Origin of the sequence: Vulcanisaeta sp. JCM 14467 (assembly GCF_001316245.1) — an archaeon.
Classification (GTDB): domain Archaea; phylum Thermoproteota; class Thermoprotei; order Thermoproteales; family Thermocladiaceae; genus Vulcanisaeta.
The window spans coordinates 55,960-112,638 of the sequence record NZ_BBDM01000007.1; the positions used below are offsets into that span (position 1 = coordinate 55,960).

Below are 56,679 nucleotides of genomic sequence, written 5' to 3' on the forward strand. Positions count from 1 at the left end.
TTAAAGGCCCTGGTGATTAACGGGAAAATATAGAGTCAATGATAAATCCTCACAATGATAAATGGAGTATAAATATAAAATGGATAATGTTTAAATAGGTTATAATTATCGAGAGTTCTTGCGACTATGAAGCTGGAACGGAAGTGAATAATTGGCGTAATGTTGTTGGTTCAATGCTAGGCTGGGGTTTGGATGCCTATGCCTTCGTTGCACCAATAATCGCCCAAGTCTTCTTTAGTCAACTAGGTCGTTTGGGCTCGATGATTGCGACCCTCGCCGCCTTCAGCGTATCCCTAGCCGTTAGACCGCTTGGTGGTGTGTTCTTTGGTAATCTGGCTGATAAGATCGGTAGGAGGTACGTACTATACATCACAATGATTGGCGCCGGTTTGTCAAGCTTCCTGATGGGCTTCCTACCAACCTACGCCCAGGTCGGGCTAATCGCCGTCGCGCTCCTCGTACTCCTTAGGTTTGCGGTGGGCTTCTTCCTAGGTGGTGAGTACTCGTCGAGTGGTGTCATGGCCGTTGAGAGCGTGGTTAAATACAGGGGGTTGGCGAGTGGCATTATGCAGGCTGGTTTTGACCTGGGTATATTTGGCGTAACCTTCACATACACGTTGGTGGCCACCTACCTGCCCGAGAATGCCATGTACACCATTGGCTGGAGGATTGTGTTCTGGAGTGGCATAGTCACCACGGTGATTGGTTGATTATTCAGGAGGAGACTACTGTCGGAAGCCCCTGAGTGGGAGGTTGCAGAGAAGGTGAGGAGTCCATATGAGGTATTATTCACTAGGTATTGGTTGCCCGTAATAACGATATTACTAGCCACAATGGGCTTCCTATACGAGTACTACGTAATGCTCGAACTCTCACCATTCATTCTACAGAACATACTCAACTACACACCAGCCCTTGCCGGCCTAATACTCACGGTGCTTTCAGCAAGCGACGCCGTTGGTAGTGTCTTTGGCGGTGTCCTTGTTGATTTGTTCAGGAGTTCGTCAAGGGCCCTGCTCACGACGGCATTGATAATAATTGCCCTCATATACCCAACGATGTACGCAATACTAATGCTAGGCAATGGCTGGTTAGTACTTCTGTGGGACTTCATAGCCGTATTGCCCGTGGGTGTTATGCAGGTCTACATAAGGGATTTACTACCGCCCAACGTCAGGGCCACAGGGGCAGGCCTTGCCTATAATGGCGGAACCTGGCTTGCGGCTTGGGCCGCAATAATAACGACGTTGATGGCCGGGGCATCCAAGGAGCCAGGCCCCTGGCTAATGGCAATACCGGTAAACATGGCATGGAGCAGCGCATTAATGATCATAAGCTCGATAATCGCCCTATACATCATGAAGCGCGCCAGCCATTAATTGAGAGACATAATCATTAACATCTATTAAAATCAAAGTTCTCTTATTTTGCTAAGACTTATTGCTTTTGACGATATCCCTGACAAGCCTAATAAACATACCCCACATCCTCCTGACCTGCCCTGCTTAAGTCTCGCCAAGGTTTAGCGCCACCGCCAAGGCCTTAATGACCTCCTCAACCACCTTGTAGAGCTTCTCACTGGCCTGGACAGGATCTTTATTAACCAAGTCCATGTCCTCATTAAGAAACTTCTCAGCCAACTCCAGGTGCGCCCTGGAGCGCCCAGTGGAGTCGAGGTTTAAAGCCCTGGATATTAAGTCGATGAGGTCTATACCTCTCTTTACGGCTTCGTTGATTATGCTCTCGGTATTGCCATCGCGTATTTAATGTTGTTCGTGGGCTATAAAGTTTCGTAATTAATTTGAACAAATTAAAATGCTGTTTAATTACTTAACGTGCCCCATCATACTGGGTATAGTGGGGCTTGGTCTAGCGCTGTTGTTTCTGGGAAGCCAAGGGCCACATTCATTGCCTGAACCGCCTGGCCGCTGGCGCCCTTCATTAGGTTGTCAATGGCCGCTAGTACGACGAGCTACCCAGTCTATTGTCTATCTCGAAGCCTATGTCAACCAGGTTTGAGCCAATCACGTACTTAACGTCTGGGTACCTTTGAAAGCCCGCCCTGTCCTTAACAATCCTGATGAATGGTTCATTACCGTACATGGACCTAATGGCCCTCCAAACATCTGGCTCCTGCACAGGCTTTACTAACACGTGTGCGCTGTGGTTAGGATACCCCTGACCAAGTCCACTGCGTGCGGCGTGAATGCAACACGTACCTGCTTACTGACTATTAGGCTTAATTCCTGCTCAATCTCAGCCGTGTGCCTGTGATGAACAACCTCGTAGGGCCTAATCACGTATGTCCTGAACGGGTGTAGGTCTAGCCTGGGCGCATGGGCCCCAGCGCCTGAGCTCGAGATCTTTGCATCAACCACAATCCTATCAGTGTCTATGAGACCTGCCCTAACCACAGGGGCTAGGGATATTATTGATGCCGTCGCCATGCACCCAGGAACCGCAATTAATTTAGCGCCCTTCAACTCCTCCCTGTGCAGCTCGGGCAGTCCATACACGGCCTTCCTGAGTAGGTCTGGGTATGGGTGTGGCTTCTCCCAACCATACCACTCAACATATGCGTTTGGGTCCTTGAGCCTGAAGTCAGCTGATAAGTCGATGACCGTTAGCCCAGTCTCATAGAGCTTCGGTACCCACTCAACACTCTGCATGGGGTAGCGCCAGGAATACCAAGTCAGCCTCCTTCTTCAGTACGTTATCTATTGTGGAGTCCGTGAAGGTCAGGTTCGTCTTACCCCTAAGATTTGGGTGGACCCTGAACACGTACTCACCCTTGAACTCCCTCGATGTTGCGCAGACTAACTCAATGCCAGGGTGGTTGAGTAATAGCCTAAGTAACTCACCGCCAGTTATTCCGCTGGCCCCAACGACGCATGCCCTGTACTTACCACCTGCCATCTAACCACCCCACGATTGTACTCACCACGCTGTTCACGGTATTCATTATTAACTCAACCTTGGTTCAATGCCGAGGACCACATAGTCGCTGCCGTAGGCCCCAATGGTGTATGTGCACATTAGGCACTTAATGTCCCTGGATAGTTTAAGGACCCAATTACCCAACTCACCACAGCCAATGCACTCATCACCAATTACCTGGGCGTTAATGAGCTATCGGGCGCCCTAATCACCATGTTAATCCTAGCCAGTGGGTTGGCCATGTACATCCTATGCTCAGCCACAGACTTACCACCCTCCCAAGTCGTCACTACACCATCCAGCCCAGGGCCGGTGTTGGCGTTGCCAGGTAGGCCCTACCAAGGCCCTTAATTAACTTACCAACCACGTTCGGATTAAGGGCAATACTAACCTCAGGCGTTGGGTAACCAAGCCTGGATAGCTCTCTGAAAAGTAACGCCCTATTAATAGCCATTATATAGGCATCGCGTGGGTTCAGAGTATCCTCGAACAACCCAGATATGACGAAGGCCTCGAATGCATCGTCAAGGAGAAGGACGGCCTTACCACCCACATAACCAACCCCATCATCCCTAGTATTCACTAAGAATACCCTGAACCCTTTACTCACTAATTCATTGTGTATCCTCTGCTCCACAGGCCCGTACTTACTGAGCACAAGTGAGAGGTCTTGTTTAACCGTGGTTCCCGCTTCAATGACGTCTCACCAATGCCTACATGGCAACGGGGCTTTTAAATATTTTCTTTACTAATTTCGGAGTTATAGGCATACTATTGTTTATTGGGGAAATATTTATATAGCGTATTTAGAGCCGAAGCTTGGTAGTATGGAACGGTTTCCATGCTATATGACACAATGAGGACCGAAGAAAAACTAATACTTAAGGAGTTTAGAGACTTCGGTGTTACCGTCTCCCTACTAAATATTGATGAATTATCCCTAGACCTAAACAGGGTGGTAATGACCTGGGCACGGTCCTTGTTAGACCCATGAGCCACTCAAAGGCGGGGATTATCGCCCGCATCCTGAATATTCATGGAGTGAGGACAATCAATAAGGGCCTGGCCATAGAGAATTCATGGAACAAGGCCATTGCGATATCGACCCTGGTTAGGGCGGGCATACCCACGGTACCGACAAAGCTCCTATTCTCGGCGAGCGCCCAACATGATGGTATTAATTACCCAATCATTGTTAAGCCTATACATGGTTCCTGGGGTAGGCTCGTGAGCCTGGCGGGTAGCACCGAGGACCTAACAATGCTGCTTAGGCATAAGGCCGTTGGCGAGACTTACATGAGGATTTCCATGGTCCAGCCATTCATTGGTGATGGCACGGACTACAGGGTTTTCGTCATTGGTGAGGAGGCTGTGGCTTCAATGGTCAGGAGACCGAGCAACGATGATTGGAGGAGTAACGTGGCTAGGGGTGGGGTTGCCCAGGCGGTTAGGCTTGGTGATGATGCGTATGAGATAGCGATCAAGCCGTGAAGGCCCTAGACCTTGATTATGCCGGTGTTGACCTGCTCCATAATGATGAGCGTGGTTACATGATTAATGAGGTTAACGCCATACCCGAGTTCAAGGGGTTAATGAGCGTTTCTGGCGTTAATATTGCGCGTAGGATAGTTGAATATGTTATAAACACCGCTAAGAGGTGATTAGGTAATGAGTAACGATCTACTCAGGTTTGAGGATGAGTACCTGGCCAGGTACTACAGTAAGAAGCCCATAAACATTGTCAGGGGCTACATGCAGTACGTGTGGGACTCAGGCAATAATAAGTACCTCGACATGCACACGGGCTTTGGCGTTGCCTTCCTCGGACATAGGAACCCAAGGATTGTGAACGCCATTAAGGAGCAACTGGATAAAATAATAACCGTCCCACTGACATTCTACAACGACGTTAGGGCTGAGTTCATTAGGGAATTCATGAGGGTAGTACCGAATAGCTTCGGCAAAGTATTCCTGCAGAACAGCGGTACTGAGGCCGTTGAGGTTGCCCTTAAGATTGCGAGGAAAATAAGTGGTAAAGCCGAGTTCCTGGCGTTCATGAACTCATTCCACGGAAGGACCATGGGCTCACTATCAGTGACCGGTAACGAGAAATACAGGAAGGCCTTCGAACCACTGCCCTACAAGGTCAGGTTCGCACCATTCAACGCCGTTGACCAGGTGGATAAGTTGGTGACTGAGGATTTAGCCGCAGCAATTGTTGAGCCAATACAGGGCGAGGGCGGTGTTAACCCGGCTAAGCAGAATTCCTTAGGGCGCTTAGGCAGGTAACTAGGGAGAGGAATGTGCTCCTGATATTCGACGAGGTACAGACAGGCTTCGGCAGGACTGGGCGTGTCTGGGCCTTTGAGAATTACGGCGTTGAGCCCGACATATTCACGGCAGGTAAGTCCATAGCAGGCGGCTTACCAATAGGGGTCACTGTGGTGAGGAGGGAGTTTGGTGATGTCTTTGAGCCTGGGGAGCACGGCTCAACCTTCGCGGGTAATCCCCTGGTCATGGCCGCGGCTAAGGCCGGCGTTGAAGTATTACTAGGCGAGAATGTGCCAGAGAGGGTTAGGGCCGTGGGTGATAGGTTCATGAGGATTCTCGAGGATGAACTCAACGGTTTAAAGGCGGTGCTTAGGGTCAAGGGCATGGGACTGATGCTGGGTGTGGAGCTTAGGAGGAGGGCTGACCCATACATTGATAGGCTGATCAACATGGGGTTACTGACCAGCGTGGCCGGTGGGACTACAGTGAGGTTATTACCGCCGTACTGCATAACCGATGAGGACTTGGAAGCCGCTGTGAAGGCTCTTAAGGCAGTGTTTTCTGACTCCTCATGACCTCGTTAAGAACCTCACTTAAATCCTCATTACTCAATGGCTCTCTCCTTAAACCCTCATCGTACAACTGCATGATCCTCCTATACATGGCATCAACCAGGTCAGGTGATGGGTCCATACCATGAGCCTCAACCAATACTCTATCGATGATCTGCCTGAGTACGGGCCGATGACTATGTTAGCCCTGCGGCCAATTACCTCAGGATCCATTGATAGGTACGTCATTGGGTTCCTCAACTGGGCATCCACATGAATGCCCGCCGCTGTTGTGAAGGCATTCTCACCAACGATTGGTTGGTACCTGGGCACCTGGTAATTGAGACTCCTGAACTCCTCCGCAATTTTACTAATTACCTTAGGGTTCATACCATCAAATGAGCCCTGATCCTGGCATACCAAATGACCAGGGCCTCAATGGGTACATTGCCCGCCCTCTCGCCAATGCCGAGTAGTGTACCGTTGTTTACCGAGGCTCCGTAAAGCCAGGCAGCCACCGCGTTGGGTACTGCCATGTAGTAGTCACCGTGCCCATGAAATTCAAGTGACTCACTGGGTATGCCCAGGGCCTTCCTAAGGACCCAGACTAACTTGGGAATGCTGTAGGGTAGTGGTGCGAATGGGTATGGGACACCAACGCCCGTGGTGTCCGGCAGCTTAATCGTGATCTCAACGCCATATCTCTCCCCAAGCCTTAGGAGCTTCTCCACGAATGGTATTACGAAGCCGATCACGTCGGACCTAGTCACATCCTCAAGGGAACACCTAAGCCTAATACCCTCCTTGAGCGCGTACTCGGCGGTCTCGAGGTATTTACTCACGATTCTGTCCCTAGTGGAGTTGAACTTATACCTAATGTGTATGTCCGATATGGACATGAGCATTACCATCTCATCAAGCCCAGCATCCCTAACTAACCTAACATCCTCAACCCTAGCCCTACCCCAACCAATGACCTTAGGCCACTCAAGGCCTAGGTCCCTAACGGCCTCAACCAACTCCCTATCTCTACGACTATATAGAAAGAACTCACTCCTAATGATGCGGCCGCTCCCATTGTCCAGGTCGGCCAACAACCTAAATAATCTAACGGCGTCATCGATTGAGTAATAAACATAGAATGCCTGCTGCCCATCCCTAAACGTAGTATCGGTAATAAATAATCTCTCAGGCGGTTCAGGGTCTATGTTTATGCCGTCAGTCATTAACCTGGGAGGCAACGGCCACTGCTTAATAACGGCTTCATCCAGCTCTTCATAATCAATACCCTCACGCCTTAATAGCTGCCTTAGTAATTCGTTTTCATTACCTCCCTGGAATCGTAGGGTCTGGTTAGTACCTGCTTCAATGGGAACCACCCAGGTATTTCGTGAAGTAAATAATTTATAAATTTTACCCTTAATAATAAATAACAATTTAAATATTACTTACCTATAAATACTCATAAATTCACTCACCGCATGCTTATATACCTCAATGGCCTTGAGATAATCATCAATGAGTATGTACTCCTCGAGTGAGTGTGAGAATGTGCCGTCACCAGGTCCGTAGGCAACCATGTTCCTAGTTAACACAACCAGGTCATTCATGTCGCTTGTGCCCCACTTCCTAGCCAGCACGGGTCCCCTACCCAGTACCTTAATTATTGCCCTAGACACAGCCCTGGCGCTGGCGTTATTGACAGGGACCTCCACAGGCTCTGTGCACCACCTAACATTAATGCTTACGGAACCCCCATACCTACTAAGCACCTCATTAACCGCATTCTCAACATCCTCGCATGACCTGCCCGGCGGTATCCTAACGTCAAGTATTAACCTGCAGTTGCTCGGTATCATGTTCTCCGCCTCACCGCAGTTAATCATTGTTGGCGTTACTAGGAAATTCTCATAGGACGTGCCGGCGCCCAGTGCATTCCATAGGTCCCTGTAAACATTCATTGCGATGAGTATTGAGTTTGAGTCCAGGTCTGGATTTGACGCATGCCCTCCCCTGGTCCTCACGTTAACCTCAATCTTAGTACCACCCCTGTACTTAGTGACCACCCTATCCACGCCGGTTGGCTCACCAACAATTATGCCGCTGGGCCTCGGCACGTGGTTACCAGTTATTAAATGCCTAGTGCCCAGGCTATCACCCTCCTCATGTACAACCGCTGCCAGCACGAGGGTTCCCCTGCTCAACTCGCTCTCCATGAAGGCTATCGTCATTGCCATTAACGGGCCCTTATCATCACTGGCACCCCTGCCAATGATTTTATCACCCTCACGCCTAACCTCTATGAAGCCTGGCACGGTGTCCATATGCGCATGAAGCCATAGCACAGGCTCGCCACTACCCCTAATGGCGATTACATTACCAACATCATCAATCCTAGCCTCAAACCCATTCATAATGAGTAATTCCGATAGGAACTCCGCGAGTTCATGTTCACCACCCGTGGGTGAGTAAATGTTCAGGGCCTCCATGAGTAATTTTAACCTGGCCTCATCGCTGAACATTCTCAACCCCTCTTGACAACGTCTCTAACAAGCTCCGCAATTCGCCTAGCAACGTTAACCCCAGTAACCCTCTGCACATTCTTAAACTCAGGCACCGTGTTGACCTCAAGGACCTTGTAACCACCGTCAGACTCAACAACATCGACACCTACGTAATAAGCGCCTATTGCCTTAGTAGCCCTGACACTTATATCCTCAAGCTCTGGGTCGATCGTGACGGCCTCTGCCCTACCGCCCCTGGCAGTGTTTGTCCTCCAATCATCATTAACCGCGTATCTGTAGATCGCGGCAACAGCCTCATCACCAACCACCGTCACCCTAATGTCCCTACCAGGCTTTCTAACGAACTCCTGGATCAGGTAAGTCTCGTACTGCGGATTCTCCATGGAACTCCTATGTCTCGCCAGCAATGCGAAGTCCTCGGTGCTACCCGCCAGGCTCACGAGCCTACCCCAGGAACCATGTATAGGCTTAACAATAGCTGGGAAGCCAATGATGCCCAGGGCCTTGGTTGCAGACTCGCTGGATAGGGCTACTACTGTGTTTGGTATTGGTACACCGAAGCGGTTAAGTATTGCCAGGGTTACGGCCTTATTATTCCCAATCATTATTGAGGCATACGGGTTTATTGACCTACCGCCAATCACCTCGTACATTTGCGATAGTAACTGCGTCCTGGTCTGGCTAACAGTCCTTATGAATGCGATACCGACCTCGTTGACTCCAGGGAATTCGAAGATTACTTCCTCAGCGTTCACGAGCCTATAATTAATGCCCAGGTTGTCGAATTCCCTAATTAGGAGCTTCTCGTCGAGCCTTATGGTGTCGTAGAGGAAGTGTACGACTTCAATCAGAACCACCCCTTATTCTCCCCAATCCTCCTCCTCAACCTTAATAATCTTCAGCTGGATCAACCCATTCTGAATAACCACTTGGTACTTCTGACCACAGCTCGGGCAGCTTATCAACTCACCATCGAGTACGTCATCCGGCACCTCTATGTCTGCTCCACAGACCTGGCAGGAGACTTTGGTTGGCATCAGTACTGCGTGAATATAACCTATTTATAAGCGTTATGGTCAATGCGGGAGGTTTTATAAATAATATGGAGTAGATATATACTAACCTTAGGAGTTACTGGACGGGACTACATGCGTGCCTAAGCCATTAATTGCTGATGTTATTGGTCTTTCGATGGTGCCGTTGGATATTATCGTGTATATACCCCTACCCGCCAACTGAGCAGCCGTGTACACTTTCCTCTTCATACCGCCCCTAACCTCGGGATTCTTAAATAACCCCTGGGCCTCAGCGGCATTAACCCTACTAATGACCTTACCATTCACAATAACGCCATCAACATCCGTGAGGATCACGGCATAGTTAGGCATTAGTGAGGTCGACAAGACCTCGAGTGCTTGGTCCCCATCAACATTTAATGCACTGCCCGTCTTATTGTCCATGGCTATTGGCGCTATGACGGGCGTAAATCCATCATTAAGCAGTCTCATTATAAAGTCCCTATTGGCACTCTCTATCTTGCCCGTATAACCACCATCAACAACCCTCTCCCTACCCCTCTCATCAATTATTATCATACTCTCCCTCCTCCTAGCCCTGAGAAGCCCAGCGTCAAGGCCTGATAGGCCAATGGCATTAACGCCAACGCCCTGCAACCTACTCACCAAGTCCTTATTTAGGTACATCATGCCCATCACATAGACCCTCAGTGTCTCTAGGTCCGTATACCTACTCGTGACACCGCTGGGGCTTGTTACGAACTTGGGCTTAATCCCCATCCTCTCCATTAACTCATTTATGAAGTAGCCACCGCCGTGGACGAGGATTACCCTATGGCCATTACCGATTAATTCAGGGACCTCCCTAATGAGGTTATCAACGTCCTTCCTTATCACTGACCCACCAACCTTTATTATTATGAGCATCACTGTGGGGTTGCGCTAAAATATTATAAATATTGCCATGAATGAGGTATTTAGAATCATAATTCGCAATTTAGAGCGAGCCCCTCAAATCATTAATAGCCCTGTTGATCCTTTCAACGCCTAACTGCAGTCTATCAATACTCTCTACCACGAATGATATCCTGATGGCTGACCTATAAACATCGCTGAAGTAGGTGCCCGGTATTACGGTTACCCCATACCTCTCAAGCAACGCCTCGGCGAACCTCTCGGAATCCCTTATGTACTTCGATAGGTCAACGAAGACAAACATCGAGCCTCTAGGAACGATAAACCTGGACTCGGGTAGGTACTCCCTCAATGCCTTAACCACCGCATCCCTCCTGGACCTATACTCATCAATTATATACTTTAGATGCCTCATCCTAACCTCAGACCTGAGGTATGCCGCCACGAACCTCTGGGCAAACACCGGTGGGCAGTAGGTCATTTCCTCGGCCGCGAGTTTTAGCTTCGGGATGGCATTGCTTGGGCCGTAGATAAAGCCCAACCTCCAACCTGGTATTCCTGGATCCTTCGAGAAGGTGTTTATTGATATCACGTGGTCAGGCGCGTACCTGTAAATGTAAGTGTGCTCGCCCTCGTAGATCAACGTCCTATAGGCCTCATCAGACACTATCCAGAAATCCTTATCCACGGCTAGGTCTGCTATAGCCCTCGCGGTCTCCCTATCAATTATATTGCCTGTCGGGTTGTCGGGGGATACGAGGACCAATGCCTTCGTCTTATTTGTTACTAATTCCTTAAGCTTCTCAATATCAACCCTAAACCCATCATCCATGCTCAGGTAAAGTCTCCTCACCCTACCGCCGAAGTACTCAATTATTGGCTTATACCCAAAGTACGTTGGGTCAAGTAGTATGACCTCATCGCCCGGGTTCAGTATTGTCATGAATGTTGCGAACATCCCCTCCTGACCGCCCGCTATAACAACTATGTTGTCTGGGTTAACGTCAATACCGCCAAGCCTCTTTAAATCCTCGGAAATCGCCTCCCTCAACTCCAGAACACCCTGGCTGGGCGTGTAGCCGTAAAGCTCCATGCCACTCTCCTCAATCAACTGCTTAGCCAGTAATGACCTGATCTCGATGGGCGGCGGTATCCCGGGTTGTCCAGCTGATAGGTTTATGATATCCCTCCTCTCACGCCTTAACCTCTCCCTAATTGCGTCAATCCTCCTGGTCGGGCTTTCCCTCAGGAAGGTTATTGATTGAGAGAAGCCGCGCATTGCAGTCCCTATTTTAAACAAATATATATACATTATGTATTTAGCGTCGTGATGTAAGTGCCTTAAGGGCAAAGCTTATAAAATATTTATAATGAGGACGTCTGAATGATTCGGTTTGAGGAGGAGATACCTAGTGCTTCAGGATGGTAGTGTATACCGTGGATATGCCTTTGGGGCTGATAATGAGGTTGTTGGTGAGGTTGTCTTCACAACAGCTAATGTTGGTTACCCAGAGTCGTTAACGGACCCATCATACAGGGGGCAAATACTGGTGTTCACGAGCCCGTTAATCGGTAATTACGGTACGTCACCCGACCAGTGGGAGAGCGACTCAATACAGGTTAGTGGTGCCGTGATCTTCGACCTAACAATGCCGAGCCACTACACATCCATAATGAGCCTTGATGAGTGGTTTAGGAAGGATGGCGTGCCTGGCATTTATAGGGTGGATACCAGGGCATTGACTGTTAAGTTGAGGGAGGTTGGCGTAATGATGGGGGTCATTGCCGATGACGTTGATAGGGCCATGAGAATGCTCAGGGATGCCCCTAAGTACGATGATATTGACTTCACGAGACTCGTGACGCCAAGCAGCCCAATTTATTACGGTGATGATGACAAGCCCTGCATAGGCATTGTGGACTGCGGCGTTAAGATGAGCATTGTGAGGAATCTACTGAGCAGGGGTTTCAGGGTCGTTAGGTACCCATGCCACATGTGGAGGAAGGCCCTGGATAACTGCGATGGGGTTCTGCTGAGCAATGGTCCCGGCAACCCAAACCTACTGACCTACCTGAGTGACGTGGCCACGGAGGTCATTAGGGATAGAATACCAACTCGGCATATGCCTAGGGCACCAGGTAATAGCCCTTGGGATCGGGGCAAGGATTTACAAGATGAGGTATGGACATAGGGCAATCAACAAGCCTGTCCTGGACCTAATAAGGAATAAGGTCTACATAACGACCCACAACCACGGCTACGCAGTGGACCCTGAGAGCATTAAGGCACCGGCTTCAGGGTATGGGCCGTACAGCCTGATGATGGTACCGTGGAGGGCCTAGTGCATGAGAGACTGCCAATACTAACGACGCAGTTCCACCCAGAGTCAAAGCCGGGCCCGTTGGATGCCAACTGGGTCTTTGATGAGTTCGCTAGGATGGTGATTAATCATGGACGTTAGGAAGGTCCTAGTTATTGGGAGTGGGCCGATCAAGATTGCGGAGGCTGCGGAGTTTGATTACAGCGGTATTCAGGCCTTGAAGGCTTATAAGGAGGAGGGCATAACCACGGTTTTGGTAAACCCAAACGTGGCTACGGTACAGACCACGCGAGTATTCGCAGACAGGGTCTACCTGGTGCCCATTAAGCCCGAGTTCCTCGAGATTGTAATCGAGAAGGAGAGGCCAGACGCAATCGCCTGCGGCTTTGGAGGCCAAACAGCGCTTTCGGCCTGCGTTAACCTAAATGACTTGGGCATACTCAGGAAGTACGGTGTCAAGGTCCTGGGCACGCCAATAGAGGGCATTAGGTCCGCCCTGAGTAGGCAGTTGTTTAAGGACTTAATGAGTAGGCATGGAATACCGGTGCTACCCTCCAAGACCACGTACTCACTAAACGAGGCCCTAACCGCCGCCAGGGAGCTGGGCTACCCAATACTGGCCAGGGTATCCTTCAACCTAGGCGGTGCAGGGGCCTTCGTTGCGCGTAATGATGATGAATTGGTCAGTAAGTACCACAAGGCCCTGGCAATGAGCGAGATTAAGGAGGTCCTGGTCGAGAAGTACATTGGTGGTTGGAAGGAGATCGAGTTCGAGGTAATGAGGGATCAGTACGGCGATTCCGTTGCCGTGGTCTGCATGGAGAACATAGACCCAATGGGCGTGCACACTGGCGACTCCGTGGTGGTTGCGCCCTGCTTAACGCTAACCAATGATGAGTATCAAAGGGCTAGGCTAATCTCGATTGGCGTCGCCAACGCCATAAACCTAATCGGCGAGTGCAACGTGCAGGTAGCAATTAACCCGAGGGGCCCTGAGATGTACGTGATAGAGACCAACCCAAGGATGAGCCGCTCAAGCGCCCTAGCCAGCAAGGCCTCAGGCTACCCACTGGCCTACATAGCGGCCAAGCTGACGCTTGGTTATAGGCTTAGCGAATTAATCAATAGGGTTACCGGCAGGACTGTGGCATCCTTCGAGCCGAGCCTAGACTACATCGTGGTCAAGATACCGCGTTGGGAGAGCGATAGGTTTGGCGTTGATGAGTCCCTGGGACCCGAGATGATGAGTATTGGCGAGGTTATGGGTATTGGTAGGACGCTTGAGGAGGCTTGGCAGAAGGCGGTTAGGATGCTCGACATTGGGGAGCCGGGCCTAGTTGGTGGTAGGATCTACGAGGAGGCGAGTGTTGAGGAGGCTATTAGGGTTGTCAAGGAGAGGAAGCCATACTGGTTCCTATACACAGCCGTACTACTCAGGGAGGGGTTCACAGTCGATGAGATCAATGAGTGGACTGGCGTGGATAAGTTCTTCCTAAACGCCATCAGGAGGGTCGTGGAATTCTACGAGAGGTTGAGGAAGGGCGAGCCACTACCGCTTGAGGAGGCCTACGTGCTGGGCTTCAGCGAGGAGCAGTTGAGAAAGGCCCTGGGCAGTGAACCTGAGAGGAGGCTGCCAGTGATCAAGCAGATCGACACCCTGGCTGGTGAGTGGCCAGCATCAACGAACTACCTATACCTAACCCACGGTGGTGAGGTTGATGATAACACGGGGCCAGGCGTCGACGCCGTGGTGACCGGGGCCGGGGTCTTTAGGATTGGCGTTAGCGTCGAGTTTGATTGGTCCGTGGTCAATACCGTGCTCATGCTGAGGAGGCTCGGTTATAGGTTGGCATACTGAATTATAACCCGGAGACTGTGAGCACGGACTGGGACTTCGCGGATAAGCTCTTCTTCGACCAACTAACGCCAGAGACCCTCAGGAACATCCTGATTAAGGAGAAGCCAAAGCTCGTGGTCCTATGGGCTGGCGGGCAGATTGGGCAGAGACTCTATGGTAAGGCAAGGTCGTGGTTAATCGAGGGCGTTAGGATCCTGGGCACAAGCCCAGAGTCCGTGGACCTAGCCGAGGATAGGTCCAAGTTCTCGAAACTACTCGATGAGCTTGGTCTCGACCAACCGCCCTGGGCCTACGCATCAACTATTGAGGAGTTGATAGGACTTGTCGAGAGGTGGCTCGACTACCCAGTCATTGTTAGGCCCAGCTACGTACTTGGCGGGACCTACATGGCATTGCCAGGGATAGGCAGGAACTACTGAATTACGTCAATAGGGCCACCAGGATAAGCCCTGAGCACCCAGTCGTAGTGTCCAAGTTCATTGGCGATGGCGTCGAGACCGAGGTTGATGGCGTCAGCGATGGGAAGTCGGTCATTGTCGTGCCAGTGGAGCACATTGAGCCGCCCGGCGTTCACTCTGGGGATAGCACCATGGTAATACCGCCCAGGGGCCTCGACTATAAATTGAACGATGAGTGGAGACTTAGGATGGCGGAGGCCTCGCTTAGGATCGCCAGGGCCCTGAACATAGTTGGCCCATTCAACATCCAGTTCATCGCCAGGGATAGGCTATACGTGATCGAGGCTAATGTTAGGTCGAGCAGGGCAATGCCCTTTACCAGCAAGGCCACCGGCGTCAACCTCATGAACCTGTCGGTGAAGGCCGCCCTGGGTGGCCTGGGCATGGATAGGGAGTTCAGGGTGCTTAGGCCTAGGCGTTGGTGGGTTAAGGCGAGCCAATTCAGTTGGAGTAGGGTTAGGGGTTCATACCCGAGGCTTGGCCCTGTGATGTACAGCACCGGCGAGGTCGCCTCGAGTGGTAGGGTGTTTGAGGAGGCCCTGCTGAAGGCCTGGCTATCAACAACCCCGTCCAAGGTACCCAAGAGGAATGCCCTGGTTTACACCTACGATGAGTACCACGCTAAGGCGATTGAGGAGGTGAGGAAGCACTTAGGTAAGTGGCTTACTATCCTCGACGACACCGAGGACGTGAGGGCCATGCTTAAGCAGGGTATGGTCGACATAGTGATTACGGGCGGCGACACAATGGATAGGGACTACACCACAAGGAGGCTCGCCGCAGACACGGCAACGCCAATAATACTGCATCCAAGTCTCGGGCTCGAGCTTGCGAGGGCCTTTGGGTGGTTGTGGGGTGGTGGTAAGTACGTTGTTGAGGAGTTGGTTGAGGCCGAGACTACCCAGTGAGTAGTTTATTTTCAACCTCATCGAGCCTACTCACAATTGAGTTAATCCTAGCCACCAACTCCCTGACCTCATTAATCCTCGCCCTCGCCTCGTTGATGATGAACTGCGGGTTTGAGGATCCCTGGACCGGCTTAGCCAGGGCCTCATTGACTCCGAGCCCAACCCTGACGCCCTTCCTGAGCTCCCTAGCGACCTCATTATACACGTCCCTGAAGGGCACCCCATCCCTCATCGACCTTACCTCGGCGTACTCGGCAGCCGTGACCACGTACTTGCTCAGGGACTCGCTGACGCCATCCTCATTGACCCTTACGCCATTAATGAAGTCCGTGAGTATTGACAGGCCCTCAACAGCGATCCTAATTATTGCCCAGAGGTGCCTGGTCAACTCCTGCAGGTCCAATTGGTAGCCAGACTCCACGGGCCTGAGTATTGAGTACATGGCCATTAAATGCCAATGGCCTCACCAATCCTAGCCCTGAAGACCTCGAGCGTGGCCGGGTTCCTCTTATGCGGCATTATACTACTCGTGGCCAGGTGGCTCGGGTCAGCAGTGATGTAGCCCAGCTGTGGCATTAACCACATCTCGAGGTTGTTAATGAACCTACCAACCTCCACGAGGTAATTAACCAACGCCGACGCAGTCTCAATGGCGAAGTACCTGGAGCCCGTGGCGTATATTGTGTTGCTGACAACACCATCGAAGCCCAGCTCGGCGGCCTCCCTGGACCTATCAATACCAACCATGGTGCCCGCTAAGGGCCCACTACCCAGCGGAGACCTATTGACCAGGTTGAACACGCGCATTAACCCGTCTAGGAAGTCCCTGGACAACTCATCCAGGTATAGCATGTAATGGCCGAGCGTCGTGACCTGGGCGGGCTGCCTATGCGTCGAGCCAATGACCACCCTGTCGTAAGCCTCAATGGCCTTACCCAGCAAGGCCTCCCTAAGCCTAAGCACCAATAGGACCAGGTCAAGCAAAGCCCTCCTAAGCCTAAGCCTAATCGCAGTGGCCACGTGGTCATTCCTAGACCTACCAATCCCAACCCAACCACCGATACTCCCCAACCTCCTAATGAGCTCGGCCTCCACGTACTCATGAACATCCTCATAACCACTCAATCTACCAGGGTCATAACCACCACGCCAAATATCCCTAAGAGCACCCCTAATTTTACCAGCCACATCACCACTAACCACGCCAACCCTCTCAAGCTCATTAACGTGAACAATCAACGCAATAATCACATACCTAAAAATCTCAGCATCATCAAAAACCGAGGACATATAACCAACCTTATCAACACTCCCAGGACCAAGCAACTCCCTACGATACATCAAGGCATGAACAAAAACACAATTATAAGGATTATTTGGTGTGTCGTGGTTTGGCGTTGGTGCTTGTTAATCCTTATTGCCCCGTTCCCCGCATTCCTGCGTGCCTAATCACCTGGTCATTTCCTGTCGGGTCTGTGCCTCATTCTTGGGGCGTCATTGTTCAGTTGCCGCGGGGCTTCGGCGCCGGTGGGTTCATCGGATTGTCCTCCCCAAGACACCGGGCTTTCCGTGATTGTCCATTCACCCTGGGGGTTAATAAATCTTTCTAGAGAAAGACTTATAAGTTAGTATTGTTTTTTTTCGCCTTGATGTCTAGTGTCTTGTATGTTGAGGGTACGATTATAACGCAGGGTAGGGGTGAGATTAGGATTTACGTGAGGAAGAGGTACTGGGAGAAGCTTAGGCCGTTAATCGGTAAGGAGGTGAAGATACTGATGGTGGTTGAGGATGAAAGCCCATAGGACACTGATTATCAAAAGACCATTGAGACTCTTCACAGAGGAAGAGAAGAATGCATTGGTTAGGGTTCTTACTAGGGTTGATGCGTTGGGCAACCTATGGGCTAGGGGCTTTACTGTATATCCACCTGACCTGGACTCCAGGTTCGTTTATGCGTTCAATTACTTCAAGAGCGAGATTAGTTTCAGTAATGGGGTTAAACCGCCTAAGGTCTGGTTTGCCAAGGTCCACGCCATGCTCAATGTGGGCCTTAGGCTCAATAATGAGCGTGATAAGGGTGAGGGAGTCTTCATTGACTTAACCAGTAATGTGCTCAGGCTTAGGTGGGTCATTAAGCGAAGGGCAATAACAATCAACCTAACGCCTAGTGAGGTTAGGTACATTAGGGAGCGATTGGGCGAGGATGGTAGGCCCAAGCTGGCTAGGGCGTGGATTGATGGTGATTATCTGAAGATTGCCATAGCTTTCGAGCGTGAGGTACAACCAATACAACCCAGTGAGTACATGCTCGTTATTGACGTGAACTCGTGGAGAAACGGGATTGTCTGGGCATTAATTAAGGACGGTTCAATCTCATCCCTTGGCCGTGGGAGACCTTGGCTTAGGCGTATTGATAGGCTCTACAATGAGGTTTTGAGACTTGAGCAGGAATATGGTAAGTTGAGGAGGCTTGGACTTCACAAGTCTGTTAAGGGTAGGCGTTTATGGCGTGAAATTAAGATGTTGAGACGTAAGTTGTACGCCTACACTAGGGATTATGCGCAGAAGATTGCTCATAAGCTCGTCATGAAGCCATTAGGTATAGGGCCTTGGTAATCATTGATGATGTTATTGAGGAGGGTAGGCGTGAACTGATCGAGAACGGCCTTAACAACGGCTTGCTGAAGCTCTACTTGGCTGGCCTTAGAAGGTTCGTGAAAATACTAACAAATCAACTCACCTGGTACGGAGTGCCGTACCAATTCAAGAGACTACCAAGCACAAAATGCCCAATTTGTGAACATGAACTAAGGCAACTACCGGGTAGAGTCATGGTCTGCGACCAATGCGAATTCAAGGCAAACAGAGACCTAGTACCAATACAATGGGCAATAAAAATACGGTGCTAAACATTTAGGTGCCTTGTTTTTGCAAGAGAGGGTCTTCATTCCCGAGGCTGTGCTGCTTGAGTTACATAAGCGGCACCGGGTAATACACTCATGCTGGGGATAACTTCAATAATTCGCAATTCAACACGCTGGGTCACTACGATGATGCATTACCGGAGCTCTACGACCTAAAGGTGGGCGTGCTAGGCCCTTCGAGGTCTTTGATGGGATTAGGGACTACGAAGAACTAAGGTACTTCAAGCAATACGCGGTTCCCAGGGATAAGAAGTTGGCGCTTGGCATAGTCAGTGTTAAGTCGAGGAATGTGGAGCCCGTGGAGGTGATTAGGAAGAGGTATGAGGCAGCCTGGATGTCGTTAATGGAGACCCAAACAAACTAATTGTAGTCCCAGGGTGCGGATTCGCATCAAGGCCACAAACCCAGTGCAAACCCTGGAGTCGGCCAGGCGGAAACTAAGGAACTGGTATTGGCAATAAAAGGGCAGCAGTAGGAACGACTAAGAGGAATGCGTAAGTAAGGACGTGAAAATCATCAAGACTCCGCTGCCACCTTACTTATTAATTCCCTGGCCCTCTCGATTAATTTCCTGATTAATGCGGTTGCCACTTCGTCATTGGGCACCTTGCTCCTTATGCCCTCTGGGTCGGGGCCGTTGTATTGGTATTCATGTAGTTCCAGGGCTATTGCCGTTAGCTCGGTAATGCCTGGTATGACCTTCTCAAGCTCTATACTTAGCTCCATTAACCTACTCGTTGGTGCCACGGCCGCCACCCACTCGTGCATGGGAACTAATACAGAACCGACGCGCTTGTTCCCACGGTATTTCTCCCTGAGGAGCCCCACGTTACTGAGGGCTATGTACGATATGAACGCCTTCCACGCCTGGAAGGCCTTACCAGCAGCATTCCTCACAAGGCCCTGACCCAGGAACGCCTCAGCAACACCAAGCTCAGTCACAGCCTCACCAAGCCTCCCCCTAGCCAAGGCCCCAACATCGAGCTCCCTAACAACCACACCCATCAACAAAAACAAACGAGTAACAATAAAAACCCAATCCCCGAAACCAGGGCAAAGCACGATGATTACTACCGCATCACCGTGCTCCACAAATTTGTGTGGGTGGTGAAAGTTTTGGTTTACTGGTCTTGGCCGTGGCTGGTGTTGATTATTGATTGTTTGGTGTTGTGTGCTTGGGTTTGTGGGTTGTGGTGTTCGTGTGGTTAGTTTTTTAATGCTGTGTATTGTGATTTGTTTCGTGGCTGGTGAGGGCTATGTGGTTGGTGTTGGTATTAGGGATGTTTTTGATGAGGTGCTTAGGGCTAGGGTGGCCTACGTGGTTAGTCCCTGGATCCAGGAGCCTATGCCAGTAAGCTCCTCAAAATGGTCATGGAGGGTAGGGCTATGGTCGTGACCAGCAGGGGTGAAGATAATGCATTCTATAACTTCCTGGACAAGTTAAGAAATACAGCGGGTATTAAATATGGTCTCCTACTCTTGATAATTGGCATGACGGGATTACTAACAATCTTATTTAATGGCATATTCATTAGTGGTAGTACCATCCTTTACCTGATATTCCTCCTGGCATTCATAGCGCCGGGCCTGGCGCTAATCCTATGGGCTAGGATGAGTGCTAAGGAACTACTGAGGAAAAATCCCTGGCTCGCCAACATTAGGCTAAGCCCACCCCTTGGGGAGGATGGTTTCATACACATTAAGCTCTACATAGCTGACGGCAGGGCCTGGGTTGGTAGCGCCAACATGACGGTATCGGCATGGAAACACAATATCGAGGTCCTAGTACCAATAGACCTGGAAACGGCGAGGAGGATCTTCGAAGAGGCTTGGTCAATGGCAAGGCCACTAACTTAACGCCGTGTTAAAATGTCCACGGGAGGTGGGAGGGTTATGGCCTATACTCGGTGCCTCTTATGTAATTGTAGAGTGTGATACCGCATCTGCGGGTCCTTAATACCTACCCTGCCTATGAATGATGATCGTGTTGAGTACTATCGCTGCTGAAGTCTCTACGGACATACTATAACTCAACTATGAACCTATCCTCCTCCGAAACCTTCTTACCCTCCTCCCTCATCCTCCTGATCAAGCCAACGTACTTGATAAGGTCTGCGCCGGACTCAATGTATAATGTTGATATCCCAAGTTTCTCATGCAAGTACTTCCTAAACTTCCTAGTGCTGTATGAGCCAAACCTATTAATGGCGTTATTAATCCTATCAATGAGGCCCTCCCACCCGCCGTACCTAGTGTACTGCCCATTCTCCAGGTCAGCAATGACCTCCCTACTACCCCTGAACCTCACGCCCCTATCTATGACCTGCGTAACCCCACCATTCTCCAGGACGGGCACGAGCCTCACCTCAACACGCCCATCACGCCACAACTCCTTAATCGCCTCAATAACGACCTGGCTATAGACTGGGTACTTGTAAACCCTGTACATGAAGCAACGGGCCAGCTCATGAACGTCGATAGCCTCGACGAGGTCCTTGGCGTCAGGGTTTATGAACAATGCGGCTGCGAGCAACCTCACGACATTCATGGGCGTCAAAGGGCCATAACCCTCCTCAAGGCACCTGGCAATAAGGTACTCCACGATTAGCCTCGGCAAATCACCACACTCACGCCTACTCACGACAACATCCTCCCCAAAGCGATGCCCAACACCACGCACACGCGGCACTACTCACCTTACAAAACCAAAAATTTAACTTTAATTTAACATTCTCCCACACCACCAGGACACAATCAACAACCACAGCAATACAAAGCACCCCACAAAAGGAAAAACCACGGCAAGGCCACGGCAATCAATCACTGAATACACACAAACCACAAATTTGTGGTGCAACAAAAGTTTCAACCAACCCAGCCCAAGGCCCAATCACACCACGGCCCCACAACACCCACACCAACAATATAAAAGCCACCACCCACGGCCAGGACCAGTAAACCAAAACTTTCACCACCCACACAAATTTATGGTGCCACGCAATTCAAGTGTTTAATCTGGTTTTTGATCCTCGGTTATGTTGATTATGCTCTGTGCCTGGCCCTGTGGGCTGTTAGTGAGTGTAGTACGTGCATTCTTACGAATCCCCTTGCCTCCTCCTCACTTGGGTACCAACCACCCACGTAGTCCACCAATTCCTTGCTATAGCTTGCGTATGGGCTCTCCCTACCGAGTATCGTCAATCCGCCAAATACCTTAACCCTAACGACGCCGTTGACCCACTTATTCATTGACTTAATGAGTCCGTCGAGCTCCTCACGTAGTGGTTCATGCCATAGGCCGTTATAGACTAGGTCCGTCCAGGTCTGGTCCACGATCTTCTTAAACCTATACTCAAGCGGTGTGTAGATGAGTTTCTCGAGGTCTCTGTGGGCCTCGATTAGGGTTAGGGCGGCTGGTGCCTCGTAGACCTCCCTGGACTTGAAGCCCACAACCCTATTCTCAATGTGGTCAACCCTGCCAAAGCCGTGCATCCCAACGACCCTGTTGAGCATTGTTATTAGGCTTACCATGTCCATCCTCTCGCCATTCACGGCCACCGGTAGGCCCTCCCTGAACTCAATCTCGAGGGTCAGTGGTTCATTGACCCTCTCGGGCGGTGCAGTCCACTTGAAGGCGTCCTCGGGGACCTCGGCCATTGGGTCATCTATCTCACGCCCTTCGATGCTCCTCGACCACAGGTTATCATCAATGCTGAACCTACTGTGTATGTTGGGTATTGGTATTCCGTGCCTCTTGGCGTACTCAATCTCCTCAGCCTATTCATGCCCCATACCTTGGCCGGCTCGATGATCATTAAGTCCGGCGCCAGGGCCATTAGGGCCTCGTTGAACCTTACCTGGTCATTACCCTTTGACGTTGACCCGTGAGCCACAGCGTCGCAGCCCTCCTTCCTAGCGATTTCAACAACCTTCTCCGCAATTAATGGCCTTGCCAGTGCGGTTCCCAGTGGGTACTTATCCTCATATAGGGCATTTGCCATTATGGCCGTGGCAACAGGGCCCTCGGCGAAGTCCCTCTTGGCATCAATCGTGTAGTGCTTAATGGCTCCAGTCCTGTACGCTCTCTCCTCAATGTCCTTGAAATCATCGTCCTGCCCAACATCCACCGTAACCGTTATTACCTCGGCATTAAACCTCTCCCTAAGCCAGTGGATGGCTACTGTTGTGTCGAGACCCCCTGAGTAGGCGAGTGCGATTTTACTGGGTTTCCTATGTACCGGTTTAGGGAATTCACGACCTACCCAAAACCTATGTATTAATAAGCCTTACCACCAATAACCTATATATTAGCCGACGATGGCTATGACCGGCTTGGGCAGGTTCCTTAACTCCCTGGACACATCCTCAGGCCTTAACCTGCTTACGTAGTTAATGAACCTGTCGTAGTAATCCCTCGGTAAGTCGTAGGTCGGTATCACTGAGTAGAGCATTGCAATGCCGTCCGGCGACTCGGCAGTGACCTTTAGCCTACCAACCCTATTCCTAACGGCCATGTCCAATTCCTCCTCCGTAATTGCCACATCACTAATCGTGTTGAGCATTACGTCTAGCGCCTCCTTGAGGACCTCCCTGCGCACACCAGCCATGGCCATGAGAACACCTGAACTACCCAGTGGCCAGTACATGGAGTATGCGTAGTAGGCCAGGCCCCTCTTCACCCTGACCTCCCTGTAGAGCCGTGATATTAAGCCCATGCCTCCAAGCACGGTATTCACAATCGTGACCCTGAAGGAGTTCTCAAGGTCCGTGATTTCGTAGCTTGGGTATGCAATGGTTATTGTTGCCTGTGCCTTACCCTCGAGCCTAACATCAACCTCACCACTACCGAATTTGGCGACGGGCACCTTGCTATAGTTGGTGTATGGCATGTTTAGGTCTACGGTATCCTCGGGAGCCACCACGGTTAGTGATAACACCCTCAGGTTATCAATGGCGCCCTTGACTTCTTCCCTAGTCACATCATCGAGCCTATAGTCATAGGCCAGCGGGTGCCTCGAGTATGGGTGGTCACCAAACAAGACCCTCAGGGCCTCAGCCACTGACCTGATTGCCGTGTCCTCCCTATTAACGTTAATGCCCGTCCTAGCCTCCCTGATGGCATCGACGAGCCTATCAATGACCGGGTTCGCGAGCATGTTCTCGATTAGGCTCACGGCCTTACTAACCACGGAGTACCTAGCCTTAACCCTAAGCGTGAGCGCGTCAAGACCCTTCTCAAAGGAGAAGGAAATGCCAATCCTCTCCAACTCCCTGGCGTAATTACTCATCCTCCATAGCGGTATTAACACATTCGCGAGGCCCGGCCTTACCTCCTGTAGTGAGCCTAGGTTCAGCTTAATGTCTAGGACCACAACATCCTTCACGGGTGACTTAATGAACAACTTATTGGCCATGCCCATCACCTATAGATTATCGCTATCAACCTATCTAATAACTTATCCACAAAACCCACGTACTCACTTGCATCAAGCCTCGCCGCACTCTCGATGATGGAGGCCAACCCATTGGGGTCATTCATGAATAACTGCGATAAACCATACAGCTGGGCCAACTTACTCGGTGAGTCCATGGAGAAGGTTAACCTAGCCATCATCCTCTCCCTAGCAAAGCCCAGCTCATCCTCACTCGGCCTCTCCATTATCAACTCCCCAACCCTAGCAATGACCCTGTCAGGATCCCTAACATTATAGATCATTATCGTGTATAGGCTGTTCATGTACGTAACCTCGTAATAACTATAAACTGTATCACCAAGGCCCTCCTCAACAAGCCTGTAAAGCCTCGATGATCTGGGCACGGCCATGGGCTCCCTACTCGTCAACCCATAGGTGAATGCCCTATCGCCAGACACTACGAAGTCCATGAGCATTAACCTCCTCAGTCCATCCAGGTCATACGCCCCAGGCACCTTAAAGGCTATGAAAAGCCTGGGCGTCTCGCCACTCAATGCCCTCATCTCGATCCTTGCCCTACCCTGAAGCCCATCATCCCAGGCTTAACAGCTCCAGACTCACCGCCAGTCCCTATACCGCCGAAGTACCTCTCAGCAAGGCCCAGGGCCTTTCTCTCCTCCAAGCCACCGACAATGACTAAGACTGCATTACCTGGGTTGTAGTAACGCCTGTAGTACCTAAACAATTCATCCCTAGAGACCCTATTCAAGTCGCTCCTAAGCCCAATGACTGCGTAGCGGTATGGGTGTGTGTCCCAGGCAATCATCGAGGCCCTATACATGAGCCTGAAGTCCGCATCATTCTCATTCATGTCAAACTCGCTTAGTACGATTTTCCTCTCCAACTCAAACTCACCTGGGTCAAAGACTGCATTAGTCATTCTCTTACTCTCAATCTCAAGGCCCAACTCGGCATACTCAATGGGTAGGACCTCAACATAAGCCGTGTAGTCATAGTTCGTGAAGCCATTGAAGTAACCACCAACACCCTCAACAAGCTCATCAACACTACCCCTCAAACCCTCAATCCTCCTAAAGAGCATGTGCTCAACCAGGTGCGAACCACCGAATATGCCCGGGTACTCATTCTTAGCACCCACGTTGTAGAATGCGTAAACCGCAACCACATCAACAGGCATGTAATGAGTAACCACCGTCAACCCATTACCCAACCTAGACACACTAACCATAACAATAAGGATTTAAGGGAATACAATAATAAACATTACCGCAATGATGAATGCCGAGTTCACGGAACCATGAAGAATCGGTTCTATGCTGATAAGGCTTGAGAAACGCTTTTTACCCCTGGTTTACTTATTGCGTTGGTGACGAGTTTAGAGCCCTCTGAGTATGGTCATACCCTGAATGATGAGAGGCTGAAAGCTGATTTTTACCAATACCAAATTAAGTTACTGGTAGTAGTGAAGGGAAGAATTACGAATTAATTATATATTGAGATATTTAGTTTAATTTTAGGTTTTTATTAAGGATTGGGTTAGATAGTCTAGTCCACAAGTTCTATCTCTATTTTTATGTTTTCGGGGACTCTTAATCTCATTAGTTGCCTAATGGCTCTCTCGTCAGCGTCCATGTCGATTAGTCGTTTGTAGATCCTCATTTCCCAGTGATCGTATGTGTGATATCCCTGACCACTTGGTGCCCTCCTAACCGTGACCAGGAGTCTCTTCCTGGGTAGTGGTATTGGTCCTGAAACCTTGACGCCCAGTTTCTTCGCTATGCCCACTATCTCGTTTGCCAAGTCATCCACTTGCTTGCTGTCCGTGCCCCAAATGCGTATTCGCGCCTTCCTTGGCATTAATCATCACGCCTTAATTTCAACCTTCTTGGGCTTAATCTCGATTATCTGTCCAGCGGCTATTGTCCTGCCCATGTCCCTTAGGGCGAACCTACCAAGCCCTGGGAAATCGCTGTACTTCTCAACAACCACGTCCTTGAGTGGCTTCAGCCTGACCACAGCCACATCGCCCTGCTTAATGAACTGCGGCTTCTGCTCCACTGTCTGGCCTGTCCTTGGGTCAAGCCTTGCGATTATCTCAATTATTTGCGCTGGCACCGTCGCTGTGTGCACATGAAGCACTGGCGTGTAGCCTGGGCCTATGGCAGTTGGATGCCATAGAACCGCCACTCTTGCTACGATCTCCTCAGCAACAGTCGGCGGGTTAGCCAGGTGGCCCATGACATCACCCCTCTTAACGTCCTCCTTCTCAATACCCCTAACGTTAATACCAATGTTATCGCCTGGCTGCGCCTGCTCAAGCTTCATGTGGTGCGTCTCAATGCTCCTGACATCACCGACCTTAGCCGGTGGCATGACGACGACCCTATCACCAACCTTTAGCACGCCTGTCTCGATCCTACCAACGACTACCGTACCAGCCCCAGTCACTGTGTATACGTCCTGTATTGGCAGCCTGAACGGCTTATCCACGGGCCTTGGCGGTGGCTGTAATGCGTCAAGGGCCTCCAGTAGGGTTGGCCCATTATACCACGGCATGTTAGAGCTCTTCTCCTTAATGTTGTCACCCTTCAACGCGCTGACTGGTATGAAGGGTATCTTTGATGGATCGTAGCCAAGCAACTTCATGAACTTGCTAATCTCCGCCTTAATCTGCTCATACCTCTTCTGGTCGTAGTTAACAACGTCCATCTTGTTAACGGCCACGATAATCTGCCTAATACCCAGCGTAGCGGCTAGGAATAGGTGCTCCCTAGTCTGTCCCTGTGGACCAATGCCTGTCTCGAACTCGCCAGGCCTTGCTGAGACGACTAGCATGGCTGCATCTGCCTGGCTTGCACCAACTATCATGTTCTTTACGAAGTCCCTGTGGCCCGGCAGGTCTATGATCGTTATGAAGTACTTAGATGTCTCGAAGCCTACGTGCATTGCCTCAATCGTGACACCCCTCTCCCTCTCCTCCTTAAGCCTGTCAGTTACCCAGGCGTATACGAAGTCCTCCTTACCCATCTTCTTAGCCTGCTCCTCAAGCTCCTTGAAGCCCTTCTCATCGACATAGCCAGTAACCACAAGTAGGTGGCCTACCAGCGTTGATTTCCCATGATCCACATGCCCTATTACCGCTAGATTAAGGTGCGGCTTTTGCAGAGCCGACTCCTTAGGCTTTAGTATTAGGCTCATACCTATCAAGACGGTGTTGTGAAAATAAAAATTAATAAGTTTTTGGGTTTCGATCACCGATGTAGGCGAGGTTAATCAATGTCCTTAAGTAGGTCATTGCCGTAGTGATCCTTAACCTTAAGCATTATTTAAGTGACTATAACGAGGAATAAATTGATACCCAACTCATTGAGAATTTTAGCTAATCATGGAATAGGACTTATTATGAGAGCCTTTGCCTAAGTTTCTCCACACTGTCTTGGACTATCCTTTGGGCCACTGGGTCGAGCACCCTGGCGCCCATTGAGCCTATTAAGCCGCCTATGTTCCCATCGAAGTACCAATTAACCCTCGTCCTACCTGAACCAGCCTCCTCAAGCCTGAAGCCTATTTCGAAGTCCATGGTGCTCTGCATCCCAGAGCCCCTGCCAACGACCTTGGCACTCTCTGGCGGCTTCTTCTCGGTGAACCTGGCCGTTATGTTCACGGTGCCCTTAATAGCCCCAACACCCAGGCTAGCCTTTACCTTGAAGTTATCTGGGTCTATGACATCGACTGACTCCACGCCGGGTATTATTGAGGCTATGTTCCTTGGGTCAATGAGGAAGTTATACACCACATCCCTGGGCTTATTAACCTCGAAGGAACCATCATAATGAACCCTCGCCATACAAGTAATTGAGGTGCTGACCCATTTATAAGTAATTCCAACGGCACTAAATCGTTAATGCAATTATCGAGGTGATACAGGAAGCCGTAAGTAATGTGGGTATTGCTACGAACCCAGCCCTGAGGCCATACATTGATATTAATAATGATATTATGTAAGTCATTAAACCGCCCAGTGAGCTCGCCACGTGGTAGGAGACGCCGGCACCTACATGCTTAATGTCGCTCCGAAAAAGTGATACTAAGTATAGTGATTGTGGTGTATAGGTTATGGCGTCAGCTAAGCCAAAGAGCATGAATAATAGCAATGGTTGTATCCTAAACATGAGGACATTTACTAGGATGAAGATTATGTAACCAATCATCAAAGCCCTTGTTGGGCTCGCCCTGGTCAGGGCTATAGACGTAAGTAATGTAAATATTAGTAAGGATATCGCGGCTACGGTGATTAGGCCCGGGATCTCATGCTCATTAATAAATATTAAGAGGGCGGAGGTGTACACGTAAAAGCTCGAGCTCTCACCAAACTTAACGCCAACCGCCTTGAGAATCCTCTTAAAATCCTCAATACGGAGGTTAGGTCTCCATTTAATAGACCTAATACTCCTGGCGCTCGCTAGAATTACTGCGGCTGATAAAAGACTTAATAATGAACCAACCAGGAGAGCTAACCGCCATTGGACCACGGCGAGAGCGTTAATAGCATGCCGAGTGGGACGCCGAGCTGTATCATACCAGCCAGGAACCTGCCAACGCCACCCCTAATGGATTCATAAGTTAGTACCGAGGCCGCCGCCCACTCGCCACCTAAGGCCATGCCCTGCATAATCCTGAGCATTAATAATTCATAAACCGTGTACCACGCCCTCGTGATCATCGCTATTAACAGCGTCGATAAGCCCATGGACATGAGAGTGAGAACAAGCGAGACCTTACTCGAAAATTTATCTCCAATCATGCCAAATACGTAAGCCCCAAGCGGCCTTGCTATGAATGCCACGAATATGGTAGTGAATGACGACAATAAGCCTAAGTGTAGTGAGGACCTTGTTAGGACCACTGATGCAATCGCATTGTAAGCTAGGAAATTGAACCATATTGATACCGTACCCACCACCGCGAATATAGCCGCTACTAAGTCCTTCATCTCACCTAATCATACTTAACTCATTGCTTTGAATTTTATTATGGATTACTTATGATTAGCAATGCGGTTAGGAATAGTATTATGTCTGTCGTTAGACAATACATGCAGTATGCATTGTGGCTTACCTGGAGGTAAATGCCGTATATGCCTATTGCCAACCCAATTATTGATAGGGCCAGGGCAACCAGCAATACATTCATTATTAGCAAAAGCCCAATAAGGAATAGGACGGCGGCCGCACCGACAGCCAGCGCCAGCCTAATCCTCCTGGGCACTATGAAGTTGAAAAGCTCGCAGTGGAATATGCCTGGTAGGCACACGTTGACGTACCTGTAATTCTCGTAGGTGTAGTAAATCATTAGTCCTGAACCTGCGAAGGGTATTGCGGCGAATATCGGTGTCATTAATTAATTGAGGTGTAAAGGCGTTAAAATCAATAATTATTTATGCAAAATGTGCATTCTAAGGTTGATTTAAATCCATAAACACAATCATGACCTGATTATGTAGAGTATGTGGGGCAATTCCTGAAGTATTATTTCAAGCCCCGTCCTAACGCCGTCTGGCGAGCCTGGTAGGGCGACTATGAGCTTGCCCCTGGCTACCCCGGCCGTGGCCCTGGTCATTATGACGCCAGTACCAATCTTTTGATGGCTCGTCCATCTAAATAATTCGCCAAATCCCTCAAGCTCCTTCTCGAAGAGTGGCCTAATGGCTCTATGGTCACGTCACTCCTGGCGAGGCCTGTACCGCCTGTGAGCACTATCACGTCGACGTCGTCACGGAGGAGGAGTGAGTCCACGAGTGACCTAATCATGACCAGGTCATCCTTAATCAACTCCCTACCAACAACCCTCTGCCCAGCCTGCTTAAGCATTGACTCCGCCAGGTCCCCGGACTCATCTGTATATGGCTGACCACTTACCTTGGCGTTGAACCTGGAAGTCGATACTGTTATCACGAAGAAGTTGGCCGTTTTAGGGCCCGCCTCCTTATGCATAGACCTCGGTACACTCATCAGGGTAAGACCTAACGGCTCAGTATTTAAGGAGTTCGGAGCTCATCAGACTTACGCACAATTAATCATTAACCCCACAAAAACGCTTATTTAGTCCCATTGAGTTGGTAGGTCAATGTCGTCGTGTGAATTCTTTAGGGCGTTGACTAGGGTTAGTTCTGAGGGTGGTAAGATTGTTATCGTTAAAATGGTTAGTGGAGATAATGTGTTATCTGACATAGTAATTAATGGTAAGTCCCTACTTGGTGTAGCAACTGGTGGGGAGATTCTCGAGTTGGCAAATAAGGCTTTAAGTGACGGTAAGGCCATTGAGACCGTGGTAAATGGGGTTAAGGTGATTCTCGAGCCCGTGGAGCCGAGGCCAACAATAATCGTTGTTGGTTCAGGCTAATAGCCAAGGCCCTGGTCGATGTTGGTAATGCCATTGGCTACTACGTGGCCGTTGTGGGGAGTGGCGACGTTAATAAGGAGTCATTTAGTAACGCCTACTTCATAAGTAATGACCTTAAGGACCTTGAGAAGTTGATTGATGAGAACTCCATAGTGATTATAGCCAATGAGGGTGGTAAGCCCTACGACTCGGAGGCCCTCTACATAGCCCTTAAGCACAACGCCAAGTTTGTCGGCCTACTTGCGAGCCAGAGGAGGGCTGCGGTCATGATTGCGGAGATGGTTAGGAGGGGGTTAAGTCTCGACTATGTGCTTGAGAAGTTGCACTCGCCCGTTGGCCTCGATGTTGGGGCTAAGACGGCTGGTGAGGTAGCCCTTAGCATACTCGCTGAGGTAATGATGTTCATGAGAAACGCGAGTGGTAAGCCGATGCGTGAGATTAAGGACCCGAGGAAGCTAGTTAAGGATGCCCTTGAGGGTAGGATTCAGGAGCAGTCCTGCTCTTGGAGACCCACCAAGTTCAAGTTATGACTTATTATTTACGTAATTACAAATAATTTAATAAATTATTGCATTGTTTTTAACTCCTTCAGCTTCTGAACAGCCAATTTAACCGCCTCTATGATATTCTGATAACCAGTGCACCTGCACAGGTTTCCCGACAAGCCCCTCCTGATCTCCTCCTCCGTCGGATTCGGATTCTCACTTAGTAACCAGTACGTCTCCATTATGAAGCCCGGCGTGCAGTAACCACACTGAAGTGCGTGCTTCTCCCAGAAGGCCTCCTGTATTGGGTGTAGCTTACCATCCTTAGCAAGGCCCTCAAGCGTCAGTATCTCAGCACCGTCAGCCTGAACAGCAAGTACCTGGCAGGACTTAACGCTGACTCCATTCATTATCACCGTGCATGCGCCGCAATGCCCCGTGTCACAACCGACGTGGACACTGGTTAGCCCAAGGTCCTCCCTAAGGAAGTGGACGAGCAATTTTCTGGCTCCACATCCCTCTCGTACCAAACGCCATTAACCTTAACCCTGATCCTAACCTTCTCATCAGGCCCAACCTTAAGCGTGGTTGCCATGCCCATCACCTCGATAATGCATTCCTAATGGCCCTCCTGGTTATCACCTTAACCATGGCCCTCTTGTACTCCGCCGAACCCCTAATGTCGCTTATTGGGCTTGACTCCCTCATTGCCTTCTCGGCTGCGTCCTCAATGACGCCATCCGTAGGTTTACGTCCAATCAATGCCTTCTCGGCCTCACGGGCCTGAATGGCTTGGGCCCAGCCGCCGTAACGCCTATGCTTGCGTCCTCCACCGAACCGTCCTGACTAAGCCTAAGCATTACAGCGACGCCAACCACTGCGAAGTCCCCTGCCTTACGCTCGAGTTTCACGTACGAGGACTTAACATTACCACTAAACCTGGGAATCACAATCTCACTGATCACCTCACCCCTGCCTAATACCGTAGTGAATGGGCCAGTTATGAAGTCCTCAACAGGAACCTCCCTAACCCCTGGTGGGCCGAGTATCTTCACCGACGCTCTAAGCGCTATCAATGTTGCGGGCCAATCAGCCGCCGGATCAGCATGGGCCAGGGAACCAGCCATGGTCCCTAAATTCCTAACCTGCGGGTCCCCAATTTGGACGGCCGTCTCGGGTAGTGCTGGGTATATCTTCCAGAGGTCACGATTAACCTCCACCTGGTGATGCCTAACCAATGCGCCAATCCTTATCCTATCACTCTCAATGCTTATGTAGGATAAGTTGGGCACCCTATTAATGTCGACCAGGTACGACGGCCTAATTAGCCTGAGCTTAAGCATTGGCATGAGGCTCTGCCCTCCTGCAAGTATTTTTGCGTTTTCATCGGATTCAAGGACCTTAACAGCCTCCTCCAATGACGTAACCCTTACGTAACCGAATTTTGGAGGATACACGGTAGTACGACCATGACAATATTAATTAAGCATTACTTTGGCGTTCAGCCAAAGTACTTAGGAGGTAATTACTTTAAAGAAAGAATGACTATTAAACCATACAATGCCCTATATTGGTGCACGTATTAGGAGGATTGAAGACCCTAAATTCATCACAGGCAGTGCGAGGTATGTTGACGATATATCGGTTCCCGGCACACTCTACATGGCCATACTCAGGAGTACAGTCCCCCACGCAAGACTGTTAAGGATTGACTATGAGGATGCATTGAAGATGCCTGGCGTTATCGGTGTCATAACTGGATTGAACATAGAGGTTGAGAACAGGCCGAGGAACTTCCCAATGGCTAAGGACGAGATCTTATACGTTGGCCAGCCGATAGCGGCGGTAATTGCTGAGGATAGGTATAAGGCCTATGACGCACTTGATTATATACAGGTTGATTATGAGCCTTACCCGCAGTTGTTGACCCAGAGAAGGCGTTGAATGATGATGTTAAGGCGATCGAGGATACGAGCAACATTGATTACAGGAGGACCTACAGGGCGGGTAATCCCGAGGATGCGTTATCGAGGAGTGACGTGGTCATCGAGACTAAACTCGAGATAAGTCGTGTCTATCCCTCAGCGATGGAACCCAGGGGCTTACTAGCTATTTACCAGGAGGGTAAGTTGATGGTTTACGCATCGACAGGCGCCGCACTATATGCGTAAGTTCCTCCTGGACGCGTTTAGGGATTACGTTAGCGACATTAGGGTTATTCAGGCGGACACGGGTGGTGCCTTTGGGTCGAAGATGTTCCCATACCCGGAGGACTACATAGTGACCTATGCAAGCATCATCTATAGAAGGCCTGTTAAGTGGGTAGCCACTAGGCGTGAGGATTTACTAAGTACGTACCACAGCAGGGCCCAGATTCATAGGATTAAGGCTGGGTTCACGAGGAGCGGAGAGTGGAGAGCGTTAATTGATGAGCTAATAATAGACCTAGGCGCTGCAACCCATGGCTATTACCTAGCCGATATAACCGCCTCATTAATAAGTGGACCATACAAAGTCAAGGATATCCTAGTCGAGATTTACGGAGTTAAGACCAACAAGACGCCGCTGGATCAGTACAGGGGCGCCGGTAGGCCCGAGGCGGCCTTCGTGTATGAGAGGATAATGGATATGGTAGCTGACGAACTTAAGATGGACCCAGTCGAGATTAGGAGGAGGAATTTAATAACGGAGCTGCCCTACACCAACCCGTTTGGTCATAAGTATGATAGTGGCAATTACCTGCACCTACTCAGTATTGCTGAGGGTTATTACAGGGATTTCGAGAGGAGGGCTGAGGAGTTGAGAAGGCAGGTAGGAGGGTTGGCGTTGGCTTATCCTTCTACGTTGAGCAGAATAACTTCGGGCCGTGGGAGTCGGCCTCTGTTAGGGTTAAGTCTGATGGTAAGATTCTAGTCATAATAGGCGCGGCGCCTCATGGGCAGGGCGATGCAACGGCGATTGCCAGATAGTGGCTGATGAGCTTGGTATTGACATAAGCCAGGTCGAGGTTTCCTGGGGCGACACTGAGTTAATTGGTGAGGGCTTCGGTACATATGGCAGTAGGACCCTGACCCTCGCGGGTAATGCCGCACTATTGGCTGCCAGGAAGCTTAAGGACAAATTGAGAAGGATTGGTGCTGCACTGATGGGTGTTAATTATGAGGATGCTGTATATGAGGATGGTGTTGTTAAGGACATCAAGACCGGTAAGTCATTAAGCACTAAGGACATTGCAAATGCACTGACATCAGTTGTTGGCGGTATATGGACCTATGGGGTTGAACCGTCGCTGGAAGACTCTGCGTACTTTGGGCTGAGCAACTACACCTACCCCTATGGTTCACATGTGGCTCTTGTTGAGGTTACTGAGGAGGGCTTGGTCAAGGTCCTTGATTATGTTGCCATTGACGACATAGGCCTTGTGGTTAATCCAATGCTTGCTGAGGGCCAGGTAATTGGTGGTGTGATTCAGGGCTTCGGTGAGGTTGTCCTTGAGGAGGTTAAGTATGATAGTGATGGAAACCCACTGACCCAAACCTTCAGTGAGTATTGGATACCCACTATTATGGAGTCCTTCAATGTTAAGTGGCATTACCTAGAGGAGGGCAAGTCGAACGCGCCATTACCAGCTAAGGGTATTGCTGAGGGACCCCTGATTGGTGTGCTTCCCGCACTGACTAGGGCGATTGAGAATGCCGTGGGTGAGAGGATCACGAGGATACCCATAGACCCATCATTACTCATTAAGTAGTGCGTCACTCTAGCCAGTCTACTTTTTATAGCGAATACAAAATGTATTTAACGTGGGGGCGGATGACAGCGGGACACCAGGGGCGGCTACCCGCTCGACACCCCCTGACTCATTTTCAAACAGTATTACCTGCTCTCTCCTTCACTGTTTCCACATAAATGGCGGGCCTACCGGGTAATGCATTCCTTGCCCTATTTCCAGGGTCATACGTTGGATTCATAGCGTCCTGTATGACAACCTCAGCGCCAATCCTCGACTTAATGTAGTTACTTAATTCCCTGAATACTCTCAGCTCCATGTCCTTACTCACTATCCTCCTCGGTATTGTACCATCAACAACCTTGGAGACTATGTTAGCCACCCTATCTGCCATGCGCTTATACTCTGGCTTACCAATAATGGCCCTTATTGTCTCGCCCATGGTCTTGCCCTCACTAATGAGCCTAATAGCCTCATTGGCAATCTGGTAATACTCATTTGATGGACCCACGTATAAGTAAATGGCCTTTGGCGTGATCTTAGTAACCCTGAGTATCTCCTGCACATCCTCCACAGCCCTCTCAATAAGGTCTAGGGCTACGTCCAACTCATCATTTATTAAACCCTCATCATACTCAGGCCAGGGCTCCAGGGAAACGAAGGTGTCGTGGCCCATCCTATGCCAAAGCTCCTCAGCAATGTGAGGCATTACAGGCTGCAATAACTTAACCCAACGCTCCAGTACGTACCACAGGGTCCACCTAACCTCATCCTTATTAACGTTAATTACGTTGACCATCTCCACGTACTTCTCAACCGATGAGAGTAGGTCGAAGAACGCCTTGAGTACATAACCCCTTATGTTCTCATTATCCATGTCGATTGTTGAGTCGCGTATCGCCTTATTAACCTTGGAAACCAACCACTGGGTTATTAATGAGGCATTCCTAACATCAACGCTAACCTGTGGTTTACCCTCCTGATTATGTCATTAGCCAGGTTCCAGAACCTAACGAGCCTACTCGCAACGCTGGCCACGTCATCCTCCCTCCAGTCAAGCGTTGTATCTAGGTCCGTTGCTGAGGCTAGGTAAAGCCTTGCCAGGTCAGTGCTGTACTTCCTCGGTACGTAGGGTAGCGGCAGTACATTGCCCAGTGACCTACTCATCTTCATGCCCTCCCTAATGACGTACTCATTAAGTGTTATCGACCTGGGCCAGTACTTCTCTGGGAATATGGCCGCGTGGTGGAATATGAAGAAGCTAAGGTGACTACTTATCAGGTCAGGACCACTGTGCCTTTCATCCACTGGGTACCAGTAATCAAATTCATTCCTTAGATCCTTAATGAACTCCTTATTAACGCCGTAAATTTCAGACACACGGTTAAGGTCACCCTCGCCCAGGAATACGTAGTTGAAGAAAGCCATTATCGCATCCAGGGCCTCCTTATCAGTACCCTTACTATCTATGACTCTCCTCGCGAACTCGCCGAGCTTCTTATCAAGACCGCTTAACCTAATTTTATGGGCTATTGTGTAATAAGCCATGTAAATCGTTGAGTCACTCAGTGACTCAATAATCCAACCCGGATCCCAGGGCAGCCTGGTGCCCAGGCCTCTTTTCCTTGCGCATGGCCTCATGGATAGCCAGTTGAAGACATCCTCGAAGTTCTTCCTATACTTCACCGGTATTATCCTCATCGAGTTCAGGCATTTGAAGGCCTTGGACTTCCACTCGGGATTGCCGTAGTTCAGGAACCACTGGTCCTTAATCACGGCTGCTATGACTGGGTTGCCACTCCTCGTGAATACCTTCCTAGGCTCTAACTCGTACATCCTACCCCACGCACCCTGCTCGCTCAATGCCTTTATCGTCCTCTCCCTAGCCTCGTTGACGCTCAGTCCAGGGAATAACGTGTTCTCCTTCATGACTCCGTTGTAGAACTCCTCCCTATACACGATCCTGGTCGCCTCATCAAGCTTCTCCCTATCGCCCTGATCCTTAACGCCTAGCTTCTCAACCACGTCCTTGGCTGGGTACTTGCCGTAATTCGGCAACTTGATGATGCTTATGGGCTCTATTGATTCAACAATCTCCTTAATACCGTACCTCTCCAGCGTCTTCTCATCCTTCTTAAGGTCCACTAACGCCACGTAGTCGTAGGGTGCGTGGGCGGGTACGCTATAGACAATGCCTGTGCCCGTGTTCTCATCGATAAAGTTTGCAGGTAGTACGGGAACCCCCCTATTAATGAGCGGTGCGATTACGTACTTACCTATTAACTCCTCACCACGTATTGAACCGACAACCTTAACGTCATAGCCCTGGTAGCTCAATTTCCAGGCCGCTGGTTTCGAGACTATCCACTTCTCACCATTGACATTGGCAATCACATACTCAACATTTGGGTGAACCCACACGTTTGTGATTCCATAAATCGTCTCGGGCCTTAGTGTGGCAGCTACTAGGTACTCATCGGAACCCTCCAGCCTAAACTTCACCAGGTTGAACTCAAGTATGTCTACGGTTATTTCATCCCCACCCTTAATATCGTGCTCACCCACCGCCTGGTTTTCGTCAGGTGAGAAGAGGACTACGTGACTGCCCTGCGTTATGTAGCCTGCCTCCCTCAACTTATAATACTGCCAAATAATGAAGGCGTTGTAGTCAGGGTCACCCGTGGTGAACTGCCTCCTGAAGTCCATTGAGTAGCCCATGGACATGAAGTCCCTAATGTATACTGAAGCGAAGAATCGGGCTATGTTCCATGGATTCGTGAAAGTACTCAATATTTCCTTAACCTTACCTGGGTCATCGACGTATAGGCTAATGTACCAGGAGTAAAGCTTTATATCGTCAGGATCGCCCTTCATTATCCTATCGGCCACTGACTGTATTGGTGTACCGGTTATGTGCCATGCTATTGGGAATAGTACGTTGAATCCCCTGGCCCTCTTATACCTGGCTATTATGTCACCTATTGTAAAGGTCCTGCCATGGCCTATATGTGGCGAGCCTGATACGTATGGATAGGGCACGGTGATGAAGTACTTGGGCTTGCCCGGCTTTGGGTCGCATTGAATATGCCCTTCTCATACCACTCCCTCTGCCATTTCTGCTCAATCTCCCTAATCTCCCTCAGAAAGTCGCCATATAATTCTTCAACCTTCGACTTAAACTCTTCCATTTCATCTCCTGAGAAAGCCCATCATTTTTAATAATTACTATTTCATTTTTAAGCTTTTAATCGGCACCGCTGACCTCAGCCTCAGATGACTTAGTCTCAGCTAACTCGGCCAGTCTTGATATGAACCTCTCCTCACTAATTATGTCCCTGATCGAGATGATCCCACGCAATTTATCACCATCCATAACCACTAAGTGCCTTATCCTGCGATCATTCATTAGCAATGCAGCCTTGTATATGCTGTCCTTAGGACCCACCGTTACCAAATTACCAACAGTGCCAACCTCAGTGACCTTGGCATTTAAATCCTTGCCGCGAGCCAATGCCCTAATTACGTCCCTCTCCGAAATAACGCCTATTGGCTTACCAGCACTATTCACAATGACCAATAGACCCACATTCTCCCTACTCATCAACTCGACGGCATCCTTAACCTTGGCATTTTCACTTATTACGAGTGGTTCCCTCTTTATTATTTTGTCAACAGTAAAGCTCATCGACAATTGCCGCATATGATAATTTATTAACTTTTCGTGTTATTTATAATTATAAAAGATTACAAAAATGGCACCGAATAAGATGATAAAATAATTTAAAAAGAGAATGCGATTCTCTATTAAGTAATGGCATATTTAATAAATCAATTCATAATTGGAATCACAATCTTCGTAATCCTAATCGAGTTATCAATAATTGGGTTGAGAAGTAAGACAGTGGTTATCCATGAACTAACAAGGTATGCACGTACTGGTGATACCTGCCCGTTATCCATAGATTTAATTGTGATGAATTCATTAAGGCAGGTATCAGTATCGCCAAGGGGCTTTTATGCGTACGTGACGCTGTACTTCGTTAGGATGATAATTCCGTAATACAATTCTTTAGGGGCTACGTTCCCTCATTGAGCAATACTTGGAGAATAATGGATCCTTCACCAAGCATTAGGCTGTTTAACCTAACCGTGAGTGGTGATGGTATTGGCGTCACGGATATTTTGGTGCCATATCCATCATCCCTCGAACTACCCAGCGGCCTAATATCGCCCTTTGACATGAGGACGGGCGAGCCAATGGGTACGGTTAATTTTCTAAGTATCAAAAGGGCCTTGGCATCAGAGCTTGGGGAGAAGCTCGTCCAATCAATGAGCCTTGCAGAGATTGTGAGGAGGGTTAGGGTGGACTTATCATTTCATGATGCGTTAGCGCCACGAAATACTCCACGTCACTATTGAAGCTATTAGCTCACGTGGGTATTCAGGTTAATGGTGAGGTTAGGGTTATCGATGGTTCCGTGGATACTAGCCTAAGGAGGGGAATTAATTGCCCATACCTCTATGGGTATGCGGCGTGTTTGGGTAAGGCATTTAGGACAACATGGGCCTGGCTAACAATGACTGAGGCGGTCCTCGGTCTTGCTTACGCATTCATACCCTCCATACTCATATTGCTAATAATTATACCGATGATATATATACTAATTATATTGTTATTATTACTAATAAAGGTAAGAATCACCTAACAACGCTGTATGGACAGTACCTCCTGTGCTCGCAGGTTGAGCATAGACCCCTACCTGGCGATGGCTTCGGGTTTCTAAGGCCGAGCCAGTAGTCGAGGGAGTAATCCACGTCCTTGAGGAAGTCGTTGAACCCTCTAACATTTACCCTATGAATAATAGCATACTTCGTGAGCCTCACAAAATCCTCACCACTCTCTAAACCCCTAATCACTAGGTCTATATTATCAATTACGCGAAAATTCGAACCCCTAACCAGCTTTATGACCGCGACGCCGCGTGGATTAAGCCCTAGGTAGCTCATCATGTGGAAATAAGACTCGGTCTGCAGTGATTCCCTACCCCTCACCACCCTCAAATTCGCTGGGTTATTCGTGGTCTTCAACTCCACTATGTATGCGGGCTTATTGTCCAGGTTTATTATTAAGTCGGGTAGGCCTAGGATTGGTACGTCCCTCCTAATCATCACGAGGGACACCTCCTGAATAAACGGCTTACTGAAGTCAGCGTAACCAATCCAACTCCTCATTCTTGAATTGAAGAAGTAAACACCCTCCTCGCCGCGATTAACGATGACTGAGTTCCAACCAAGTTCGAGACCAATGCCATCCTCACTAATGCCAAGCTGCCTCGAATGCTCCTCCAACCCGTTGATGACCCCCTCATTAACAACCCTACCCTTCAGGTAGTCAAGGTGCAGCCTATATTCGCAGCCATGGACCTGGGAACCAATATAACCACTCATTAGGAAGAGGACGCCATGCTTAAGCCTTGGAATTACCACCCTCTCATCACCCCAATACAGTACTGCGGACTCGCGGGACAATTCCATACGTGGTGCAATGCCGAGCTTTGGCAAGCGAACCACCTAGGGTAATGTAAGTAGTGGGTGTAGGCGTTGTCTATAAGCATTGCGTATTAATTTAATAACCTTGATATAATGGGTAAACCCGTAATTACCATAATCACCCTAAGACTTATAATCCTAGCGATGAAGCAGCGTTGTGGGTAAGGTAAAGATAATCGCAACAATAGGACCGCCTCAGAGAAGCCTGAGGTATTGAGGGAATTAATTAGGTACGTTGATGGGATAAGGATAAACTTCTCACACGGCAATGCCGAGGAGTGGAAGTCAAGAATACTAAATGCCAGGGGGTTTAGAGGCGATATCGCGATGCTCGGCGACTTAAGAGGTCCTGGGGTTAGGACTGGGAGTATGAAGCCCATAACGCTTAACGTAGGCGACTCCGTGGAGTTTAGGCTTGACGATAAGTCGGATGGAGGTTTCGTGCCAATACCCAGCCCATCATTCTTTAGAGTTATAACAATTGATGATGTGATTGTGATGAATGATGGCAGGTTGAGACTACGTGTTGATAAGGTCTCCGCAAATAATGCCGTACTAACCGCATTAACCGCGGGTACCATTTCGCAGGAGAAGGCTGTGGTCATTAAGGGCAAGGATTATCCATTACCGATACTTGATGATTATGATAGGGAGGCCCTTAAGTTTGCTGTTGAGGTGGGCATGGACTACGTTGGTATTAGCCACGTTAGGAGTTCTGACGATGTTGAGGAGGTTAGGACTGAGTTGAGGAGGCTTGGTGGTGATTGGGTTAAGCTTGTGGCTAAGATTGAGGGGCCTGACGCTGTTAGGAACATGAAGGACGTGATCTGCGCTAGTGACTACGTCATGGTTGCGAGGGGTGACCTTGGCATGCACTTCGACCTGGAGGAGATACCCAGGATACAGAGCTCAATAATTAGGGAGGCCCAGAAATGCGGTGTGCCGACCATGGTGGCGACTCAGTTACTTGAGTCCATGATCGAGCAACCAGTGCCGACTAGGGCTGAAGTTGTTGATATAACAAACGCAGTCATGGAGGGCGTGGACTCGCTACTACTGACCGGCGAGACCGCCGTTGGTAAGTACCCCGTGGAGGCCGTGCAGTGGTTGAGGAGGGTTGCAAGTGAGTATGAAGATGAGGTGCACGTTGATAGGAGCGTCATGGCTAACCTAACAGATAGGCTAGCCCTGGGGATTGTCCAACTCGCCGAGGACATAGGCGCTAAGATCGTGATTTACTCAAGGGGTGGTAGGTTCGTAGAGGCCATCTCCAGGTATAGACCTAGGGTGCCTACATACGTTGGCGTCAGCGATGAGAGGATACTCAAGAGACTTAGGCTTTATTGGGGTGTTGAACCAATACTCATTGGGAACGTCAGAGACTACGACGAGGGTGAGAGGGAGACGCTAAATCAATTGATTAGGAGCGGGTTAATCGCGAAGGGTGACTTGGTCCTGTTGACCCACGGAGTCATAGATACGTACAACGACTATAGCATAAGAATACTCAGGGTCTAAATTACGCGGCAACGCTCCCACGTATTACTAGGTAGGCTACATACGCAAGCCCCAGGGTTATGACAAGGAAGAGCGCACCCACCGAAGTGTAGCCCATTATTAATGACCTTACCGTTAGGTATAGGGATAAGGAGGGCATTAACAGGACTAGTGCTAGGCATAGGTAGTTAATGTACCTCACATGGCTAAGCCTACCATGTAAGGTACCCGATGGTGCAACGAGCCTTAGTGCATCGCCTAATCTCTTACTATTTGGCTCTACGTAAAGCCTTACATAACCAAGCCTCAGTAATTCATCGACAGCCCTCCTCTCATCCTCACTCAATGAGTCATAGACAACCCTACCCCTACTGAGGACCTTCCTAAGTAATTCCTTGCCACTCTCACTTAACTCATCCATCTCAGTATCACCTCACTAATTACTTCTGATGAGGATAACTGCCTAAACAATGCATTACGAGACCTGAGTAATTCAACGGCTGTGTTCAACCTAATGGATACATCGTCAGGACTATCGCCATAAATGACCAGGTAATTACTATTATTATCGCTAATAATGGCTCCAAGACCCATTATATCGCGAAGTAATGAGGAGTCCAAGGCATTAATTCGCAACGCCGAAACCCACCTGTCACCGAGACGCACCATGCTATCACCAACACCAATACTGACACAAACCCTACTCACCCTCAGGTCATGAGCACCCTTAGAGGACACGCTCCTCAGTAACTTAACCTTAGCCACCGTGGACTCCTCTCCCTTATTTTTGCCACGCCTAATTAACACGAAATATACGACTAACACTATGATTAATACAATAATGAATAGTATGGGACTTATTATGAAGAGAAAGAGAGAAGCCAAAATACCCAAAACCCAATACCAATTTCTCCTTAAAAAAATCACTAATTGACATCGCCTTAGAGATTCATTAATCGAAGAATTAATTAGTTAATTGGATAAAAAAAGAGAGATATACTAAGAGAGAAAGATGTCACTAGTTGTGAATTAATTATTCTAAATCCATGTAGATCTACGTAGAGTCTAACGAAGTGGGTAGGTAATTGCTTTTTTTAGGCATGTGATGAATCGCCATAACCAGACATTTTCTGTAATTTAACTTTTATATTGCAAATTAAATTACAACCTTTATAAGAAACCGTAATATCAAAAAAAGACAGTATGTCCAAGAAGGGAGAGAAGAAGGAGGAGGAAAAGAAGGAAGGAAAAAAAGGAGAAGAAGAAATAAGTTAATGAGTTGATACGAATCATGTGTCAATCAAAATTTTCTTATTATTTTATCTTTTTTTATTTATATTTACTTACTTTCACATCCTATCTCCTCCCGTGAAGAAGAAAAACAACGAATTGGCCGGCTGTGTGCCTAGCCACGGCATAACTCCCCTTCTGTAGCATTCGTCTAAGGCCCTACCCGGACCTCACCCGTGGAGATCACAGGTCCCTACTTGGGCCACCGTCCCCTGCGACCTCTCGGTCGGCGGGTTGCCCCGCGGGGACCCACGGCGATGTGGGGAAGTTTCCTCAGGCGAGCCGTTGCCGGACTCGCCCGGTTGCCTGCCGTCGCTAGGCACACAGCCGCGAATTATCTATTCATTAAGCTTGATATAAAGCTTATTCTGTTCATTGCCTTCCTTCTCATGTGCTGAAATCTTATTAAACCCTTAATGCCAATTCGTTTTGAATGGGTAAATACGTATATCCAAACGCCATCATCGCAACCGCAGGCCACGTGGATCACGGCAAGACCACACTAGTGCATGCCCTGAGTGGGGTCTGGGTTGCCAGGTATAGTGAGGAGATTAAGAGGGCTATGACTGTTAAGCTGGGCTACATAACAATAGGTCTCTATGAGTGTCCATCAATGGAGGGCGAGTTTAGGATCATAAGCGATGGCTTGCTTAAGGATGGTAAGTGCCCCAATGGTGATGAACCAGTACTGAAGAGGAAGGTCTCAATACTAGACGTGCCTGGGCATGAGGTGTTGATAAGCACGATGATTTCGGGAATCTCCTACATAGACGCGGCCTTACTGGTCATTGATGCATCAATGCCAGTACCCCAGCCGCAGACCGAGGAGCACTTCACGGCACTCACAATAATGGGCCTCAATAAGTTAATCGTTGTCCAGAACAAGCTGGACCTAGTAAGTAAGGAGCAGGCCCTGGAGAATTATAAGCAGATTAAGCAGTTCCTGAGCAATACCTGGGCCAGCAACTCCCCGATAGTGCCCGTATCCTCACTGCATAAGGTGAATATTGAGGCCATATCATCACTAATAGACAAGTTAGTGCCACCCAAGGAAACCTCAAGTGGTGACTTTAGGATGCTCATCCTAAGGAGCTTTAACGTCAATAGGCCGGGCACTCCACCGGATAAGTTGGTTGGTGGTGTGCTTGGTGGTACGGTTATCAAGGGGTCGGCTAAGGTTGGTGACGAAATTGAAATAAGACCAGGCCTTAAGTTGGGTAATAAGTATGAGCCGATAATCACGAAGATAGTCAGCATAGCCATCGGCAATGAGCATATTGATGAAGCTAGGCCAGGTGGCCTAGTGGGTATTGGTACCGAACTTGATCCAGCACTAACGAAGGCGGACTCCCTGGTTGGCAGTGTTGTTGGTAAGCCTGACACGTTACCGCCCGTGTGGACTGAATTAACCCTTGAGTTTCATAAGATCGAGAAGCCTGACGACCAGGCGTTGAGGGAGGTCACGTTTAAGCCCAAGGACGTGGTCATGGTTCACGTTGGCTCGGCAGCCGTCATGGGCATTGTTAAGGGGTTCCACGGTGATAAGCTCGACGTAATACTTAGGAAGGCTGTATCGGCGGAGGAGAATTCCAAGGCAGTGATTACTAAGCAGGTTAATAATAGGTGGAGGATTGTTGGTTATGGGATACTGAAGGGTGGTAATGCCGTCCTCGAATAAGGCGGTAAGGAACGTGAAGATCGAGTGTGTGGTATTCGACACAAGCGCATTATTGCTCATGTTTACCGAGGGTATACGCGTGGTTGACCAGGTAATTGAACTTGTTAATTCGCCAATAATACTCATGATCCCAAAGCCAATACTTAATGAACTCATGAAATTAAGCAGATTGGGTAGGCCCAGGGTAAGTAGGGCATCGAGAAGCGCCCTCAATTACATTATCAATAATTTCTCCATAGCCAACGCCACGGGTTCACCTGATGATTCCGTGGTTGAGGTTGCTAGGAGGTATAACTGCGTTGCCGTGACCTGTGACATGAAGTTACTAAGGAGACTGAGGCAATTGGGCGTAAAGACGATATATTTAAGGGCTAGCTCAGGTAGGCTTGAAACTGATGATCAATCCTAAAGGTTAGATGGGTTTAATAATTTTAATAAAAATCTATTGTCTTTAAGGAAATTTTTGAAATATTTATCGTTTTATTACTCCTTCCTAGTATTTGTCATATTATTGGTCGTACTAATCACCGAGACAACAATACCCGCCGCCGCTCTCTCCGCATCACCCTGTGTTGCGAAGGCGAATTCATCGTAGGCAACCTCACCGTGCATCTCCCTATCGCCAATCCTCAGGGCCTCTATCGAAGCCTTTAATGGCGTTATTTTACTTATTAATTTCAGTATTAGGTATGTCATTAATACGTCATAAGCTATGACCACGATAACACCCAGTAATTGAAGGATCACTTGATATGGATTGCCATATAGCGCACCTCTAAGCCCTGGGTCTACGTACTTAGTGATGTTCGGATCCGCGAAGACACCGGTCAATATGCCGCCTACTATGCCAGGGACCGCGTGGTCTGAGAACACGCCTAACGCATCGTCAATGTGTTTCGTGAAGCTCGACCTAAACTGAAGCATATTCAGCGAATACCATGCGGTGGCGCTCGACACTGCGCCGATGATTATGGCACCAATGCCATTGACATAGCCCGCCGCCGGTGTTATACCGACTAAACCAGCCACTGCGCCGGATACTGCGCCGGTGAATGTTGGCTTATTGAAGTATGCCATGTCGAGTATCATCCACGTGACCACGACCACTGCGGTTGCCAGGTTCGTGTTTATCACGGCTATTGCGGCGTCTATTGTTGACCCATAGGGATCGCCACCGTTAAATCCATTCCAGCCGAGCCAAACAAGGCCAAGCCCAGCCGCGACCTGAGTCAGGTTATGCGGCTGCAGTCTCCTCTCCTCAACGAGTCTTTCACCAACCATGGCAGCTGCCACGAAGGCTGCTATGCCGGCATCGACGTGTATTACGTAACCACCCGAGAAGTCAACAACGCCGAGCTGCGCCAACCAACCACCGCCCCAAAGCCAGAAGGCTATCGGGCTGTAGACTAGGAGTGACCATAGTGGTACGAAGAGCATCCAGGCCTTGAAGTTCATCCTCTCTATCAGGGCACCAACCATTAGCGCCGGGGTTATTGCTGCGAAGACGAATTGGAAGAACATGAGCGTTGACATGGCAATATTCGGATACTGCTGGGCAGCTGGGACACTTGCCTGTGATGTAATTACGTTACTTGTTAACGCGGGTATTGGCGTACCCAGTATATAGAAGCTGCCAATCCTCACGGATGGAGGGCCAAAGGCAAACATGTAACCCGCTAACACCCAAATGACCAGGACTATCGCGAAGGCGTAAAGGACCATCATCATCGTGTTTATTGCGTACTTACGCTTCGTCATACCACCGTAAAGGAGCATAAGCCCCGGCACACTCTGAAGGCCAACCAGGGTGGCAGCCGTTAGCATCCATGCGTTACTGCCCGTATCAAGCCATGGAGATACCGAGGCGGGTGGATAGCCTGATAGATTCGGCGGTATATCAGCCTTAGCTATCATGGCGGTCGCCAGCGCAGCTACAGCTAGTACTGGAACCAGCTACTTAGTATGGCTATTCTATTTATCCTATTTACCGTTTTAGTGGGTCACTGGGCACGAACTATATAAACTCACTAGTTTTTAAGCCTTTCTCCATAATGCTATTTACAATTTCACGATAAAAATATTGGGTTAGGAAATAAATATATTTAATATATATTTTTAACATAAACTATATATGGTATATTTTGAGCCACTATGCGGTGATTAGGTACCTATTGTACTCCCACTGGGTTATTACGTTCCAGGTCTTCTCCCAGGGACCAACATTGGTTAGGTAGTCCTCCCATTCATTTTGCTTAACCTTGATGTAGGCATTGACTAATTCACTGGGTAGTTCGGTGGCTAGAAAGCTTTTTGAGAACTCCTTAAGCGTGTCCTCAAGCGTCGCTGGGGTTTCCGGCGCATTGGCTAGCTCGTAGGCGACATCCTCGGTTGGCGGTGGTGGTTCCCTCTTTTCCTCAAAGCCCTTAATAATGGTCTTTACTATGGCTGCGAAGGCTAGATATGGGTTCATGCTTGGGTCTGGGTGCCTATACTCAATCCTGTTAATCCTCATTTTGTACTGCGGTATCCTAACCATGGCACTCCTATTCGCATAGCCCCAGACAATCCTCGTTGGAGCCTCGTGATGCGGCACTAGCCTCTTGTATGAGTTCACGAGTGGTGCCACGAAGCTACTCAACGCCCTCGCATTACTCAGTATAGCGCTTATTGCATAACCACACTCCTCGGTTATCTTCCCAGTATTGCTTAGGAATAGGTTCCTGCCATCCTTCCAGACACTGATGTGAGTGTGAGCGCCACTACCATTGACTCCCCAGAAGGGTTTTGGCATGAACGTGGCTGTTAAGCCGTACTTACTCGCGATGTCCTTAGCCATTATCTTGAAGTAAATGACCTGGTCAGCAAGCCTTAGTGGATCTGCGGCGCCTATGTTTATCTCGTACTGGCTTGGGGCTACCTCGTGGTGCGTCTTCGTGTAGTTAATGCCCGCCTCAGCTATTGACGTTATTAACTCCTTCATGAACTGGGACTGGACTGTTACATTCCAGCCATCGAAATAGACACCTTGGTCAGCAAATATAGGCTTACCACTGTCTTCCTTAACAACAAAGAACTCAACCTCAACGCCCATTAGGAACTCATAACCCTTGGACCTAGCCTCCTCAAGCGTGTCATTAAGAACCCTCCTGGGATCAAGCGGTGATGGTTTGTCGGCTATGTCCGAGACCATCGTGAATACATCGGCCACCTTACCATCCTGCCAGTACTCAATGTATACAGCTCTTGGGTCAACGTATGCCACGAAGTCACTCTTGTTAACTGTTGAGTACGAAGGTATTGATGATGCGTCAAAGGGCATTCCGTCAATAAAGAGATCCTTAGCCATGTCTATTGGCACTATCTCGGACCTTGGTGCTCCGTTGATATCCACTATTATAAACTTAACATACTTTATACCCGAGCCCTTTAGTATCCTCCATAGGTCTGCAGGTTCGATTTCTAGGTTTTTAGTGGGCACGAATAATGTGCAAAAGGAAGTTTTTAAGCTTTATTCTTATTTTACTTAGTCTTTCCGTGATAATACATAGGATAACGTGGTTAATACATTATATTTATAGTATTGATGTAAAGGTATAGAGATTATAGTCAAAGTTTAACACCTGGATGGCTTAGGAGGTCACGTGAGTTATGAAATGGGTGCGTGGCAGCAAAAGGTTTTATTAATGGGTTTCTCCCTAAGTTGGCGGTATTGATATGATGCAGATTAAACTTGGCTTTGAGGAATGGCGTAAGTTGGGTAAGGAAATTGAGAGAATTGCCCAGAATGAGGAGCTTGAGTTGATCATTAGCATGACCTTTGGGTTCAGTGGTGTTGAGGGTAATGAGGAGGGTGAGGAAATGGAGGAAGAGGAGGTTGAGGAGGAACATGAGCATCATCACCACCACATAACGGAATTATCCAAGGAGGTCATTGAGGAATTAAATGATTTCATGGAAACGCTCAAAACGAAGTATAATGCAAAGATTGACCACCACGTACATGGGGACCACGCAGGTGTTGTGGCCTCGATAATGACGAACGGTAAAGACGCCATTAACATATTTAGGAATATAATTGACGATGCCAAGAACTGTGAGAGCTGTATATTGGCGGGTGTTGATGGGGAGTTTCACCTTGGTAATGATGTAAGCGTGATATTCTTTGGGGATAGTTATAAGTTAACGTTTATATTGCCTGCCCAGGATGGTAGGCGATTAATAATTAGTGAGGTTAATACCTAGGGTTTAACGTCAAGGTAAATCTCGATATACCTCCTCATTGTGTTGTAATCGACGGCGCCAATAACCCTGTAAACCTCCTCACCATTCCTGAAGAGTATTGTTGTCGGTATTGACATGACCCCATACTCAGCAGCCACCTCTGGGTACGCATCAACATCAATGCGCCCAAAGAATACTTTACCAGCGAATACCTGGGCCAGCTTATTCAGTATTGGTTCCATGATCTTGCAGGGTATGCACCAATCGGCATAGAAGTCAATGACCGAGACCACGCACTCCCTAATTGATGAAACGAAGTTCGTGTTATTGAGCATCACAATGCCACTGGGGCACATGGGCGCTTTCGTCGCCGGCTCCCTGACACGCGACATTATTATTTTCCTATACATCTTCTCGATTAACTCCCTCTCCTCACTCATCCCGAAGTGGAAAGGTGCCAGCCTTTAAAAGCCATTACTGCCTGTTCATACACGCGTTAACTCAGCCCATCACATCCACGCCATACACCCTGCTAATATTTTCGACACAAAGCGTATGCAGGAAATCCTCACCAATGAACCCATTAATTAGGTAAGTCCTTAATTTCTTAACTAGGGTCCATGGTGGTATCACCGCGCCAGGCCTTTTGGGGTCATCTATGAAGTCACTCTCAACGACAAACCTTGGACCGTACTTAACTGCTTCCTCAAACTCACCCTTCCTACCCATGGGTATCGAGGGCATTAAGCCATTATCATTGGCAATGTCTATCACGATGGGCTCCGCATGATGCATAACGACGCTGTACGGTCTATTACCCACCCTCTTAACCATGTCTATTATTGATGATGCCGTGTTAATGCCATTCCTCTCCAGGTGCAGGTGCACGACCGCGTTAACGTCCTTAGCAACGCCGAAGGCATACTCAAGTAACTCATTAAAAAGGTCGACAACGTCTTTGGGCACATCCCAATGAGGCCTACCAATTTCCCCAATACCCACTGCCTTTCCATTCTTAACGTATTCGGCAGCTAGGTCAATACCCCTCCTCATGAAATCAAGAACCTCTTTCCTCGACCAACCCCTCCTAAGTAGTTCATAACCCTCCGCTGGGTGCAGACCAACGACGGCCACGGACTTAACACCCTCCTCATTAATTATCCTGGCGGACTCCACGGTCATGTCATACATCCTCCTAACACTGTCTAGGTCACCAGGCGTTAAGCTAGCTCCAGGTTAGTAGGGCAACAATCACTATGAACCTACCACCCTCCCTCTTAAACCTCCTCGCCAATTCCCTGGGGCCCATCCCAATCACTGGGTTTGTGTGGGCATGGTTATCGCATAGTGGTAATTCCCTACCCTGCATTGTCATAGGGCTCATGCTTTTATTAGGACTTAATTAAAATTCCTAGGGTGTTGCTTGGCAATCAATTGCTCAATTACCTTAGGGACCTGGGCATACATAGGCTGTGCATACCCCGCAGGCTCAAATGCAATTATTACCTGCCCCAGTGCATTGCCATCAACCTACTACTGGGTAGGTACGTACTATGCCTAGGCGGTCATGGAGGGCGCGAGGTCTTCAGCTGATGGAGTTGAAATACTCACTTCACCAGGACCGGGTGAGCCCTCATGTGACGCGCACCTAACTAAACCGGGCGATTGTCAGGTATCGCTTGAACTCCTCATGGACCTGCCCAGAAAGCCGCGCTTCGTTATTGATTTATCCCTGTGGAGGGATCACACGGATTCCGAGAAAAACGAGCTTGTTGAGCAGGTATTGGCGTCAATAGGCGTGGTTAGGAGGTATCTCTGGGACTCTAACCTTGAGCTTACGAGCGTTCCTGACGAGTTCCTCGAGAGATTTAATAAATTCGCCAGGGGGTTTAGGCACGGCGTAGTCATTAGGCGGAGTGGGCCCGTCATTCATGCAATGCCGTGATGCTTGACCCTGAGGGTGATTGCGTACTTAGTGAGGAGCTAGTTAGGGTGATGGATATGTTCATTGTTGGTGGTATTGTTGATAAGGAGAGGAGGGTTAAGGGCGAGACGGCTAGGCTTTATAGGTTGTTGAGACTTAACGTGCCTAGGTGTAGGATTGAGCTTAGGGGCTCGATTATTGGTGTTCCTGATAGGATTAATAAGGTGATTGAGATAATACTAATGACACTCTTCGAGACTGGGAGTATCGAGGAAGCGATAATTAGGGCCATGTCCAAGAGGGATAGGGTTAATAGATTGTTTTATGAGTTTCAGAGGGCGGCGTATAGACTTCGTAGGGAGGGTAGCACCGAGTTGGTGATTCCGAGGTCCATGATTAGTAGGATTAACTGGGTCAATGCGGGCGATAAGGAGTTAGAATTGGTGATTAGGAAGTCCCATGTTCGTGTCATTGATGATGAGGAACTGAATAAATACCTATCACTCGGCATTGCCAAGCCTGGCCCTCTGACGAGTAAGTACGTTAAGTAAAGCATAAAAACTCACTATGAATTTGACGAACGATTATGCCAAGGCCTGCATTGAGGTCTAGGAAGTTGAGGAGGACACAGACCAGGACGCCTGGTGGTAGGCATGTGGTTCACTATGAGAAGAGGTTTGCCTCTAAGCCTAGGTGCGCCATCTGTGGTAGGCCATTGCAGGGTATTGATGAGGCTAGGATTAAGACTAAGCATGTTGCTGGCTTAACGGTTTCAAGGCCATACGGTGGTTACGTTTGCCATAGGTGCCTGGCCCTTGCGCTTAGGATGGCTGTACGATTATCAGCAACGTGATTTAAATGGGCGTTATAGCGATTTCTGGACAGGCAGCCAGTGGGAAGACCACGGTAGCTAGGGAGTTGGCTAATAGGTTGAATTATAGGTTTGTATCCGTTGGCGAATTATTCAGGAGAATTGCCATTCAGAGGGGCGTGTCATTGCTTGAACTTCATAGGATCGCCGAAACTGACTTCAGTATTGATAGGGCTGTTGATGAGGAGGCAATTAAGGAGGCGAGGAGGGGTAACGTGGTTATTGAGGGGCACCTAGCTGCGTGGATGCTTAGGGATGTGGCTGATGTGCGTATTTACCTAAAGGCTGACATTAATGTTAGGTCACAGAGGCTATCGAGTAGGGATGGTAAGTCCATCGAGGAGGCACTGAATGAGATTAGGCTTCGTGAGAAGTCGAATAGGAGGAGGTATCTCACGATTTATGGGATTGACATAAACGACATATCATTCTTTGACCTGGTCATAGACACTACGTATATAGATGCTGAGAAAGTCGTTGATATTATCTACGAATACGTATCTAGTGTATTGCGTAATAAGGGTAGATTTTAGAACGTAACCTTAACTTTAAGTTACTTACCTAACCCACTATCTTTCGGTATGCACGTAGCCACGTGTATATTGACTCACCGCCGGCCACATACTTATCCTTCATTAACCTGTAAGCCGACACATAGCCCTTGTAAACAAGGTACGCATAGTAGCTGTTGAGCTTTGCCTTAATTACGTTTGGTTTGTCAGACTTTGCCATGAGGAGTGCCATGTGGTATGCGTAGTACTCCCTCGTCTTAACATCACCATTCCACCACTTGTCATAAAACATATCAAGAAAGCTCAGGTACTCATCAATCTTATCCTTAAATGGGTCCCTCACGTACTTCATTAGTACATCCCTCAGTTCATCCTTCCAAGTCCTTACCTCCTTCGGCTGTATAATGCTCATCAAACTAATTATTTAATTCTCTTTCTATTTAAATCTTTCTCTTTTTCATATAAAGAAAAAAGTGAATGCAGCATACCTAACCACTTAATAATAGGCTGGTTTTAATCCCTAAGTTATTTAATAAATATTGAATTGCTTGGTAGGAGTATTCAGCAATAATCCTTAGCAGTGTATATGATAGGTAACCCAACTTATAAATAATGTAACCCCCTATATAGAGCAACTCACTAACCTGCCTATTACCAATGCTGAATATGTATGCCTTCAACTCAGCCTTAAATGGCGCGACTATCGAGTATATTAGGGCTAGGGCCACTATTACGAGTAATACCTCGAAGAATATCCTAACCGCACTCATATTAGCTGTACGTATTAACGCCTGAGGAAATAAACTAATTAAGTATTTTGATTAACACAGGGTCCCATCATAGGTAAAAGGCTATTGATGCGTAGCCCACGGTCTCAAGCGTATATCCACTAGTATCACCTGATGTCGCATGCCTTAGCAGCACCACATTCCTAACACCAAGTCTCCTGGCAGCGACTATCGCCGTGGCTATGGCACCATAGCCGCAGGCCGACACGTCAAAGCGCTCAATTACATCGAAGAAGGAGTCCTCATCAAGCCTTAGGACTGGGTCTATGGCCTTCATGTCCTTCTCCGTGGTTATTTCATGAGGTTCATAGTGATTCCAGTCACTTGAGGCCACGTAGACTATGGAGCCCAGTTCATGGCTTGAGATGACCTCCGCTATTGCGTTACCAAGGTCCCTGGCAACCTCCCTGGTCTGTCTCCAAACTATTATTGGCACTATCTTAACATTATTACCAAATATGTACTGTATAAAGGGTAATTGAACCTCAAGTGAGTGCTCCTGGACAAAGGCGTAAGTATCAGGTTCCAGGTACTTAACCTTACTCATTAACTCCTTAGCCACCTCAGAATCAACCTCAAGCGTACCAAGCGGTGTTTCCCAAGCACCCTCAGGGTATATAGCCACTGGTGCACCAATGCCGTAGTGGTTAGGCCCTATGAGGATGAATGTCTTGGGGCTGTGAAACCTATAAATCTCCGCAAAGGACATGGCGGCCACGGGGCCTGAGTACACGTAACCGGCGTGGGGAACAATGACCATGGGCACAGCCCTAAACCCCTCACGTGGCTGCTTAACCAATTGACCAGGACCTAAAGGATGGCTTATCGCCCACTCAATCTGCTTAATCAGTTTGTCCCTATCCGCCTCATAGAACGCACCTGCCACCGCCGGTTTACGTACTTTAACCATACAGTGATTACTCTAAGCAGGCAAGATTAAACGCTTTACTTTACGCTCATTATGAATAAAATAACCTATTGAGTGACTCCCTCAAGTGTAACCTTGACCTCAAATTCTTCGGGAGGCACTGGTAGGTCCTCATTCTCCTTCAGCTCGCCCCTAATCCTAAGTACCTGCCTAGCCAGTAACCAATATATTAGGGCGAGACTCCTCCTACCCTTATTATTGCATGGTATTATCAGGTCCACGTAGGATATGGGCGTGTCTGTATCAACTAGGGCAATTACCGGTATACCCATTGTGGCTGCCTCCTCAATGGCCTGCACGTCTGCCTTTGGATCCGTGGATATTAATAGGTCAGTCTCTATATAGTGGTTTAGGTTTGGGTTCGTGAATGTGCCAGGTATGAACCTACCCGTTATCGCCTTACACCTAACGAACTTGCAGAACATCTCCACTGGCTTGAAGCCGTAGGGCTTGGCTGAGTAGGCAACAACCTTCTCGGGGTCGTACATGGCAATCATCTTGGCAGCAATCCTAATCCTCTCGTCAATCTTCCTGAGGTTTAGAATCCTAAGTCCGTCAGGCCTCACGGAAAATACGAAGCCCCTCCTCTGTAGGTAGGCGTTTGATACCCTGGTACCAAGCCTAACGCCAGCCGCCAGATAACGCTCAATGGCTATTAGCAACTCTTCCTGCGGTGGTACTGGCGCTAATCCCTCCTCACGGGTCTCCTTACGTTCCTCACCCATTGGGAACTACGGTGAAGAATCTAATTAATAAGTATTTCACTATGAAGGGATTAACCGTGAAATCAACGCTTAAGTCTCTGCGTCAATGATTGGTTCATCCTAGCCGCCTTACCCATGTAGTCCTGAATCCTAATCAACTCATTGAGCTTAACAATCCTCTCACCACCAAGGACGCCACTCTTTATTATTGGTGCGCCGAAGCCCACGGCTATGTGGCTAGTGTCTCATACTCAGTATCGCCGGACCTATGGGACACCACTGGTACATATCCATTGGATACCGCCAGCCTAACCGCTTCCCAAGCCCTTGACAGGGTGCCTATTTGGTCGGGCTTTATTATTATGGCGTTGGCGGCACCCTCCTTAATACCCCTGGACAACCTGGATGGATTCGTCGTGAATAGATCATCACCAACAATTAGGCACTTATCGCCAACCGAATCCGTCAACTCAGCGAATGATTGGAAGTCCTCCTCGTGGAATGGATCCTCCACATAGACAAGCCCGTACTTCTCAATCAGCCCCTTAACAAACTCAAGCTGTTCCCTGGGCGTCCTTGAGACCCCCTCATTGGTGTATACGTACTTCTCACCATTCCATAGAGTCGACGCTGCCATATCAACGCCAATCCCTATCTCGAAACCCATCTTGGAACCAACCTCCTTAACGGCCCTGCTAAGGATATCCAGCGCCGTGCTCGTGGATATCCTTGCTGACCAAGCTCCCTCATCATTACGACCACCGGTGAATGTTGGGTCTGCCTTGACCAATTCCTTAAAGACTGACCTGTGAACCTCGATATTGGCCTTGAGTGCCGAGTAAACGTCCTGGGCCCCATACGGTAGTACAAGGAATTCTTGAATGTCAGGGCCAAGCCCGCGGCTATGCTTACCACCACCAATCACATTACCAAGCGGGTATGGCAAGTCCCTAATGTTGGCACCACCCAGGTGTTGGTAAAGTGGTATTTCCAGAGCATTCGCAGCAGCCCTGGCAGTGGCCATTGACGTGGCTATGGCAACCGCGCCACCAATCCTCGAGAAGTTCTCAGTGCCATCAATCTCCTCAAGCCTAGCATCAACCTCACCCTGTATTGACGCATCCAAGCCCATTAGGTCAGGCGCGACGCTCTTCTCGAATGTACTTATTGCCAAGTCAACGTCATTATTCGGGAAGTAAACAACCTCGTGAGAACCCCTCGAAGCACCCGCGGGTGCGGCTGCCCTTCCATAACCATCCGTCAGGTATACCTCAACCTCAACCGTCTCCTCACCCCTAGAGTTGAAGATCTTCCTGATGCCCAAGTCCTCAATTGTTGTATCTGGCATAAGCCCCATTATGAGGAAGAAGACTGGATATTAATGCATTATTAGCGCAAGTATACGTTTACTTTACGTATACTTGAAACTCACTACTTACCTAAAATGGCCCTTGCAATATCAATTATTGGATATAAAGTGTTGGAGTTAACCACAATCCTCGCGGCATTGGCAACCTCCTCATTAACAGGGTTATAGGCTATGGAGTACCTAGCCCTCCTAAGCATTGGTAGATCCATGTCGCTATCGCCGACAGCCATCACGTAATCCCAGTCTAGCCTTAACTCCCTGATTAATTCATCAATTATTTCCTTATTCTCAACATTAACTTTAACGGAGATTAATGCGCCATTATCAAATATTAACTCATTGCTTATGAAATAATTCACGTAATCCCTAATGGGAATGCCCGTATAATTGAGGCCGCCACTCACGGCTATAATAGACACGTCTCTCTCCCTGAGGAATTTTAATAATTCTAAGGCACCTCTCCTCAGGGTTATGGGAATCTCGATCCACGATCTAGGCACGCCCATCCAAAGAAGAGCATCTACGAGTGCCCAATCCCTGTAATTGATGAGTCCCGCCTTATACGCATCCCTATTTATTGAAGCCCACTCATCGGTGCCCAAAACCCTATG

The 56,679-nt window shown here is 48.8% G+C and carries 59 protein-coding genes and 12 pseudogenes (1 of these 71 only partly in view); 26 read left to right on the plus strand and 45 right to left on the minus strand.

Going from position 1 to position 56,679, the window contains the following annotated elements:
* The first annotated feature begins 173 nt into the window (after window positions 1-173).
* A pseudogene (locus JCM14467_RS20010) lies at window positions 174-1,379 on the plus strand (MFS transporter).
* A gap of 126 nt (window positions 1,380-1,505) precedes the next feature.
* Here the strand turns inward: JCM14467_RS20010 and JCM14467_RS20015 are convergent.
* From JCM14467_RS20015 to JCM14467_RS17070, 3 genes and pseudogenes are all read right to left on the minus strand, one after another.
* Window positions 1,506-1,640, minus strand: a complete 135-nt coding sequence (locus JCM14467_RS20015; RefSeq protein WP_342765498.1) for a PaREP1 family protein — start codon at window positions 1,638-1,640, stop codon at window positions 1,506-1,508.
* Between the two features lie 203 nt (window positions 1,641-1,843).
* Window positions 1,844-2,916 (minus strand): annotated as a pseudogene (argC, locus tag JCM14467_RS07700) (N-acetyl-gamma-glutamyl-phosphate reductase).
* A gap of 310 nt (window positions 2,917-3,226) precedes the next feature.
* Window positions 3,227-3,595 (minus strand): hypothetical protein, encoded by a 369-nt coding sequence (locus JCM14467_RS17070; RefSeq protein WP_252901086.1) that lies wholly within the window; start codon window positions 3,593-3,595, stop codon window positions 3,227-3,229.
* A gap of 183 nt (window positions 3,596-3,778) precedes the next feature.
* On the opposite strand from JCM14467_RS17070, the gene JCM14467_RS17075 reads away from it, so the two are divergent.
* From JCM14467_RS17075 to JCM14467_RS07715, 3 genes and pseudogenes are all read left to right on the plus strand, one after another.
* Complete coding sequence (locus JCM14467_RS17075) at window positions 3,779-3,931, plus strand: hypothetical protein (protein ID WP_252901087.1); 153 nt, start codon at window positions 3,779-3,781, stop codon at window positions 3,929-3,931.
* Window positions 3,928-4,598 (plus strand): annotated as a pseudogene (locus JCM14467_RS07710) (ATP-grasp domain-containing protein). The gene JCM14467_RS17075 and the pseudogene JCM14467_RS07710 overlap by 4 nt, the downstream one beginning before the upstream one ends.
* Before the next feature lie 7 nt (window positions 4,599-4,605).
* Window positions 4,606-5,783, plus strand: a pseudogene (locus JCM14467_RS07715) (aspartate aminotransferase family protein).
* Between the two features lie 48 nt (window positions 5,784-5,831).
* On the opposite strand, the gene JCM14467_RS17080 reads toward JCM14467_RS07715, so the two are convergent.
* From JCM14467_RS17080 to JCM14467_RS07745, 7 genes are all read right to left on the minus strand, one after another.
* The gene (locus tag JCM14467_RS17080; protein WP_252901088.1) at window positions 5,832-6,149 is read right to left on the minus strand and encodes a homocitrate synthase/isopropylmalate synthase family protein; all 318 of its coding nucleotides are present in this window, start codon (window positions 6,147-6,149) and stop codon (window positions 5,832-5,834) included.
* Window positions 6,146-7,138 (minus strand): 2-isopropylmalate synthase, encoded by a 993-nt coding sequence (locus JCM14467_RS07720; RefSeq protein WP_252901089.1) that lies wholly within the window; start codon window positions 7,136-7,138, stop codon window positions 6,146-6,148. Before JCM14467_RS07720 ends, JCM14467_RS17080 begins: the two co-directional genes overlap by 4 nt.
* A 69-nt stretch (window positions 7,139-7,207) precedes the next feature.
* Window positions 7,208-8,281: a M20/M25/M40 family metallo-hydrolase gene (locus JCM14467_RS07725; RefSeq protein WP_054849704.1), complete on the minus strand. Its 1,074-nt coding sequence runs from the start codon at window positions 8,279-8,281 to the stop codon at window positions 7,208-7,210.
* A gap of 2 nt (window positions 8,282-8,283) precedes the next feature.
* Complete coding sequence (lysX, locus tag JCM14467_RS07730) at window positions 8,284-9,141, minus strand: lysine biosynthesis protein LysX (protein WP_054849705.1); 858 nt, start codon at window positions 9,139-9,141, stop codon at window positions 8,284-8,286.
* 3 nt (window positions 9,142-9,144) lie between these two features.
* On the minus strand, window positions 9,145-9,321 hold the full coding sequence (lysW/argW, locus tag JCM14467_RS07735; protein WP_054849706.1) for an alpha-aminoadipate/glutamate carrier protein LysW: 177 nt from the start codon (window positions 9,319-9,321) through the stop codon (window positions 9,145-9,147).
* Window positions 9,322-9,408: 87 nt separating this feature from the next.
* Window positions 9,409-10,227: a [LysW]-aminoadipate/[LysW]-glutamate kinase gene (locus tag JCM14467_RS07740; RefSeq protein ID WP_054849707.1), complete on the minus strand. Its 819-nt coding sequence runs from the start codon at window positions 10,225-10,227 to the stop codon at window positions 9,409-9,411.
* A 70-nt stretch (window positions 10,228-10,297) separates the two neighbouring features.
* Entirely contained in the window at window positions 10,298-11,494 is a 1,197-nt protein-coding gene (locus JCM14467_RS07745) for a pyridoxal phosphate-dependent aminotransferase (protein ID WP_054849708.1), read from the minus strand.
* Between the two features lie 133 nt (window positions 11,495-11,627).
* On the opposite strand from JCM14467_RS07745, the pseudogene carA reads away from it, so the two are divergent.
* A pseudogene (gene carA / locus JCM14467_RS07750) lies at window positions 11,628-12,677 on the plus strand (glutamine-hydrolyzing carbamoyl-phosphate synthase small subunit).
* Window positions 12,667-15,760, plus strand: a pseudogene (carB, locus tag JCM14467_RS07755) (carbamoyl-phosphate synthase (glutamine-hydrolyzing) large subunit). The pseudogenes carA and carB overlap by 11 nt, the downstream one beginning before the upstream one ends.
* On the opposite strand, the gene JCM14467_RS17085 reads toward carB, so the two are convergent.
* Together JCM14467_RS17085 and JCM14467_RS07760 are read right to left on the minus strand one after the other, a co-directional pair.
* Window positions 15,750-16,208, minus strand: a complete 459-nt coding sequence (locus JCM14467_RS17085; protein ID WP_252901090.1) for a hypothetical protein — start codon at window positions 16,206-16,208, stop codon at window positions 15,750-15,752. The pseudogene carB and the gene JCM14467_RS17085 overlap by 11 nt on opposite strands.
* Entirely contained in the window at window positions 16,208-17,101 is an 894-nt protein-coding gene (locus JCM14467_RS07760; protein ID WP_252901091.1) for a lyase family protein, read from the minus strand. The genes JCM14467_RS17085 and JCM14467_RS07760 overlap by 1 nt, the downstream gene beginning before the upstream one ends.
* 308 nt (window positions 17,102-17,409) lie before the next feature.
* Between JCM14467_RS07760 and JCM14467_RS17090 the strand changes: the two genes are divergently transcribed.
* Genes JCM14467_RS17090 through JCM14467_RS07770 form a run of 3 tightly spaced genes read left to right on the plus strand, consistent with a single transcriptional unit; the run spans window position 17,410 to window position 18,669 of the window.
* Window positions 17,410-17,562, plus strand: a complete 153-nt coding sequence (locus JCM14467_RS17090; RefSeq protein ID WP_252901092.1) for a hypothetical protein — start codon at window positions 17,410-17,412, stop codon at window positions 17,560-17,562.
* Window positions 17,549-18,376: a transposase gene (locus tag JCM14467_RS07765; protein ID WP_252901093.1), complete on the plus strand. Its 828-nt coding sequence runs from the start codon at window positions 17,549-17,551 to the stop codon at window positions 18,374-18,376. Before JCM14467_RS17090 ends, JCM14467_RS07765 begins: the two co-directional genes overlap by 14 nt.
* Window positions 18,370-18,669 carry a zinc ribbon domain-containing protein gene (locus tag JCM14467_RS07770; RefSeq protein ID WP_054849710.1) on the plus strand — a complete coding sequence of 100 codons (300 nt, stop codon included), beginning with the start codon at window positions 18,370-18,372 and terminating at the stop codon, window positions 18,667-18,669. The genes JCM14467_RS07765 and JCM14467_RS07770 overlap by 7 nt, the downstream gene beginning before the upstream one ends.
* A gap of 531 nt (window positions 18,670-19,200) precedes the next feature.
* Here the strand turns inward: JCM14467_RS07770 and JCM14467_RS07775 are convergent.
* The gene (locus JCM14467_RS07775; protein ID WP_054849711.1) at window positions 19,201-19,689 is read right to left on the minus strand and encodes a PaREP1 family protein; all 489 of its coding nucleotides are present in this window, start codon (window positions 19,687-19,689) and stop codon (window positions 19,201-19,203) included.
* 148 nt (window positions 19,690-19,837) lie between these two features.
* On the opposite strand from JCM14467_RS07775, the gene JCM14467_RS17095 reads away from it, so the two are divergent.
* Both JCM14467_RS17095 and JCM14467_RS07780 read left to right on the plus strand, forming a co-directional pair.
* Entirely contained in the window at window positions 19,838-20,080 is a 243-nt protein-coding gene (locus tag JCM14467_RS17095; protein ID WP_252901094.1) for a hypothetical protein, read from the plus strand.
* A complete protein-coding gene (locus JCM14467_RS07780) occupies window positions 20,050-20,541 on the plus strand; it encodes a phospholipase D family protein (RefSeq protein WP_252901095.1) in 492 nt (163 codons plus the stop codon). The genes JCM14467_RS17095 and JCM14467_RS07780 overlap by 31 nt, the downstream gene beginning before the upstream one ends.
* A 166-nt stretch (window positions 20,542-20,707) precedes the next feature.
* On the opposite strand, the gene JCM14467_RS07785 is transcribed toward JCM14467_RS07780, so the two are convergent.
* The 12 genes and pseudogenes from JCM14467_RS07785 to JCM14467_RS07835 form a co-directional block, all read right to left on the minus strand.
* Window positions 20,708-21,373 (minus strand): hypothetical protein, encoded by a 666-nt coding sequence (locus JCM14467_RS07785; RefSeq protein ID WP_054849713.1) that lies wholly within the window; start codon window positions 21,371-21,373, stop codon window positions 20,708-20,710.
* Window positions 21,374-21,726: 353 nt separating this feature from the next.
* Window positions 21,727-22,901: pseudogene (locus JCM14467_RS07790) on the minus strand (argininosuccinate synthase).
* Between the two features lie 90 nt (window positions 22,902-22,991).
* Window positions 22,992-24,104, minus strand: coding sequence for a M16 family metallopeptidase (locus JCM14467_RS07795; RefSeq protein ID WP_252901096.1), 1,113 nt, complete (start codon window positions 24,102-24,104; stop codon window positions 22,992-22,994).
* Entirely contained in the window at window positions 24,104-24,661 is a 558-nt protein-coding gene (locus tag JCM14467_RS17100) for a hypothetical protein (RefSeq protein ID WP_252901097.1), read from the minus strand. The genes JCM14467_RS07795 and JCM14467_RS17100 overlap by 1 nt, the downstream gene beginning before the upstream one ends.
* The gene (locus JCM14467_RS17105) at window positions 24,658-25,347 is read right to left on the minus strand and encodes a M16 family metallopeptidase (protein ID WP_252901098.1); all 690 of its coding nucleotides are present in this window, start codon (window positions 25,345-25,347) and stop codon (window positions 24,658-24,660) included. The genes JCM14467_RS17100 and JCM14467_RS17105 overlap by 4 nt, the downstream gene beginning before the upstream one ends.
* A gap of 317 nt (window positions 25,348-25,664) precedes the next feature.
* A complete protein-coding gene (rpsJ, locus tag JCM14467_RS07805; RefSeq protein WP_013335821.1) occupies window positions 25,665-25,976 on the minus strand; it encodes a 30S ribosomal protein S10 in 312 nt (103 codons plus the stop codon).
* Between the two features lie 6 nt (window positions 25,977-25,982).
* Window positions 25,983-27,317 (minus strand): translation elongation factor EF-1 subunit alpha, encoded by a 1,335-nt coding sequence (gene tuf, locus JCM14467_RS07810; RefSeq protein WP_054849715.1) that lies wholly within the window; start codon window positions 27,315-27,317, stop codon window positions 25,983-25,985.
* A gap of 202 nt (window positions 27,318-27,519) precedes the next feature.
* Entirely contained in the window at window positions 27,520-27,966 is a 447-nt protein-coding gene (locus JCM14467_RS07815) for a CoxG family protein (protein ID WP_054849716.1), read from the minus strand.
* A gap of 46 nt (window positions 27,967-28,012) precedes the next feature.
* On the minus strand, window positions 28,013-28,651 hold the full coding sequence (locus JCM14467_RS07820; RefSeq protein WP_054849717.1) for a hypothetical protein: 639 nt from the start codon (window positions 28,649-28,651) through the stop codon (window positions 28,013-28,015).
* Entirely contained in the window at window positions 28,633-29,112 is a 480-nt protein-coding gene (locus tag JCM14467_RS07825) for an MFS transporter (protein WP_054849718.1), read from the minus strand. The genes JCM14467_RS07820 and JCM14467_RS07825 overlap by 19 nt, the downstream gene beginning before the upstream one ends.
* Window positions 29,113-29,150: 38 nt before the next feature.
* Window positions 29,151-29,516: a hypothetical protein gene (locus JCM14467_RS07830; protein ID WP_054849719.1), complete on the minus strand. Its 366-nt coding sequence runs from the start codon at window positions 29,514-29,516 to the stop codon at window positions 29,151-29,153.
* 87 nt (window positions 29,517-29,603) lie between these two features.
* A pseudogene (locus tag JCM14467_RS07835) lies at window positions 29,604-30,130 on the minus strand (MogA/MoaB family molybdenum cofactor biosynthesis protein).
* Between the two features lie 115 nt (window positions 30,131-30,245).
* Here JCM14467_RS07835 and JCM14467_RS17110 point away from each other — a divergent pair.
* Window positions 30,246-30,521, plus strand: coding sequence for a hypothetical protein (locus tag JCM14467_RS17110; protein ID WP_252901099.1), 276 nt, complete (start codon window positions 30,246-30,248; stop codon window positions 30,519-30,521).
* 44 nt (window positions 30,522-30,565) lie between these two features.
* Window positions 30,566-31,051, plus strand: a complete 486-nt coding sequence (locus JCM14467_RS17115; protein ID WP_252901100.1) for an XdhC family protein — start codon at window positions 30,566-30,568, stop codon at window positions 31,049-31,051.
* A 35-nt stretch (window positions 31,052-31,086) separates the two neighbouring features.
* Here the strand turns inward: JCM14467_RS17115 and cutC are convergent.
* Together cutC and cutB are read right to left on the minus strand one after the other, a co-directional pair.
* Window positions 31,087-31,607, minus strand: a pseudogene (gene cutC / locus JCM14467_RS07845) (glyceraldehyde dehydrogenase subunit gamma).
* Window positions 31,607-32,463 (minus strand): annotated as a pseudogene (gene cutB / locus JCM14467_RS07850) (glyceraldehyde dehydrogenase subunit beta). Before cutB ends, cutC begins: the two co-directional pseudogenes overlap by 1 nt.
* A gap of 103 nt (window positions 32,464-32,566) precedes the next feature.
* Here cutB and cutA point away from each other — a divergent pair.
* Window positions 32,567-34,757 (plus strand): annotated as a pseudogene (gene cutA / locus JCM14467_RS20020) (glyceraldehyde dehydrogenase subunit alpha).
* 115 nt (window positions 34,758-34,872) lie between these two features.
* Here cutA and JCM14467_RS17140 read toward each other — a convergent pair.
* Genes JCM14467_RS17140 through JCM14467_RS07865 form a run of 4 tightly spaced genes read right to left on the minus strand, consistent with a single transcriptional unit; the run spans window position 34,873 to window position 38,421 of the window.
* Window positions 34,873-35,658: a class I tRNA ligase family protein gene (locus tag JCM14467_RS17140; protein ID WP_252901104.1), complete on the minus strand. Its 786-nt coding sequence runs from the start codon at window positions 35,656-35,658 to the stop codon at window positions 34,873-34,875.
* 11 nt (window positions 35,659-35,669) lie between these two features.
* The gene (gene leuS / locus JCM14467_RS07860) at window positions 35,670-37,775 is read right to left on the minus strand and encodes a leucine--tRNA ligase (RefSeq protein ID WP_252901105.1); all 2,106 of its coding nucleotides are present in this window, start codon (window positions 37,773-37,775) and stop codon (window positions 35,670-35,672) included.
* The gene (locus JCM14467_RS17145) at window positions 37,739-37,924 is read right to left on the minus strand and encodes a hypothetical protein (RefSeq protein WP_252901106.1); all 186 of its coding nucleotides are present in this window, start codon (window positions 37,922-37,924) and stop codon (window positions 37,739-37,741) included. Before JCM14467_RS17145 ends, leuS begins: the two co-directional genes overlap by 37 nt.
* A gap of 56 nt (window positions 37,925-37,980) precedes the next feature.
* The gene (locus JCM14467_RS07865; protein WP_054849720.1) at window positions 37,981-38,421 is read right to left on the minus strand and encodes a CBS domain-containing protein; all 441 of its coding nucleotides are present in this window, start codon (window positions 38,419-38,421) and stop codon (window positions 37,981-37,983) included.
* A gap of 126 nt (window positions 38,422-38,547) precedes the next feature.
* Here JCM14467_RS07865 and JCM14467_RS17150 point away from each other — a divergent pair, with 126 nt between their 5' ends.
* From JCM14467_RS17150 to JCM14467_RS17160, 3 genes are read left to right on the plus strand one after another with little or no spacing between them, the layout of a single operon-like run.
* The gene (locus tag JCM14467_RS17150) at window positions 38,548-38,796 is read left to right on the plus strand and encodes a hypothetical protein (protein ID WP_252901107.1); all 249 of its coding nucleotides are present in this window, start codon (window positions 38,548-38,550) and stop codon (window positions 38,794-38,796) included.
* 29 nt (window positions 38,797-38,825) lie between these two features.
* Entirely contained in the window at window positions 38,826-39,155 is a 330-nt protein-coding gene (locus JCM14467_RS17155; RefSeq protein ID WP_252901108.1) for a hypothetical protein, read from the plus strand.
* 14 nt (window positions 39,156-39,169) lie between these two features.
* The gene (locus JCM14467_RS17160; protein ID WP_252901109.1) at window positions 39,170-39,442 is read left to right on the plus strand and encodes a hypothetical protein; all 273 of its coding nucleotides are present in this window, start codon (window positions 39,170-39,172) and stop codon (window positions 39,440-39,442) included.
* On the opposite strand, the gene JCM14467_RS07875 is transcribed toward JCM14467_RS17160, so the two are convergent.
* Window positions 39,435-40,298: a hypothetical protein gene (locus JCM14467_RS07875; RefSeq protein WP_252901110.1), complete on the minus strand. Its 864-nt coding sequence runs from the start codon at window positions 40,296-40,298 to the stop codon at window positions 39,435-39,437. The genes JCM14467_RS17160 and JCM14467_RS07875 overlap by 8 nt on opposite strands.
* Before the next feature lie 201 nt (window positions 40,299-40,499).
* On the opposite strand from JCM14467_RS07875, the gene pyk reads away from it, so the two are divergent.
* Window positions 40,500-41,804, plus strand: a complete 1,305-nt coding sequence (pyk, locus tag JCM14467_RS07880; protein ID WP_252901111.1) for a pyruvate kinase — start codon at window positions 40,500-40,502, stop codon at window positions 41,802-41,804.
* A gap of 1 nt (window position 41,805) precedes the next feature.
* On the opposite strand, the gene JCM14467_RS07885 is transcribed toward pyk, so the two are convergent.
* On the minus strand, window positions 41,806-42,204 hold the full coding sequence (locus JCM14467_RS07885) for a hypothetical protein (protein WP_054849721.1): 399 nt from the start codon (window positions 42,202-42,204) through the stop codon (window positions 41,806-41,808).
* Window positions 42,192-42,608, minus strand: coding sequence for a hypothetical protein (locus JCM14467_RS07890; RefSeq protein WP_252901112.1), 417 nt, complete (start codon window positions 42,606-42,608; stop codon window positions 42,192-42,194). Before JCM14467_RS07890 ends, JCM14467_RS07885 begins: the two co-directional genes overlap by 13 nt.
* An 898-nt stretch (window positions 42,609-43,506) precedes the next feature.
* Here JCM14467_RS07890 and JCM14467_RS07895 point away from each other — a divergent pair.
* Window positions 43,507-44,751, plus strand: a complete 1,245-nt coding sequence (locus JCM14467_RS07895; RefSeq protein ID WP_054849723.1) for a translation initiation factor IF-2 subunit gamma — start codon at window positions 43,507-43,509, stop codon at window positions 44,749-44,751.
* 13 nt (window positions 44,752-44,764) lie between these two features.
* Window positions 44,765-45,160 (plus strand): PIN domain-containing protein, encoded by a 396-nt coding sequence (locus tag JCM14467_RS07900; protein ID WP_252901113.1) that lies wholly within the window; start codon window positions 44,765-44,767, stop codon window positions 45,158-45,160.
* 74 nt (window positions 45,161-45,234) lie between these two features.
* Here JCM14467_RS07900 and JCM14467_RS07905 read toward each other — a convergent pair whose 3' ends face one another.
* Both JCM14467_RS07905 and JCM14467_RS07910 read right to left on the minus strand, forming a co-directional pair.
* Window positions 45,235-46,665 (minus strand): ammonium transporter, encoded by a 1,431-nt coding sequence (locus tag JCM14467_RS07905; RefSeq protein ID WP_054849724.1) that lies wholly within the window; start codon window positions 46,663-46,665, stop codon window positions 45,235-45,237.
* A 235-nt stretch (window positions 46,666-46,900) separates the two neighbouring features.
* Window positions 46,901-48,229, minus strand: a complete 1,329-nt coding sequence (locus JCM14467_RS07910; RefSeq protein WP_054849725.1) for a glutamine synthetase family protein — start codon at window positions 48,227-48,229, stop codon at window positions 46,901-46,903.
* A 236-nt stretch (window positions 48,230-48,465) separates the two neighbouring features.
* Here JCM14467_RS07910 and JCM14467_RS07915 point away from each other — a divergent pair, with 236 nt between their 5' ends.
* Window positions 48,466-48,993, plus strand: a complete 528-nt coding sequence (locus JCM14467_RS07915) for a hypothetical protein (protein ID WP_054849726.1) — start codon at window positions 48,466-48,468, stop codon at window positions 48,991-48,993.
* Here JCM14467_RS07915 and trxA read toward each other — a convergent pair.
* The 3 genes from trxA to JCM14467_RS20025 form a co-directional block, all read right to left on the minus strand.
* Entirely contained in the window at window positions 48,990-49,412 is a 423-nt protein-coding gene (gene trxA, locus JCM14467_RS07920) for a thioredoxin (RefSeq protein ID WP_054849727.1), read from the minus strand. The two genes, JCM14467_RS07915 and trxA, sit on opposite strands and share 4 nt — an antisense overlap.
* 61 nt (window positions 49,413-49,473) lie before the next feature.
* Entirely contained in the window at window positions 49,474-50,163 is a 690-nt protein-coding gene (locus JCM14467_RS07925) for a TatD family hydrolase (protein WP_342765499.1), read from the minus strand.
* A gap of 34 nt (window positions 50,164-50,197) precedes the next feature.
* Window positions 50,198-50,356, minus strand: coding sequence for a hypothetical protein (locus JCM14467_RS20025; RefSeq protein WP_342765500.1), 159 nt, complete (start codon window positions 50,354-50,356; stop codon window positions 50,198-50,200).
* A 32-nt stretch (window positions 50,357-50,388) separates the two neighbouring features.
* Here JCM14467_RS20025 and JCM14467_RS17165 point away from each other — a divergent pair, with 32 nt between their 5' ends.
* The 5 genes from JCM14467_RS17165 to cmk are packed head-to-tail and all read left to right on the plus strand — an operon-like array spanning window position 50,389 to window position 52,300.
* Entirely contained in the window at window positions 50,389-50,565 is a 177-nt protein-coding gene (locus JCM14467_RS17165) for a hypothetical protein (RefSeq protein WP_252901114.1), read from the plus strand.
* The gene (locus JCM14467_RS07930) at window positions 50,540-50,917 is read left to right on the plus strand and encodes a hypothetical protein (RefSeq protein ID WP_252901115.1); all 378 of its coding nucleotides are present in this window, start codon (window positions 50,540-50,542) and stop codon (window positions 50,915-50,917) included. The genes JCM14467_RS17165 and JCM14467_RS07930 overlap by 26 nt, the downstream gene beginning before the upstream one ends.
* Entirely contained in the window at window positions 50,914-51,447 is a 534-nt protein-coding gene (locus tag JCM14467_RS07935; RefSeq protein WP_252901116.1) for a hypothetical protein, read from the plus strand. Before JCM14467_RS07930 ends, JCM14467_RS07935 begins: the two co-directional genes overlap by 4 nt.
* Before the next feature lie 35 nt (window positions 51,448-51,482).
* Window positions 51,483-51,749: a 50S ribosomal protein L34 gene (locus JCM14467_RS07940; protein WP_054849730.1), complete on the plus strand. Its 267-nt coding sequence runs from the start codon at window positions 51,483-51,485 to the stop codon at window positions 51,747-51,749.
* A gap of 5 nt (window positions 51,750-51,754) precedes the next feature.
* On the plus strand, window positions 51,755-52,300 hold the full coding sequence (gene cmk, locus JCM14467_RS07945) for a (d)CMP kinase (RefSeq protein ID WP_054849731.1): 546 nt from the start codon (window positions 51,755-51,757) through the stop codon (window positions 52,298-52,300).
* 28 nt (window positions 52,301-52,328) lie between these two features.
* On the opposite strand, the gene JCM14467_RS07950 is transcribed toward cmk, so the two are convergent.
* The 6 genes and pseudogenes from JCM14467_RS07950 to JCM14467_RS07975 form a co-directional block, all read right to left on the minus strand.
* The gene (locus JCM14467_RS07950) at window positions 52,329-52,691 is read right to left on the minus strand and encodes a hypothetical protein (RefSeq protein WP_054849732.1); all 363 of its coding nucleotides are present in this window, start codon (window positions 52,689-52,691) and stop codon (window positions 52,329-52,331) included.
* A 76-nt stretch (window positions 52,692-52,767) separates the two neighbouring features.
* Window positions 52,768-53,049, minus strand: coding sequence for a hypothetical protein (locus tag JCM14467_RS07955; protein ID WP_054849733.1), 282 nt, complete (start codon window positions 53,047-53,049; stop codon window positions 52,768-52,770).
* Between the two features lie 67 nt (window positions 53,050-53,116).
* On the minus strand, window positions 53,117-53,977 hold the full coding sequence (gene amrB, locus JCM14467_RS07960) for an AmmeMemoRadiSam system protein B (RefSeq protein WP_054849734.1): 861 nt from the start codon (window positions 53,975-53,977) through the stop codon (window positions 53,117-53,119).
* Window positions 53,978-54,042: 65 nt separating this feature from the next.
* Window positions 54,043-54,720 carry a 30S ribosomal protein S2 gene (gene rpsB, locus JCM14467_RS07965; RefSeq protein WP_054849735.1) on the minus strand — a complete coding sequence of 226 codons (678 nt, stop codon included), beginning with the start codon at window positions 54,718-54,720 and terminating at the stop codon, window positions 54,043-54,045.
* Between the two features lie 62 nt (window positions 54,721-54,782).
* Window positions 54,783-56,047, minus strand: a pseudogene (gene eno, locus JCM14467_RS07970) (phosphopyruvate hydratase).
* 83 nt (window positions 56,048-56,130) lie between these two features.
* Window positions 56,131-56,679: the 3' portion of an HAD-IB family phosphatase gene (locus JCM14467_RS07975; RefSeq protein ID WP_054849736.1), read on the minus strand. The gene runs 69 nt beyond the window's last position; only the last 549 of its 618 coding nucleotides appear in the window; the start codon falls outside the window, past its right edge; it ends in the stop codon at window positions 56,131-56,133.

Coding starts and splice junctions, on each gene's coding strand:
- JCM14467_RS17075 (WP_252901087.1), top strand. CDS start 3,779: ATGCTATATGACACAATGAGGACCGAAGAAAAACTAATACTTAAGGAG.
- JCM14467_RS17080 (WP_252901088.1), bottom strand. CDS start 6,149: ATGAACCCTAAGGTAATTAGTAAAATTGCGGAGGAGTTCAGGAGTCTC.
- JCM14467_RS07725 (WP_054849704.1), bottom strand. CDS start 8,281: ATGTTCAGCGATGAGGCCAGGTTAAAATTACTCATGGAGGCCCTGAAC.
- lysW/argW (WP_054849706.1), bottom strand. CDS start 9,321: ATGCCAACCAAAGTCTCCTGCCAGGTCTGTGGAGCAGACATAGAGGTG.
- JCM14467_RS07740 (WP_054849707.1), bottom strand. CDS start 10,227: ATGCTCATAATAATAAAGGTTGGTGGGTCAGTGATAAGGAAGGACGTT.
- JCM14467_RS07745 (WP_054849708.1), bottom strand. CDS start 11,494: ATGCGCGGCTTCTCTCAATCAATAACCTTCCTGAGGGAAAGCCCGACC.
- JCM14467_RS17085 (WP_252901090.1), bottom strand. CDS start 16,208: ATGGCCATGTACTCAATACTCAGGCCCGTGGAGTCTGGCTACCAATTG.
- JCM14467_RS07760 (WP_252901091.1), bottom strand. CDS start 17,101: ATGTATCGTAGGGAGTTGCTTGGTCCTGGGAGTGTTGATAAGGTTGGT.
- JCM14467_RS17090 (WP_252901092.1), top strand. CDS start 17,410: ATGTCTAGTGTCTTGTATGTTGAGGGTACGATTATAACGCAGGGTAGG.
- JCM14467_RS07765 (WP_252901093.1), top strand. CDS start 17,549: ATGAAAGCCCATAGGACACTGATTATCAAAAGACCATTGAGACTCTTC.
- JCM14467_RS07775 (WP_054849711.1), bottom strand. CDS start 19,689: ATGGGTGTGGTTGTTAGGGAGCTCGATGTTGGGGCCTTGGCTAGGGGG.
- JCM14467_RS07780 (WP_252901095.1), top strand. CDS start 20,050: ATGGTCATGGAGGGTAGGGCTATGGTCGTGACCAGCAGGGGTGAAGAT.
- JCM14467_RS07795 (WP_252901096.1), bottom strand. CDS start 24,104: ATGGGCATGGCCAATAAGTTGTTCATTAAGTCACCCGTGAAGGATGTT.
- JCM14467_RS17100 (WP_252901097.1), bottom strand. CDS start 24,661: ATGAGGGCATTGAGTGGCGAGACGCCCAGGCTTTTCATAGCCTTTAAG.
- JCM14467_RS17105 (WP_252901098.1), bottom strand. CDS start 25,347: ATGGTTAGTGTGTCTAGGTTGGGTAATGGGTTGACGGTGGTTACTCAT.
- rpsJ (WP_013335821.1), bottom strand. CDS start 25,976: ATGCCAAGGAAGGCGCGAATACGCATTTGGGGCACGGACAGCAAGCAA.
- tuf (WP_054849715.1), bottom strand. CDS start 27,317: ATGAGCCTAATACTAAAGCCTAAGGAGTCGGCTCTGCAAAAGCCGCAC.
- JCM14467_RS07815 (WP_054849716.1), bottom strand. CDS start 27,966: ATGGCGAGGGTTCATTATGATGGTTCCTTCGAGGTTAATAAGCCCAGG.
- JCM14467_RS07825 (WP_054849718.1), bottom strand. CDS start 29,112: ATGAAGGACTTAGTAGCGGCTATATTCGCGGTGGTGGGTACGGTATCA.
- JCM14467_RS07830 (WP_054849719.1), bottom strand. CDS start 29,516: ATGACACCGATATTCGCCGCAATACCCTTCGCAGGTTCAGGACTAATG.
- JCM14467_RS17110 (WP_252901099.1), top strand. CDS start 30,246: ATGTCGTCGTGTGAATTCTTTAGGGCGTTGACTAGGGTTAGTTCTGAG.
- JCM14467_RS17145 (WP_252901106.1), bottom strand. CDS start 37,924: ATGGAAGAGTTTAAGTCGAAGGTTGAAGAATTATATGGCGACTTTCTG.
- JCM14467_RS07865 (WP_054849720.1), bottom strand. CDS start 38,421: ATGAGCTTTACTGTTGACAAAATAATAAAGAGGGAACCACTCGTAATA.
- JCM14467_RS17150 (WP_252901107.1), top strand. CDS start 38,548: ATGGCATATTTAATAAATCAATTCATAATTGGAATCACAATCTTCGTA.
- JCM14467_RS07885 (WP_054849721.1), bottom strand. CDS start 42,204: ATGGATGAGTTAAGTGAGAGTGGCAAGGAATTACTTAGGAAGGTCCTC.
- JCM14467_RS07895 (WP_054849723.1), top strand. CDS start 43,507: ATGGGTAAATACGTATATCCAAACGCCATCATCGCAACCGCAGGCCAC.
- JCM14467_RS07905 (WP_054849724.1), bottom strand. CDS start 46,665: ATGATAGCTAAGGCTGATATACCGCCGAATCTATCAGGCTATCCACCC.
- JCM14467_RS07915 (WP_054849726.1), top strand. CDS start 48,466: ATGATGCAGATTAAACTTGGCTTTGAGGAATGGCGTAAGTTGGGTAAG.
- trxA (WP_054849727.1), bottom strand. CDS start 49,412: ATGAGTGAGGAGAGGGAGTTAATCGAGAAGATGTATAGGAAAATAATA.
- JCM14467_RS07925 (WP_342765499.1), bottom strand. CDS start 50,163: ATGTATGACATGACCGTGGAGTCCGCCAGGATAATTAATGAGGAGGGT.
- JCM14467_RS20025 (WP_342765500.1), bottom strand. CDS start 50,356: ATGAGCCCTATGACAATGCAGGGTAGGGAATTACCACTATGCGATAAC.
- JCM14467_RS07930 (WP_252901115.1), top strand. CDS start 50,540: ATGGAGGGCGCGAGGTCTTCAGCTGATGGAGTTGAAATACTCACTTCA.
- JCM14467_RS07940 (WP_054849730.1), top strand. CDS start 51,483: ATGCCAAGGCCTGCATTGAGGTCTAGGAAGTTGAGGAGGACACAGACC.
- cmk (WP_054849731.1), top strand. CDS start 51,755: ATGGGCGTTATAGCGATTTCTGGACAGGCAGCCAGTGGGAAGACCACG.
- JCM14467_RS07950 (WP_054849732.1), bottom strand. CDS start 52,691: ATGAGCATTATACAGCCGAAGGAGGTAAGGACTTGGAAGGATGAACTG.
- JCM14467_RS07955 (WP_054849733.1), bottom strand. CDS start 53,049: ATGAGTGCGGTTAGGATATTCTTCGAGGTATTACTCGTAATAGTGGCC.
- amrB (WP_054849734.1), bottom strand. CDS start 53,977: ATGGTTAAAGTACGTAAACCGGCGGTGGCAGGTGCGTTCTATGAGGCG.
- rpsB (WP_054849735.1), bottom strand. CDS start 54,720: ATGGGTGAGGAACGTAAGGAGACCCGTGAGGAGGGATTAGCGCCAGTA.